This is a genomic window from Ensifer sp. 22521 (assembly GCF_052044795.1).
In the GTDB taxonomy this organism is placed as follows: Bacteria; Pseudomonadota; Alphaproteobacteria; order Rhizobiales; family Rhizobiaceae; genus Ensifer.
In genome coordinates, this window is record NZ_JBQENM010000011.1 from 112,570 (window position 1) to 169,141 (window position 56,572).

The 56,572-nt window shown below is 62.4% G+C and carries 50 protein-coding genes and 1 pseudogene (2 of these 51 running past the window's edge); 24 read left to right on the plus strand and 27 right to left on the minus strand.

The window, feature by feature from the left end:
* Window positions 1-314 carry the final stretch of a GGDEF domain-containing protein gene (locus tag ACTJKE_RS18670; protein ID WP_440692070.1) on the plus strand. Its footprint begins 871 nt before the window's first position, so 314 of the gene's 1,185 nt are visible here — the last part of the coding sequence; its start codon lies beyond the left edge, outside the window; the stop codon is at window positions 312-314.
* Window positions 315-331: 17 nt separating this feature from the next.
* Here ACTJKE_RS18670 and ACTJKE_RS18675 read toward each other — a convergent pair whose 3' ends face one another.
* Window positions 332-1,747 (minus strand): aldehyde dehydrogenase family protein, encoded by a 1,416-nt coding sequence (locus tag ACTJKE_RS18675; protein WP_113512114.1) that lies wholly within the window; start codon window positions 1,745-1,747, stop codon window positions 332-334.
* Between the two features lie 96 nt (window positions 1,748-1,843).
* Here ACTJKE_RS18675 and ACTJKE_RS18680 point away from each other — a divergent pair, with 96 nt between their 5' ends.
* From ACTJKE_RS18680 to ACTJKE_RS18725, 10 genes are all read left to right on the plus strand, one after another.
* Window positions 1,844-2,761 carry a LysR family transcriptional regulator gene (locus tag ACTJKE_RS18680; RefSeq protein WP_058330041.1) on the plus strand — a complete coding sequence of 306 codons (918 nt, stop codon included), beginning with the start codon at window positions 1,844-1,846 and terminating at the stop codon, window positions 2,759-2,761.
* 398 nt (window positions 2,762-3,159) lie between these two features.
* Complete coding sequence (locus ACTJKE_RS18685; RefSeq protein ID WP_058330143.1) at window positions 3,160-3,663, plus strand: RNA polymerase sigma factor; 504 nt, start codon at window positions 3,160-3,162, stop codon at window positions 3,661-3,663.
* A gap of 206 nt (window positions 3,664-3,869) precedes the next feature.
* On the plus strand, window positions 3,870-4,871 hold the full coding sequence (locus tag ACTJKE_RS18690; RefSeq protein ID WP_440692072.1) for a FecR family protein: 1,002 nt from the start codon (window positions 3,870-3,872) through the stop codon (window positions 4,869-4,871).
* A 119-nt stretch (window positions 4,872-4,990) separates the two neighbouring features.
* Complete coding sequence (locus ACTJKE_RS18695) at window positions 4,991-7,300, plus strand: TonB-dependent receptor domain-containing protein (RefSeq protein WP_440692074.1); 2,310 nt, start codon at window positions 4,991-4,993, stop codon at window positions 7,298-7,300.
* Window positions 7,301-7,414: 114 nt separating this feature from the next.
* On the plus strand, window positions 7,415-7,705 hold the full coding sequence (locus ACTJKE_RS18700; RefSeq protein WP_058330038.1) for a DUF2218 domain-containing protein: 291 nt from the start codon (window positions 7,415-7,417) through the stop codon (window positions 7,703-7,705).
* Window positions 7,706-7,808: 103 nt separating this feature from the next.
* Entirely contained in the window at window positions 7,809-9,593 is a 1,785-nt protein-coding gene (locus tag ACTJKE_RS18705; RefSeq protein ID WP_058330142.1) for an IucA/IucC family protein, read from the plus strand.
* The gene (locus tag ACTJKE_RS18710; protein WP_440692077.1) at window positions 9,577-11,313 is read left to right on the plus strand and encodes an IucA/IucC family protein; all 1,737 of its coding nucleotides are present in this window, start codon (window positions 9,577-9,579) and stop codon (window positions 11,311-11,313) included. The genes ACTJKE_RS18705 and ACTJKE_RS18710 overlap by 17 nt, the downstream gene beginning before the upstream one ends.
* Entirely contained in the window at window positions 11,310-12,590 is a 1,281-nt protein-coding gene (locus ACTJKE_RS18715; protein ID WP_058330036.1) for an AMP-binding protein, read from the plus strand. Before ACTJKE_RS18710 ends, ACTJKE_RS18715 begins: the two co-directional genes overlap by 4 nt.
* Window positions 12,587-13,897, plus strand: coding sequence for a DUF6005 family protein (locus tag ACTJKE_RS18720; protein ID WP_058330035.1), 1,311 nt, complete (start codon window positions 12,587-12,589; stop codon window positions 13,895-13,897). Before ACTJKE_RS18715 ends, ACTJKE_RS18720 begins: the two co-directional genes overlap by 4 nt.
* Window positions 13,894-14,739, plus strand: a complete 846-nt coding sequence (locus ACTJKE_RS18725; protein ID WP_058330034.1) for a sugar phosphate isomerase/epimerase family protein — start codon at window positions 13,894-13,896, stop codon at window positions 14,737-14,739. The genes ACTJKE_RS18720 and ACTJKE_RS18725 overlap by 4 nt, the downstream gene beginning before the upstream one ends.
* 18 nt (window positions 14,740-14,757) lie before the next feature.
* On the opposite strand, the gene ACTJKE_RS18730 is transcribed toward ACTJKE_RS18725, so the two are convergent.
* From ACTJKE_RS18730 to ACTJKE_RS18740, 3 genes are all read right to left on the minus strand, one after another.
* Window positions 14,758-15,474 carry an alpha/beta fold hydrolase gene (locus ACTJKE_RS18730; RefSeq protein ID WP_245296314.1) on the minus strand — a complete coding sequence of 239 codons (717 nt, stop codon included), beginning with the start codon at window positions 15,472-15,474 and terminating at the stop codon, window positions 14,758-14,760.
* A gap of 197 nt (window positions 15,475-15,671) precedes the next feature.
* Complete coding sequence (locus ACTJKE_RS18735; RefSeq protein ID WP_058330032.1) at window positions 15,672-18,059, minus strand: 1-deoxy-D-xylulose-5-phosphate synthase N-terminal domain-containing protein; 2,388 nt, start codon at window positions 18,057-18,059, stop codon at window positions 15,672-15,674.
* Between the two features lie 52 nt (window positions 18,060-18,111).
* On the minus strand, window positions 18,112-19,131 hold the full coding sequence (locus ACTJKE_RS18740; RefSeq protein ID WP_058330031.1) for a 1-aminocyclopropane-1-carboxylate deaminase: 1,020 nt from the start codon (window positions 19,129-19,131) through the stop codon (window positions 18,112-18,114).
* A 143-nt stretch (window positions 19,132-19,274) separates the two neighbouring features.
* Here ACTJKE_RS18740 and ACTJKE_RS18745 point away from each other — a divergent pair, with 143 nt between their 5' ends.
* On the plus strand, window positions 19,275-19,751 hold the full coding sequence (locus ACTJKE_RS18745) for an Lrp/AsnC family transcriptional regulator (protein WP_058330030.1): 477 nt from the start codon (window positions 19,275-19,277) through the stop codon (window positions 19,749-19,751).
* Between the two features lie 92 nt (window positions 19,752-19,843).
* Here the strand turns inward: ACTJKE_RS18745 and ACTJKE_RS18750 are convergent, their stop codons facing one another.
* Window positions 19,844-21,679 carry an ABC transporter ATP-binding protein gene (locus tag ACTJKE_RS18750; protein ID WP_058330029.1) on the minus strand — a complete coding sequence of 612 codons (1,836 nt, stop codon included), beginning with the start codon at window positions 21,677-21,679 and terminating at the stop codon, window positions 19,844-19,846.
* Window positions 21,680-21,728: 49 nt separating this feature from the next.
* The gene (locus ACTJKE_RS18755) at window positions 21,729-22,928 is read right to left on the minus strand and encodes an aminotransferase class V-fold PLP-dependent enzyme (RefSeq protein WP_058330028.1); all 1,200 of its coding nucleotides are present in this window, start codon (window positions 22,926-22,928) and stop codon (window positions 21,729-21,731) included.
* Window positions 22,929-23,145: 217 nt separating this feature from the next.
* Between ACTJKE_RS18755 and ACTJKE_RS18760 the strand changes: the two genes are divergently transcribed.
* Window positions 23,146-23,952, plus strand: coding sequence for an IclR family transcriptional regulator (locus ACTJKE_RS18760; RefSeq protein ID WP_058322161.1), 807 nt, complete (start codon window positions 23,146-23,148; stop codon window positions 23,950-23,952).
* 15 nt (window positions 23,953-23,967) lie between these two features.
* Here the strand turns inward: ACTJKE_RS18760 and ACTJKE_RS18765 are convergent, their stop codons facing one another.
* From ACTJKE_RS18765 to ACTJKE_RS18785, 5 genes are all read right to left on the minus strand, one after another.
* Window positions 23,968-24,483 (minus strand): RidA family protein, encoded by a 516-nt coding sequence (locus ACTJKE_RS18765; protein WP_058322108.1) that lies wholly within the window; start codon window positions 24,481-24,483, stop codon window positions 23,968-23,970.
* Window positions 24,484-24,505: 22 nt separating this feature from the next.
* Window positions 24,506-25,717 (minus strand): amidohydrolase/deacetylase family metallohydrolase, encoded by a 1,212-nt coding sequence (locus tag ACTJKE_RS18770; RefSeq protein WP_113512105.1) that lies wholly within the window; start codon window positions 25,715-25,717, stop codon window positions 24,506-24,508.
* Window positions 25,718-25,720: 3 nt separating this feature from the next.
* The gene (locus tag ACTJKE_RS18775; RefSeq protein ID WP_058330026.1) at window positions 25,721-26,590 is read right to left on the minus strand and encodes an ABC transporter permease; all 870 of its coding nucleotides are present in this window, start codon (window positions 26,588-26,590) and stop codon (window positions 25,721-25,723) included.
* Window positions 26,590-27,531 (minus strand): ABC transporter permease, encoded by a 942-nt coding sequence (locus ACTJKE_RS18780; RefSeq protein ID WP_058322111.1) that lies wholly within the window; start codon window positions 27,529-27,531, stop codon window positions 26,590-26,592. Before ACTJKE_RS18780 ends, ACTJKE_RS18775 begins: the two co-directional genes overlap by 1 nt.
* 121 nt (window positions 27,532-27,652) lie before the next feature.
* Complete coding sequence (locus tag ACTJKE_RS18785; protein WP_113512103.1) at window positions 27,653-29,182, minus strand: ABC transporter substrate-binding protein; 1,530 nt, start codon at window positions 29,180-29,182, stop codon at window positions 27,653-27,655.
* Window positions 29,183-29,454: 272 nt separating this feature from the next.
* Here ACTJKE_RS18785 and ACTJKE_RS18790 point away from each other — a divergent pair, with 272 nt between their 5' ends.
* Window positions 29,455-30,153 (plus strand): aspartate/glutamate racemase family protein, encoded by a 699-nt coding sequence (locus tag ACTJKE_RS18790; RefSeq protein WP_058322113.1) that lies wholly within the window; start codon window positions 29,455-29,457, stop codon window positions 30,151-30,153.
* 107 nt (window positions 30,154-30,260) lie between these two features.
* Here ACTJKE_RS18790 and ACTJKE_RS18795 read toward each other — a convergent pair whose 3' ends face one another.
* The gene (locus ACTJKE_RS18795; protein ID WP_057255307.1) at window positions 30,261-30,554 is read right to left on the minus strand and encodes a hypothetical protein; all 294 of its coding nucleotides are present in this window, start codon (window positions 30,552-30,554) and stop codon (window positions 30,261-30,263) included.
* A gap of 244 nt (window positions 30,555-30,798) precedes the next feature.
* A complete protein-coding gene (locus ACTJKE_RS18800) occupies window positions 30,799-31,716 on the minus strand; it encodes a LysR substrate-binding domain-containing protein (protein ID WP_058322114.1) in 918 nt (305 codons plus the stop codon).
* Window positions 31,717-31,861: 145 nt separating this feature from the next.
* On the opposite strand from ACTJKE_RS18800, the gene ycaC reads away from it, so the two are divergent.
* The gene (ycaC, locus tag ACTJKE_RS18805; RefSeq protein WP_058322115.1) at window positions 31,862-32,488 is read left to right on the plus strand and encodes an isochorismate family cysteine hydrolase YcaC; all 627 of its coding nucleotides are present in this window, start codon (window positions 31,862-31,864) and stop codon (window positions 32,486-32,488) included.
* An 84-nt stretch (window positions 32,489-32,572) separates the two neighbouring features.
* On the opposite strand, the gene ACTJKE_RS18810 is transcribed toward ycaC, so the two are convergent.
* Window positions 32,573-33,751, minus strand: a complete 1,179-nt coding sequence (locus ACTJKE_RS18810; RefSeq protein ID WP_113512207.1) for an MFS transporter — start codon at window positions 33,749-33,751, stop codon at window positions 32,573-32,575.
* Between the two features lie 300 nt (window positions 33,752-34,051).
* Window positions 34,052-34,468, minus strand: a complete 417-nt coding sequence (locus tag ACTJKE_RS18815; RefSeq protein ID WP_110881012.1) for a DUF2000 domain-containing protein — start codon at window positions 34,466-34,468, stop codon at window positions 34,052-34,054.
* Window positions 34,469-34,598: 130 nt separating this feature from the next.
* Here ACTJKE_RS18815 and ACTJKE_RS18820 point away from each other — a divergent pair, with 130 nt between their 5' ends.
* Complete coding sequence (locus ACTJKE_RS18820) at window positions 34,599-35,084, plus strand: Lrp/AsnC family transcriptional regulator (RefSeq protein WP_058322118.1); 486 nt, start codon at window positions 34,599-34,601, stop codon at window positions 35,082-35,084.
* Between the two features lie 14 nt (window positions 35,085-35,098).
* Here ACTJKE_RS18820 and ACTJKE_RS18825 read toward each other — a convergent pair whose 3' ends face one another.
* On the minus strand, window positions 35,099-36,007 hold the full coding sequence (locus ACTJKE_RS18825) for a LysR family transcriptional regulator (RefSeq protein ID WP_113398756.1): 909 nt from the start codon (window positions 36,005-36,007) through the stop codon (window positions 35,099-35,101).
* Between the two features lie 129 nt (window positions 36,008-36,136).
* Between ACTJKE_RS18825 and ACTJKE_RS18830 the strand changes: the two genes are divergently transcribed.
* From ACTJKE_RS18830 to ACTJKE_RS18845, 4 genes are all read left to right on the plus strand, one after another.
* Window positions 36,137-36,616 (plus strand): carboxymuconolactone decarboxylase family protein, encoded by a 480-nt coding sequence (locus tag ACTJKE_RS18830; protein WP_057255312.1) that lies wholly within the window; start codon window positions 36,137-36,139, stop codon window positions 36,614-36,616.
* A 58-nt stretch (window positions 36,617-36,674) separates the two neighbouring features.
* Window positions 36,675-37,427 (plus strand): SDR family oxidoreductase, encoded by a 753-nt coding sequence (locus ACTJKE_RS18835; protein ID WP_057255313.1) that lies wholly within the window; start codon window positions 36,675-36,677, stop codon window positions 37,425-37,427.
* A gap of 54 nt (window positions 37,428-37,481) precedes the next feature.
* On the plus strand, window positions 37,482-37,886 hold the full coding sequence (locus ACTJKE_RS18840) for a cupin domain-containing protein (protein WP_058322120.1): 405 nt from the start codon (window positions 37,482-37,484) through the stop codon (window positions 37,884-37,886).
* Window positions 37,887-37,950: 64 nt separating this feature from the next.
* A complete protein-coding gene (locus tag ACTJKE_RS18845; RefSeq protein ID WP_058322121.1) occupies window positions 37,951-38,961 on the plus strand; it encodes a mechanosensitive ion channel family protein in 1,011 nt (336 codons plus the stop codon).
* Here ACTJKE_RS18845 and ACTJKE_RS18850 read toward each other — a convergent pair.
* Both ACTJKE_RS18850 and ACTJKE_RS18855 read right to left on the minus strand, forming a co-directional pair.
* Entirely contained in the window at window positions 38,944-39,432 is a 489-nt protein-coding gene (locus ACTJKE_RS18850) for an RrF2 family transcriptional regulator (protein WP_440692081.1), read from the minus strand. The two genes, ACTJKE_RS18845 and ACTJKE_RS18850, sit on opposite strands and share 18 nt — an antisense overlap.
* Before the next feature lie 102 nt (window positions 39,433-39,534).
* Complete coding sequence (locus ACTJKE_RS18855) at window positions 39,535-40,824, minus strand: GGDEF domain-containing protein (protein ID WP_440692083.1); 1,290 nt, start codon at window positions 40,822-40,824, stop codon at window positions 39,535-39,537.
* A gap of 185 nt (window positions 40,825-41,009) precedes the next feature.
* On the opposite strand from ACTJKE_RS18855, the gene ACTJKE_RS18860 reads away from it, so the two are divergent.
* Window positions 41,010-41,576, plus strand: coding sequence for a methylated-DNA--[protein]-cysteine S-methyltransferase (locus ACTJKE_RS18860; protein ID WP_440692085.1), 567 nt, complete (start codon window positions 41,010-41,012; stop codon window positions 41,574-41,576).
* 312 nt (window positions 41,577-41,888) lie between these two features.
* Window positions 41,889-42,662, plus strand: a complete 774-nt coding sequence (locus tag ACTJKE_RS18865) for a response regulator transcription factor (RefSeq protein ID WP_063893442.1) — start codon at window positions 41,889-41,891, stop codon at window positions 42,660-42,662.
* Here ACTJKE_RS18865 and ACTJKE_RS18870 read toward each other — a convergent pair.
* The 6 genes from ACTJKE_RS18870 to ACTJKE_RS18895 form a co-directional block, all read right to left on the minus strand.
* Window positions 42,631-42,900, minus strand: coding sequence for a transposase (locus tag ACTJKE_RS18870; protein ID WP_058322126.1), 270 nt, complete (start codon window positions 42,898-42,900; stop codon window positions 42,631-42,633). The genes ACTJKE_RS18865 and ACTJKE_RS18870 overlap by 32 nt on opposite strands.
* A gap of 96 nt (window positions 42,901-42,996) precedes the next feature.
* Window positions 42,997-44,424 (minus strand): HlyD family type I secretion periplasmic adaptor subunit, encoded by a 1,428-nt coding sequence (locus ACTJKE_RS18875; RefSeq protein WP_082663779.1) that lies wholly within the window; start codon window positions 44,422-44,424, stop codon window positions 42,997-42,999.
* 19 nt (window positions 44,425-44,443) lie between these two features.
* Complete coding sequence (locus ACTJKE_RS18880; protein WP_058322128.1) at window positions 44,444-46,159, minus strand: type I secretion system permease/ATPase; 1,716 nt, start codon at window positions 46,157-46,159, stop codon at window positions 44,444-44,446.
* Window positions 46,160-46,342: 183 nt separating this feature from the next.
* Window positions 46,343-46,939, minus strand: coding sequence for a hypothetical protein (locus ACTJKE_RS18885; RefSeq protein WP_058330014.1), 597 nt, complete (start codon window positions 46,937-46,939; stop codon window positions 46,343-46,345).
* 291 nt (window positions 46,940-47,230) lie between these two features.
* The gene (locus ACTJKE_RS18890) at window positions 47,231-48,295 is read right to left on the minus strand and encodes a hypothetical protein (protein WP_058322162.1); all 1,065 of its coding nucleotides are present in this window, start codon (window positions 48,293-48,295) and stop codon (window positions 47,231-47,233) included.
* Window positions 48,296-48,479: 184 nt separating this feature from the next.
* A complete protein-coding gene (locus ACTJKE_RS18895; RefSeq protein WP_058330141.1) occupies window positions 48,480-49,469 on the minus strand; it encodes a GlxA family transcriptional regulator in 990 nt (329 codons plus the stop codon).
* A gap of 315 nt (window positions 49,470-49,784) precedes the next feature.
* On the opposite strand from ACTJKE_RS18895, the pseudogene ACTJKE_RS18900 reads away from it, so the two are divergent.
* A pseudogene (locus ACTJKE_RS18900) lies at window positions 49,785-50,223 on the plus strand (dihydrodipicolinate synthase family protein); the annotation flags it as partial.
* A gap of 63 nt (window positions 50,224-50,286) precedes the next feature.
* Here ACTJKE_RS18900 and ACTJKE_RS18905 read toward each other — a convergent pair.
* The 3 genes from ACTJKE_RS18905 to ACTJKE_RS18915 all read right to left on the minus strand — a co-directional run bounded on the left by ACTJKE_RS18905 (window position 50,287) and on the right by ACTJKE_RS18915 (window position 54,986).
* Window positions 50,287-53,325 (minus strand): AsmA family protein, encoded by a 3,039-nt coding sequence (locus tag ACTJKE_RS18905; protein ID WP_440692087.1) that lies wholly within the window; start codon window positions 53,323-53,325, stop codon window positions 50,287-50,289.
* A gap of 76 nt (window positions 53,326-53,401) precedes the next feature.
* Entirely contained in the window at window positions 53,402-54,349 is a 948-nt protein-coding gene (locus ACTJKE_RS18910; protein ID WP_440692128.1) for a DUF817 domain-containing protein, read from the minus strand.
* 154 nt (window positions 54,350-54,503) lie between these two features.
* Window positions 54,504-54,986, minus strand: coding sequence for a hypothetical protein (locus ACTJKE_RS18915; protein WP_440635894.1), 483 nt, complete (start codon window positions 54,984-54,986; stop codon window positions 54,504-54,506).
* Between the two features lie 530 nt (window positions 54,987-55,516).
* On the opposite strand from ACTJKE_RS18915, the gene ACTJKE_RS18920 reads away from it, so the two are divergent.
* Window positions 55,517-56,572 carry the 5' portion of a hypothetical protein gene (locus tag ACTJKE_RS18920; RefSeq protein WP_058330012.1) on the plus strand. Its footprint extends 705 nt past the window's final position, so only the first 1,056 of its 1,761 coding nucleotides appear in the window; the start codon lies at window positions 55,517-55,519; its stop codon lies beyond the right edge, outside the window.

The window sequence follows — 56,572 nt, forward strand, 5'->3', positions numbered from 1 at the left end:
TGGATGAGGCCTCCTTCGTCTTCCGCTTCGGCGGTGAGGAGATGCTGGTGCTCGTGGCGGATCGGGAGCCGCTGCAGGCGTTGGCGATGGCCGAGCGTATCCGCACGGCGATCGAACGGCTCGGCATTGCACATCGCGGACTTGGCAATGGGTGCGTGACGGCAAGCCTGGGCGTCGCTTCGGCGCTTGCGACTGAGACGACGCTTGAAAAGCTGCTGCAAAACGCAGACGCGGCTCTCTACGAGGCGAAGCACATGGGCCGCAATACCGTCGCGTTGGCTAGCGCGCCCAAGGTCGGCGCGCAGGTCGCCTGAAACACGGGGATTATCGCTCAGCCAATGATCGCCTTCGGCTCGAGAAAGGCTTCGAGGCCGAAGGGCCCGAATTCACGACCGATGCCGGAATGCTTGAAGCCGCCGAAGGGAGCCTGTGCATCTGCCGGCGCCTCGTTGAGGACCACGCGTCCGGCCTCGAGTTGGCCGGCCACGCGGCGCATGCGTTCCACATCGGTGCCGAGAACGTACGATTGCAGGCCATAGTCCGTGTCGTTGGCGATGGCGACAGCCTCGTCTTCGTTGCGATAGGAAAGAACGCTGAGGACGGGGCCGAAGATTTCTTCCCGCGCGATCCGCATGTCGTTGGTGACATCGGTGAAAACGGTGGGGCGGACGAACCAGCCACGATCGAGCCCATCCGGGCGACCTTCGCCGCCTGCCAGCAGTTTTGCTCCTTCCTCCTGACCGAGACGAATATAGGACTGGACGCGCTGCCATTGTCTGGCGCTGACCATCGGGCCGATATCCGAGGTCGGATCGCTCGAAGGGCCGATCTTCAATGCTGAGACGGCGGTGGCCAGACGCGAGGTCACTTCCGCTAGCCTCCGCTCCGACACCAGAAGCCGGGTGCCGGCAATGCAGGCCTGGCCGCTGTTGCGGAAGGCGGAAGCAAGCACGTGCGGAATGGCGTGATCGAGATCGGCATCGTCGAGCAGGATCTGCGGCCCCTTGCCGCCGAGCTCCAAGGTCACGCGCTTGAAGCTTTCCGCAGCGGTTCGAAGGATCGTCTTTCCGGTGGTGGTCGAGCCGGTAAAAGTGATCTTGGCGATACCAGGGTTCTGGCTGAGCTCCGCGCCGACGACATGACCATAGCCGTTGACGAGGTTGAGCACGCCACGGGGCAGACCGGCGTCGTGCAGCGCTTCCAGCAGAGTCTGGGTCTGGATGGCGCTCATTTCCGACGGCTTGATCACGATCGTCGTGCCGGCCGCGATTGCGGTGGCGAGCTTGGTGCAGATGAAGCCGATGTTGCTGTTCCAGGGGGTGATGGCGGCGGCAACCCCAACCGGTTCCATGACGACCGCGGCGTTGCCGATCTGCCGGGTAAAGGTATAGCCAGCCACGGTCTTCGCGGCGACCTCGAAAACGTGCGAAGCATGCGGCACCGAGAAAGCGAGGAAGGACTGCGGTGCGCCGTACTCGGTCGCCATGGCCTCATGCAAGGCATCGGCGTGCGCTGCGACCGCGTCGCGCAGCGCTTGCAGCATGGCGATGCGCTCGGCCGGTGTCGTGCGCCGCATGGCCGGGAAGGCGCGCTTGGCGGCTGCAATCGCCGCGCGGGCGTCTTCCGCATCACCGAGGCGGACCTCGCCGATCTTCTCTTCGGTGGCGGGATTGAAAAGCTCGAAGCGCTCGCTGCCCTCAGGGGTCACGAAAGCGCCGTCGACATAGATCTGCTCGATCATCTTCATCGTTCGGTTTCCTGTTGTGATGAAGGGGATATGCGCCGGAAGGGTCGCCAGGATAAGATCATCAATCATAGACAGGTTGATGAGGAAAATAGCGCAATGAGACCCAGTCTGTCCGAACTCGAGGCGGTGACGACGATCGCGCGGCTCGGCGGTTTCCGCGCCGCTGCCCGCGAACTCGGCGTTTCGTCCTCCGCGCTCAGCCATGCCGTGTCGGCGCTGGAGGAGCGGCTGGATGTCCGCCTGTTCAACCGGACGACCCGGTCGGTGGCGCTCACCGCGGCGGGCGAGGCCTTCGTGGCCGAGGTTCTGCCGGCTCTCGCCGCGATCGATGGTGCCGTCGAAAGGGTGACGGAATCCCGGGCGCGGCCGACCGGGACGCTTCGGCTGAACACCTCGCCCGGGGCGGCACGCATGGTGCTGCAGCCGCTGCTGATGGAATATCTCCGGCGCTTTCCGGACATGGCGGTGGAGGTCGCGACCGACAACGCGCTGGTGGACATCGTCGCCCTCGGCTTCGATGCCGGCTTCCGGCTGACAGACGCAGTGCCGCCGGACATGATCGCAGTGCCAGTCACGCGCCAGTCGCGCATGATCGTCGTCGGATCGCCGGATTATTTCCGGGAGAGAGCGGCGCCGCAGCGACCGGCTGATCTCATGAATCACACTTGCATTCGGGCGCGCATGGCGAGCGGCCGGATTTATCACTGGGAGTTCTCGCGTCATGGCGAGAGCGTGGAGATCGATGTGCCCGGACGGCTCATTCTGGACGAGAGCGGGCTGATGCTCGAGGCGGTACTGTGTGGCGCAGGGCTGGCCTATCTCTCCGACTATGCCGTCCAGGAGCATGTCGCTGCCGGACGGCTGGTGCGGGTTCTCGATGAGTGGACGCCACCCTATGACGGCCTGTGCCTCTATTTCTCCGGCCGGCGACACGTGCCGGCAAAACTCCGGGCGTTGATCGAGCTCGTCAGAGAGTTGCGTGTCGAGGGCGGGGGCGCGGGCGTTGCGCCTTGAATCTCGATGAGAAAGTGAGACGAACCGGACAGGTTGGGCGCTCGACTGCCGTTTCGTTGGCCATGGCGAGAAACCGGAAAAACCGCCATGTTCGCCATCCCTGCCGCGTCCGGTTGACACGGTTCGCGCTCAGATGGGTAATCGTCCTCGGAGCGAAAAGTTCCGCTTCTGCAACGGGATACGGTCTCCGGCCAAGGACGCTCAGGCTCGGCGGCCAGGCGTCGAGGCAATTGGCTGGAAAAATAACATGACTATTACAGACAAGTTTATTTACGCGTGCTAAGAGACGTCGCGTTCGTTTGGCCACCCGGTCCACCGATCGCGTCGCGGCAGGCAGTGCGAACGACGCTGGACGCCACATCAAAGTTGTTTTGATCGGATCAGACGCCTTGGTCGACATGGAAACGCGCCATCAGGTCTATTTCGCCAAGCGTACCGCTTTGGTCGCCTATGCCACGCGCATCGTCGGGTCGCGTGAGACTGCCGAAGACATCGTGCAGGAGGCGTTCATCCGCTTCGCGCCGACCAATACCGACAATGGTTCCCAGGGCCTCTCGCCTGCCTATCTCTACAGGATCGTCCGCAATCTGTGCCTCGATCTTCTCAAGCGCCGGAAGATAGAGGCGCGGGAGGAACAGGACGAGCCGCCGTTCTGGTCGATGCCGATCGAGATGCCGACGCCCGAAGACATCGCCGTGGTGACCGACGAGATCCGGCGCATTTCCGGCGTCCTCGACGATCTTCCCACGGACGTTCGTGTTGCCCTTGAGATGCACCGCTTCGGTGGATACACCTTGGAAGAAATCGCCGCCCACCTGAACATCTCGGTCGCAACCGTACATCGCCATGTTCGCACCGCCATGATGCGGGTGGCGACAATTCTGGCGGGCGATGCCTCCTAGAATTTTGAGCCGGCGTGAAAAAAAATCCGCAGTAATTCGTCTTTGTGACAGACCGAATGATTCCGCTTGTGCATGTTTCCTTGAATCGTACCCGATTAAAGGATGAAAACATGCAGCAATTCAAAGTGCTACAGCGACCTTTGCGCGTCTGATAAGACGCGCGGCGCTGTAGTGTCTCGTCGAACACGTAACCAGCAGGCAGAGCTTTGACCAAGGACAACCACATACCGGAGGTGTTGCTCGAAGAGGCCATGGACTGGTTCCTCGAACTGAAGGCGCGTCCGAACTGTCGGGAGACGGAAGCCGCGTTCCGCACTTGGTTGGGCAGGTCGGAACTGCATGTCCGATCCTGGGAGACGGCATTGAAGACCTGGCAATTGCTGGGAGAAGTGCCGCCGGTTCATGAGCAGCTTTGGCGCGGGGCGACGCCGTTAGTCTCATCGGCGGCAACCACCCGCCAGCCGAAGCGTTGGGCGGCCAGAACCTTAGTTGCCGGCACCGCAGTGATGGCGCTTGCCGCCTGCCTGGTGCTGTTCGTCGCGCTCCCGTCGCTGCTTGTGTGGTGGCAGGCCGATCATGCGACCGAGACCGCTGAGAGCAGGACGATCACGCTGGAGGACGGCACGACCATCCAGATGGGTGGCGGCAGTGCCATCGCCACCGAGATCAACACCGCGGCCCGGCACGTCCGGCTTCTAAAGGGCGAAGCCTATTTCGATGTCGCGCGCGACCCGTCGCGTCCGTTCGTCGTCGATGCCGGCGGCGTGGAGGTTTCGGTTCTCGGCACCTCTTTTGACGTGCAGCTTGCGAGTACGGAGACAACGGTCGAGCTCGCCCACGGCACGGTGGCCGTTTCGTATAGCGGCGAAAACCATAAGCAGAATTTCGAACTCGCGCCGGGAGAAATGGCGACGGTGGCGCATGCGACGGGTGCTGTCACCCGAAGCGCGATCGCGACCGAAGAGATCGGCGCCTGGCGCAGTGGCAAGATGTTCGTCAACAACGTCACCGTTGCGGCTGCCGCCGAGCGGCTGCAACGTTACCATTCCGCCTGGATCTCCATCCCGCAATCCGAACTCGCGGCGCGACGGGTGACGGGCGTCTATGATCTCACGGATCCCGATCACGCTCTTCAGGCATTGGTTCAGCCGTTTGGTGGCAAGGTGCGCGAGGTGACATCCTATGGCCGCGTTCTGACGCAATTTTAATTTGGACTCAAAAATTCAAGAAAAAATCGCGGACCGGTGAAAAAAAATCCGGAGCCCGTCGTCTTTGGTCCGAAGCGCCTGCCGAGAGGCAGCGCGCGGATCATCGAGACGGGGGTAAAATGAGTTCGCCGAAATGCCGCAAGGGACATCTTTCTTTCAACGCAGGATATAGCCATGCAGGACTGCGCCTGCTGACAACGACGGCGATCGTCGGGCTTTCCTCCCTTGCCTTCATGCCCCTTTCCGTCGCCTCCGCCCAAGAGGCGACATCGCGTGTAGGCACGGCCCGCACGTTCAACATTCCGTCGCAACCGCTTGCAAGTGCCCTGAATGCCTTTGGGCGGCAATCCGGCCTGCAGGTGACTCTGGCTGCAGCGACGTCCGAGGGCATTCGTTCGACCGCTGTCAGCGGCACGCTGGAGCCGCAGCAGGCCCTGGCACAGCTGCTCTCAGGCACCGGCATCTCCTATAGGGTATCGGGCGGAACGGCGCTGATCGGTTCGGCCACGGCGGCCGGCAGCGGTGACGGCGTGGATGCTTCCGGCGCCACCGTCCTTGATCCGATTTCCGCCTTTGGCAGTGGACCGCTCGGCGCCGGCGAGATCGTCATCTCGTCGGAGGAACTGAAGCAGAAGAACCCCGCCAACATTGCCGACGTCTTTTCAGGGGAGCCGGGCATCGCCGTCGGCAGCTCCTTGCCGATGTCGCAGAAGGTCTACGTTCATGGTATCGAGGAAACGAGCCTTGCCGTGACCATGGACGGCGGCCGGCAGAACAACAAGGTCTTCCACCACAATGGCACGAACCTCATCGATCCGGGCCTCCTGAAGGCCGTCAACGTCGATGCCGGCGTTGCCCCGGCCGATGCCGGCCCAGGGGCGCTCGCCGGTGCGATCGCCTATGAAACGATTGATCCGCGCGATCTGTTGGATGCCGACGGTTTCGGTGGCTTCGTTACATCCAGCTATAATTTCAACAGCGACACGGTGACCACGGGGCTCTCCGCCTATGGCATGCATGAAGGGCTTGAGTTCCTCGGCTACTTCAACTTCGGCAATGGCAACGATTTCACCGCGGGTAACGGTAAGGAGGTTGAAGGCACCAGCACCAATCTGCTGAGCGGCCTTGGCAAGCTCGCCTACGAGTTCGAGAGTGGCGACCGTTTCGAGATCAGCCACGACCGTATCAACGACGATGCGCCACGGCCGTTCCGCGCCAATGTGGGTTCGATTTCGAACCCCAAGCCGTGGGAGCCGCGCATCCGCGACTATACGCTCGACCGGCAGAACACCGTCTTTACCTATACCGACAGCACGCCGGAGGGGTGGTGGGACCCGAAGCTCCTGCTTGCCTACAGCAAGACAGAGGTCGATCTGCCGATCTTCCCGAAGCCAGGACCGGGCGTTCCCACGACCTATGACGCGATCGGTACGTCGGATAGTTTCAATGGCAAGTTCGAGAACAAGTTCTCTTTCGATATCGGCAATGTGATTGCTGGCATCGACTTCTACAGCGACAAGGCGGAGCTTGAGGATCTCTACGATCCCGGCACCGAGAAGGCGCGCAATGTCGGCATTTACGCGCAGGCGAGGCTTGAGCCTTGGGAGAGGACGCGCCTTTCCTTTGGCGCAAGAGGGGACAACCAGCACTTTACCGGAACAACGGGCGAGAAATGGACCAACTCGGGCTTCAGCGGCAACGTCTCGGGCGAATATGATCTCATCGAGGATCTTCTGACGGCCAAGGCCGGGTATTCGCATGTCTGGGCGGGCATTCCGCTTGCCGAGAACTTCATCATCAATCCCAAATGGGACTATGGCAACGGTCCGAAGCCGGTAACGGCAGACAATTACGTCTTGGGATTGGAGGCCAACTACAACGGCTTCATAGTCGAGGGCAGTGTCTTCCAGACCGATCTCGATGATGCGCGCGCACCGCGCTTCCGGGCAGACCTCGGCATCGCCGCCCATGGTGTTCGCTCGCGCGGCTTCGAGATCGGTGGCGGCTACAATTGGGGCGATGGCTATTTCAAGGTGAAATACGCCAATATCGACGTCGAAATCGACGGTAAGCCCGCCGATTCCGACCTCGGCACCTATCTCGCAGCACCCGCCGGCCAGATCATCACGCTGCAGGCGGTCCACGCGCTGGCCGACTGGGGCGTCACCTTCGGTGCCGACGCCGAGATTGCGCTCGACTACGACGACGTCGCCGCCGGCAGCAAGCCTTTCGAGGGCTACGAGGTCTTCAACGCCTTTGTCGAATATGTACCGCCGCAACGGCCGAACCTGACGCTGCGCGCCGAACTCAAGAACATCTTCGACGAAACCTATTCGGACCGGGCGACCTACGGCCAGGAGTTCGGGAACGTGACGCCGCTCTACGAGCCCGGCCGTTCCTTCATTCTGACCGCACGAGCGACTTTCTAGGCCGACGGTCCGCGATCGCGGCTGCCGTGTCCTCCCCACGGCGGTCGCCCAAGACGCTCAGGCGGCCATCCCGGGCCGACTGGGCAACAAAAAGCCTGATGACAGGAGTTCCAGATGCAAGAAGCGACCACCCACTTTGCAACGGACGACGGCCAGAAATACCTGACGCAGCTCTGCAAGCACTTCGCCCACAAGATCGACGTCGAGCAGACGGGCGATCGCGCCGAACTCCGGTTTTCCTGCGGGACCGGCTATCTCCAGGCCACACCGGATGGCCTGAGCATCCGCGCCCGCTCGCCTGGCGAGGCCGATCTCGACGATACGAAATCGGTCATCGAAAGCCATCTTCTGCGCTTCGCGTTCCGCGAGCAGCCGGGATCGCTCCACTGGCAGGCCGCCGGCTGAGCACCACTGGCTGACAACGCTCTCAATAAGAAAATTCAATGTGTTGGTCGAAAACGTCCAACGCCATTGCGCGGCTATGCGTCGCGTGCCGAGGATCGACAGGATGCAATCGTCTAGGCAAATCGCAGAAATCGCCACCTTTCAAAGCTTCGCCAACTGCTATCTGCGCGAAGTGAACCCGGGTATCCGGGTCATGCATCGAACCGCCGGCGGCACTTTCGACTGCGTGGAATGGTCCCTTCCGAGGCAACACATGATCCTGCGCGTCGAGGTGACGTCGCCGTCCCTCTGCGGCCCGCATCACTTCGGCCGGGTCTGGGGCAGGGGCGTTTCCGACGGGACATGGCGCCAGATCGAACTGATATCGGCGCTGCATATCCTCATCCACGAGTGCTACCGCCAGGGCGATGAAAACCAGGCGGATGCCTTGCGCGGCTTTGAGCTCGAACTGCTGATGCGGGTGCTCGAAAGCTATCAGCAGACCGCACTCTATATCGACAAGGCGGAGCCCGAGCCGGCGAGCGGCGGCCATTTCATCGAGGCGGAACAGTCACTCGCCTTTGGTCATTGGCAGCATCCGACGCCGAAGAGCCGGCAGGGCATGACCTACTGGCAGCAGGAATCTTACGCGCCGGAACTGCGCGGTACGTTCAAGTTGCACTATTTTGCCGCCAAGGCGGAGTGTGTGCGGCACGCGTCCGCCCGTTCGACGGCGGCCCATGAGATTGTCCGTTCGCTGTTGGGACCGAATGCGGATGGCGTCACGCTCGGCAGCGATGAATGCCTGCTGCCGATGCATCCGCTCCAGGCGGAAGCGCTGCTGCTTGATCTCGACATTCGGTCAATGCTCGAGAAGGGGCAGTTGCGCCACTTGGGGCCTGCCGGCCGTGTCTTTACGGCGACCTCATCAGTGCGCACGGTCTATGACGCCGATGCCGACTGGATGCTCAAGTTCTCCCTGCCCGTCCGCATCACCAATTCCGTGCGTCTGAACCGACGTCAGGAGCTCGAGGCGGGCGTCGCCATGGCGAAGCTGATCGATCGCATCGGCTTTGCTGCGCGGTCCCGAAATTTCCGGATCATCCAGGACCCCGCCTATATCACGCTCGACCTGCCTGGCCGGAGCGAAAGCGGCTTCGAAGTGATCCTGCGGGAGAACCCGTTTTCGGGCGCGAAGGGCAGGGGCGTTGTGACGGTTGCCGCCCTGACGGCCGATCCACTTCCGGGCCAGGGTTCCCGCCTGGAGCGCCTCGTCCGAGCCCTCGCCGCGCGCACGGGTGAAAGCCTGCCGGGCGCGGCCCTGCTGTGGTTCCGACGTTATCTCGATTGCGCCGTCGAGCCTTTGATCCGCCTCTATGACGATTATGGCATCGCCCTTGAGGCGCACCAGCAGAACAGTCTGCTGGACATCGCTAGCGGCTATCCATCCGTCAGCTACTACCGGGACAACCAGGGCTTCTACCTCTCCGAACGTTATCGCGGCCTGATCGTCAGCCATGTTCCCGAGACGCAAACGATCCCCTCACTCTATTTTGCCGACAGCGAAATCCGCGACCGCTTCGCCTACTACCTGATCGTCAATCAGGTCTTCTCAGTCGTCAGTCGCATGGGCCATGACGGCGTCTGTGACGAGAGCCTGCTCTTGCGCGAACTGCGCCTGCATCTCGAAGGTTATGCCGCCCGCATGACCGGAGCCGGACGCGAATTCGCGCGTCATGTCCTCGACCTGCCGACGATCGCCTCCAAGGCCAATCTGACGACGCGCCTCTATGACGTGGACGAGCTGCAATCCAATCATGCGCCGACGCTGTACCGCCCCGTGTCAAACCCGTTGCGGGCGCCGGCCGTCCTGACAGCGCCGAGGACCGATCATGCCATTGCCTCTTGATCTCAAGGGACGGCCGGAGGAGCGGGTGCTTCGCCAGCTCGCCGCCGCCCTCCTATACGAAGACATCGTCGATGCCAGTGAGCACGCCCACGGGGATGCGGTCGATTTTTCTTGGTCGCTCGGCGGCCGGGATTTCCGGTGCCGCGGCGCCATTGGCCCCTTTGGACGGCTTCGCTTGATGCCGGGTTCGGTGGAGATGCGCGAGGACACGGACAGCTGGGTCGCGCCGCCGCTGGCGCAACTGGTTGCCGCCTTGCCGGGCAGCGGCCCGACGCGCGGAAAGCTGCTCGACGAGCTCACCCAGACGATCGCCTTCTGCCAGTGGAACGAACGGCACCTCCCTGCGCGGTTGCGGCGCACGATGTCCTTCGCCGAACTGGAAGGCGCACTTGATGAAGGGCATCCGTACCATCCCTGCTACAAGGCGCGCACCGGCTTTTCCTTCGCCGACCATGCGGCCTACGGACCGGAAACGGGCCGGGCATTCCAGCTCGTCTGGCTGCTGGTGGCGCGCAAACATCTTCACCAGGCAATGCCCGGCGACGAGGATGCATTCTGGCGCGCGGAACTCGGACATGAGGTGTGGGTCGAGCTGCTCGCGAAGCAGCAGCAACGCGGCGTCTCGCCGGAAGATTTCGGGCTTGTCCCGCTGCACCCCTGGCAGTGGCGCGAACTGCGCGAAACTGAGCTTGCCGGTTGGATCGCATCGGGGGACGTTCATTGCCTGGGGCCGGCAGGCGACCGCTACACGGCAACGCAGTCGGTGCGCTCGCTGCTGAACCAGGACAGGCCTCTTGCGGCGAGCGTCAAGCTGCCGCTCAACATCGTCAACACCTCGTCGCGGCGGACGCTTGAGCCGCATTCGGTCTGCACGGCGCCGGTGATCTCGCGCTGGATTGCCGGGATCGTCGGGAACGATCCGGCCTTCGGCGAACGCTATCCGCTCACGATCCTGCAGGAATATGCCGGGATTATCACCGATCGCGACGGACCTTTGGCGGGCCAAGTGGCGGCGATCTGGCGCGAGAGCGCTGAAGCCACCCTTGCAACGGGCGAGGCTGCCATTCCCTTCAATGCCCTGATGATGATCGAGGCGGACGGACGCCCGTTCGCCGACGACTGGATCCGCCGCTTCGGCCTCATGCCGTGGATCAACCGGTTGATCGAGATCGCCGTCCTCCCGGTCTGGCATCTGCTCGTCCACCATGGCCTGGCGGTCGAGGCGCACGGGCAGAATATGCTGCTCGTTGATCGCGACGGCTGGCCGGTCAGGCTCATCCTGCGCGATTTCCACGAGAGCATCGAGTTCTCGCCGGGCTTTTTGCGCGAGCCGGAAAAGGCGCCGGACTTCCTGGCACTGAACCCAGTCTACCGTGATGCCGAGCCGGACCAGTTCTACTGGACGGACAATCTGGATTCGCTCCGCGAATTGGTGATGGACACGCTGTTCGTCTACAATCTCAGCGAGATCTCCCATCTTCTCGACCACTGCTACGATCTGCCGGAAACGCTTTTCTGGCAGCGGGTCCAAACCGTGCTTGCGTCCTATGAGAGCGAGCAAGGGGCGACCGAGCGGCTGAGCCAGCTCGGCTGTGGCCAATCCCGCATTCTCACCGAATCCCTGATGACGAGGAAGCTCCTCGCGCTCAAGCCGGAATACCACCACACGGTGCCGAACAGCTTGGCCGCGAAAGCGCTTCAACGAAGGAGAAAGTCATGATCCGCATCGATGACAGGCTCTACGACGAGTCCTATTTCAGCGAAACATCGGCACGATTGGCCGCCGAGATCGGCCTTTCTGACCGTGACAACGGCCGCTACGCCGTCTGCTTTCCGGAAACTGTCGACTGGCTGGCGCTGTTTTTCGCCATCCGCAAGGCGGGTGCGAGCGTGCTGCCGATCCATCCCGGTACGCCCTATGCGGCCGCACGCAAGCTCGCAATCGGCGCCGGTTGCGACCGGCTGTTCTATAACAGCCTGACGGCCGAAGTTCTCCAGAAGCCCGAGCTGGGGTCGCCACAGGGCACGCTGTTGCAGATGAGTTCCGGGACGACAGGCGCGCCGAAATGCGTGGCGCGAAGCTGGGCGGAAATCGACGCCGAAATCGAAAGCTATGTTCGCACGTTCGGCGAGCCGGAGGATATGACGCCGGTCATCGCCTGCCCGACCACCCATTCCTACGGGCTGATCTGCGGCATTCTGGTGGCACTGAAGCGCGGCCAGACGCCCGTGATCGTCAACACCGGGAACCCGAAATATCTGCTGAAGGTGCTGCGCGAAACGGAGCGGCCGTTGCTCTATTCGTCGCCGGCGATCCTGCACACGCTTGCGCGGCTTCTGCCCCAGGGCGAACAGATCCACGCGACGATGACGTCCGGCACCCTGCTCCCCGATCCATGGTTTGCCGATATTCGCGCCAAGAGCCGGTTCATGTTCCAGCAATATGGCTGCTCCGAATCCGGTTGCATCGCCATCAATCCGGATGTCGCTGCCGCTGGCGACATGGGCTTCGTGCTACCGCATCTTTTCGCGGAAACGGGCAGAAGTGTCGAAGACTCCGGAGAGATTGTCGTCAGGAATGGCGATGGCGCGCCAATCCACACGCGCGATCTCGGCTATCGCCGCGCCGACGGCATGTTGGTCTTCGTCTCGCGTTTGGACGACATGATCAATGTCTCCGGCCTCAACGTCTACCCGAAGGACGTGGAGGATGCCGTCATGGCCATGCCCGCGATCACCGATGCGGTCGCCTTCCGCAAGAGCGACCGTTTTGCCGGGGAGCGCGTCGCGCTGCTCTTCAGCGCCGAGGTGCCGGTAGCGCCGCAGGCGGTACGCGAATGGTGCAGCCGCCATCTCGCCGGGCATCAGTTGCCGATGGAGATCCTGCAGGTCGATGCGGTTCCGCGTCAGGCGAACGGCAAGATCAGCCGTCGCGATGTCGCGGCGCGCCATCTGGCAGGGGAGTTCAACAGGCCAATGGCGGGAGCTGCATCATGAGCGAGAACGAAATCCTGGCGGCGATCGAGACTGTCCTCACCGAAAAGATGGCACATGGGCATATGGAGGGGTTCGGCCCGGATGCCCGCCTCAACGAAGACCTCTATCTCGACTCCGTGCTGATCCTCGAAATTTTCCTCAATCTCGAACTTGAATACGGGCTATCGGTGCCAGAGGAGGCGATCGCGAAACAGGAGATCGAGACGGTCGCCGATTTCGTCGCTCTCTATTTGCCGAAGACAACGGGTACCGTCGTTCCGGCCTTTCCGCTCACGGGCGGGACGACCGACGAGGGTGTTCATGGCGAGGCCTACTACGACATCAAGGTCCATTGCTTCGTCAGCTGCGTTTCCGATGGATTGAAGCGAAACGGGCTGGACCAGCGGCCGTTCTATTTCGGCGTCTGGGACGCGAAGTTCGCGGTCAGTGACAGTTTCGCGCTTCTCTACCATGCACCCGATATCACCCAGGAATTCTTCCGCGGCTGGTTCGAACGGCTCTACGGCGTCTCCGTCGTCGAATGGTACGATCCGGAGCGCACCAAGCTCGACAACCTCGCAGTCCTGCTCGGTCTTCTCAAGCAGCGTAGCGAAACCGGCTCGGTCATGGTCATGCTCGACATGTTCCACCTGCCGGAGCGCGAGAACAAGTTCAATCAGAACCCCTTCCCGCACTACCTCATGCTGCAGGAAACCGCCGATCCCGAGACTTGGTTCGTGCACGACCCCGACTATCGTTGGGAAGGCGAGATCGCCAAGGAAAAGGTCATTCACGCCATCATGCAGCCGACAGTCGGCGGCGGCTATGTCTTCGATAACGCCGAAGCGCGCGCGCCGTACGCGGAAGACCTGAAAGCCTATTTCGAAGCGTGCTTCGTTCGTGACCGGAACCCGATTGTCGATGCCGTCCGCGAAATCGTCACCGCGCACCTCGACGAACGAGACGGGCTCACGCTCTCGAATCTTGGCGCCGCGGTGCGCGAGCTGCCCGTCATCACCATCCGCAAATATGCCTATGAGCATGGCTTTGCCTTCTACTGGCGGGCACTGAAGCTACCGGCGGCGGAATTCGAGAAATGGTGCGAGGAAATCGAGGCGCTGGTTCAGGCGCTGAAGACCCTGCACTACGCCTGCATGAAGCTGGCCCAGGCGGGGGATCGCTCCCTGGCCGGAGCAGTCTTCGAGCGCCTCGACGAAGCCGACCGGTTGGAGACGAAGCTTAAGGCAAAGCTCGCCGAGGTCTTCGATCTCTGGTCCGACCTCGTCCTTCCCGCAGAAGTTCCCCCATTGAAGAGGGTCGCACGATGAGAGTTTCGCTCTGCACCATCACCTTCCGGCATCATCTCATCTCGCTCGACGAGATCGCCACCTGGGCCGGGGCCAACGATTTCCAGGGCATCGAACTCTGGGGCGCGCATGCGCGCAACCTGGCGCCGCGCTCGGACCGCAACGCCGAATGGCTCGACGGCTACGGCCTGTCCGTGCCGATGATCAGCGACTACTTGCCGCTTGATGGCGATACCGAAGCGTTGCGGCACAAGACGGTGGAGCTTTGCAGGCTTGCCCGCCGTTGGCGCACCCGCAAGATCCGCACCTTCGCCGGAAGCCGCGGCAGTCTGGCCGTCGGGGCGGAAGAGCGGCGGCAGACCATCGCTCGCCTGAAGGAGATCTGCGAGATTACCGCCAGCTACGGCATTCACCTGCTTGCCGAGACGCACCCGAAGACACTGGCCGACACGGCGGCCTCGACCATGCAATTGATCGAAGAGGTCGACCATTCCCATTTCGCTGTTAATTTCGACACGCTGCATGTTTGGGAGGGTGGTGACGATCCGGTCACGGTTCACCGGGCCATGAAGCCGCATATCCGCCACTACCACCTGAAGAACATTGTCGATCGGGTCGACCTGTCCGTCTTCGAACCGGCCAATGTCTATGCCGCCGCCGGTAGCAGGCGCGGCATGACACCGTTGTTCGAGGGCACCGTCGACTACGATCGATTCCTCCGGGAGATTTCAGGCGATCCCCTGGCCGATGCATCGCTGGAGTGGTTCGGCAATGATTGCCTGGACACCCTAAGGCGCGACCGCAGGCAGCTGCGCCAGGCGATCGAAGGCGGCGAGCGCCCGCTGCGAACGGCAAACGTCTAACGACACCAAGGTAATGCGTCAGTCGGAAAGCGTGACCGCGGCCTTCTCAATCAGCGCGGCGACAGCCGCCGGCTGGGACATGAAGACTGCGTGGCTGGCTTTGACTTCGACCGGTTCGCTCCCGGCGCGCTTCGCCATCTCCCACATCAGATCGGGATGAATGGCCCGATCGTCGGTGGCGATCAGCGCCCAGCTCTTCTTGCTTTTCCACGCCGGTGCCGTGATCTTAGTCTCGAAGGCGGCCTTCGCGGGGAAGACCTGGGATTGCGCCATGAAGCGAGCCTCGTCCGCGGGGATATCGGCGGCAAAATCCTGAGCGAAAGCCCTCGGGTCGAGGTAGAGATAACCGTCCTTCGTCGCCGCGATGCTCTTGGTTGCCGCGGGTGTCCGGGCGGCGAGGTCGAGCAGGGTCTCGCCTGCATCCGGCTGGAACGCCGCCACATAGACGAGGCCCGCGACGTTGTCGGCGCTTCCCGCTTCGGTCACCACCATGCCGCCATAGCTGTGGCCGACAAGAATGGACGGACCGGCCTGCAGGTCGAGGATGCGCTTGGTTGCAGTGACATCGTCGCCAAGCGAGGTCATCGGCGGCTGGACGACGGAGACGTTGAAACCCTTGGCACTCAAGAGGTCGAAGACCTTGCGCCAGCCAGAGCCATCGGCAAGTGCTCCGTGCACGATGACGACGTTCCTTATGGGATCGGCAAAAGCCTGCCCGAAGGGGGCAACCACCATTGCCAAGAGAGTGGCTGCCAGAATTCTTATTGTTCGCATTTCGAAAATCCTTTCCTGTTGGGTGCGGTTTCCCCTGGTACGGCGTCTTTTCCGGGACGGTGACGCTTCTCGGTTTTTGGAAGACGCAGGCGACCGCTCGCTGCCGGACAGGCAACGCGAGGCCATTCGTCTTCAAAGGTGTTAGTGTTCAGCCGGCGCTACGGAAAGAGGAGTGCCTCTTGCCCGGCGGCGGTCCGCCGCCCCGCGGTCAGCGCCATGACCGATGCGGCGATGGCGCTGCGGTCGAGACGGAAATGCCGGTAGAGATCGCCGATCGTCCCGGTCTGGCCGAAATGTTCGACGCCATGCGGGATCGTCCGGTGGCCGCCGACGGCACCGAGCCAGGAAAGCGTCGCCGGATGGCCGTCGATGACGGTGACGATGGCGCAATGGCCCGGCAGGGGATCGAGCAGTCGTTCGATATGGCTTCGCGCCTGCGGATTGCCGCGGGCACGTTCGCGCTGCGCCGCCGTCCAGCCGGCATTGAGCCGGTCGGCGGAAGTGACGGCGAGCACGCCGATGTCGCGGCGGACCTCTCCGATCATGCCGGCCGCCGCAATCGCCTCGTCGGCGACCGCCCCCTGATAGGCGATGACGACAGCACAGTTGGGCCCGGGTTTCCTCAGCCAATAGGCGCCGTCGATCGCTCCCTGGCGGAAATCGTCGTCGACCCGCTTCAGCGGCTGTTCGAGCGGCTTGGTGGTGAGCCTCAGATAGACCGAGCCGCCAGTCTCGTCGCGCAGCCACGTGCGTTCGTCCGGGTCGTTGTCGCCGTCGCGCTGCATGTAGTTAAAGGCCCATTCCATGATGACCGCGAGCTCGTCGGCAAAGGCGGGCTCAAAGGCCGCCAGACCATCCTGGCTGATCCCGATCAGCGGCGTGCCGATCGACTGATGCGCGCCACCTTCCGGAGCCAGCGTCACGCCGGAGGGCGTGCCGACGATCATGAAGCGGGCATCCTGGTAGCAGGCGTAGTTCAGCGCATCGAGGCCGCGGCAGACGAACGGGTCATAGACCGTGCCGATCGGGATCAGCCGTTTGCCGAACAGCGAGTGGCTGAGGCCGGCGGCACCGAGCAGCAGGAAGAGGTTCATCTCGGCAATGCCGAGCTCGACATGCTGCCCTTCCGGTGTGAACTCCCATTTTGCCGTCGAGGCGATGCGGTGTTCGATGAAGGCATCGGCCAGCGGCTGGCGCGCGAAGAGCTTGCGTCGGTTCACCCAGGCGCCGAGGCTCGTGGTGCCGGTCACATCCGGCGATGTCGTCAAAATGCGCTCGGCGAGGTCTGATTTGCCTTTGGCAAGATCGTCGAGGATCTTGCCGAAGGCCATCTGCGTCGAGATCTCGCGCTGCGTCTCGAAGGCGATATGCGGCACCTCCAGCCGGTGATCGGCATGGCGACGCGTCTCTGAAGCGAAGAAGGGCACCGAGGCGAGGAACGTTTCGAGCGCTTTGCGATCCGGCACCCCGGCAAAGGGTTCCCACTCCTCGCCGGGCGCCACGCCCATATGTGCCTGCCACTCGGCGAACTGGGCCGTTGTCATCAGGCCGCCGTGGTTGTCCTTGTGGCCGGCGATCGGCGTGTTCCAGCCCTTGATCGTATAGGCGAGGAAGCAGGTCGGCCGGTCGTGGTCGATGGCGGCGAAGGTCTCCGCCATCGTCTCGACGCAGTTGCCGCCGAGGTTTTCCATCAGCGCTGAAAGCTCGGCATCGCTGCGCCGGTCGATCAGCGCGGAGACGTCGCCCTGGTCGCCGAGATCGTCGGCGAGGCGCTTGCGCCAGACGGCACCGCCCATGAAGGTAAGCGCCGCATATTCCTGGTTGGAGCAGCGGTCGATCCAGTCGCGCAGCTTCTCGCCGCCGGGCTCGGCAAAGGCCGCGCGTTGCAGCACGCCATACTTGACCCGCACCACGTCCCAGCCGAAAGCGCTGAAGATCTTTTCCACCCGCTCGAACAGGCCCTCGCGCACGATGCCGTCAAGGGACTGCCTGTTGTAGTCGATGATCCACCAGCAATTGCGCAGGTCGTTCTTCCAGCCCTCCTGCAGCGTTTCGTAAACATTGCCCTCGTCAAGCTCGGCGTCGCCGACGAGCGCCACCATGCGGCCGAGCTTGCCCTCTCCCCATTCCTTGGCGCGGACGAAATCCTGGACGATCGAGGCGAGCGCGGTGATGCCGACGCCGAGCCCGACGGAGCCGGTGGAGAAGTCGACGTCGTCGACATCCTTCGTCCGGCTCGGATAGCTCTGCGCCCCGCCATAGCCGCGGAAGTTCACGAGTTTCTCGCGCATTTGCCTGCCCATCAGATACTGCATCGCATGGAACACCGGGGCCGCATGCGGCTTGACGGCGACGCGATCTTCCGGCCGGAGCGCCGAGAAATAGAGCGCGGTCATGATCGAGACGACCGACGCGGAGCTTGCCTGGTGTCCTCCGGTCTTGATGCCGTCGACCTTCGGACGGATATGGTTAGCGTGATGGATCATCCAGTGGGAGAGCCAGAGCAGGCGCTTTTCGATCGTCTTGAGATGGCTGGTGTCGGTCATCGCCGTGTTCCGATGGAGAGAGACGAAAAGGTGACGGAGTGCAAGCGGCGCGTCAGCCGTCCTTATAGTAGTAGCTGTAGCCGTTGAGAGCCGGCGCGCCGCCGAGATGAGCGTAGAGCACGCGCGAACCCTCGGGGAAGAAGCCCTTGCGGGTGAGATCAATCATGCCCTGCATGGATTTGCCCTCATACACCGGATCGGTGATCATCGCTTCGGTTCGCGCCGCAAGCCGGATCGCCGCGTTCGTTTCCTGAGATGGTACGCCATAGGCGGGGTAGGCGTAATCGGGATTGATGACGATCTCGTCGTCGCGGATCGGCCTCTCGAGGCGAACCAGTTCGGCGGTAGCATCGACGATGTTGCGCACCTGCGTGCGGGTCTGTTCAAGCGTACCCGACGCATCGATGCCGATCACCCGCTCGGCGCGGTTCTGCGCGGCGAAACCGACGATCATGCCCCCTTGAGTCGAGCCGGTAACGACGCAGACGACGATGTAGTCGAAGGTGAAGCCGAGCGCCTTCTCCTGTTCAGCCACCTCTTCGGCAAAGCCGACGTAACCGAGCGCGCCGTATTTGTGCACCGAAGCGCCGGCCGGGATCGGATAGGGCTTGCCGCCGGCATCCTTCACTGACTGGATCGCATCTTCCCAGCTCTTGCGGATGCCGATATCGAAGCCGTCATCGACCAGCCGGCTGTCCGCCCCCATCAGCCGCGTCATCAGGATGTTGCCGACGCGGTCATAAACCGCATCATAGTGCGGCACCCATTTTTCCTGGATGACGACGCATTTCATGCCGATCTTGGCGGCGGTCGCAGCGACCATCCGCGTATGGTTCGACTGCACGCCGCCGATCGAAACCAGGGTGTCAGCGCCGGAGGCGATCGCATCCGGAACGATGTATTCGAGTTTCCGGAGTTTGTTGCCGCCCATGGCGAGACCGGAATTGCAGTCTTCGCGCTTGGCATAGATCTCGACTTTTCCGCCAAGTGCTGCCGTCAGCCGCGGCAGATGCTCGATCGGCGTCGGGCCGAAGGTGAGCGGGTAGCGTTCGAACTTTTCGAGCAGTGACATTGATCCAGGCCTCCGTGTGAAAATTGTGAGCGAAGGATAGGTGAAGTCGCGTGAAAGGTGCTCTCTAATTTCCTGTTCTGATTTTTGCAGATGAGATAGAGTTCTCAAACGATTTCGTGGTTCTTCAAGATTTTGGCTCAGAAATGAAAGATTCTTCCAGCGAAGATTTCGACAGGATCGACATCAAGATCCTGCGCGCCCTGCAATCAGAGGGCCGGCTGACAAATGCTGACCTGGCCGAGCGGGCGAATGTCAGTCCGGCCACCTGCCACCGGCGGACGCAAAGGCTGTTCGACGAGGGTTACATTACCGGCGTTCGGGCGGAAATCGCACCCGCTGCCGTCGGTCTCGGCGCTTTGGTGATGGTCGGCGTGGTGCTCGACCGTTCGACGCCCGAAAGTTTTGCGGCCTTCGAAGGCGCGGTGATGGAGATGAAGGAAGTGCTCGACTGCAACCTGGTCGCCGGCGATTTCGACTATCTCCTGAAGATCCGCGTCCGCGACATGGCCGATTTCAACAAACTGCACGGCCTGAAGCTGATCGCCTTGCCCGGAGTGCGCCAGACGCGGACGTTCTTCGTGATGAAGGAAGTCAAGGAGAACGCGCGGCTGCCGTTCTGACGGCCGTCATACGGTTGGCCGCCCGCGCAGGAAGGTGCGCGCGGCTCACCTGTCTCGATCGAGAAGGATGCGACCGGCTTGACGCAGTCCGCCTAGACCTGGACGAAATGGTCCTCGGCGACCTGTTGATAGCGCCGCTCGACCGGAACGTAGTCGGGCGCGCGCAAGGGGCTTTTGAGCTCGTCGCTCGCAACGCCACGGCGCGTGTGGCGGCGGGTCGGGTCGGCGATCGGGACGGCGGCGATCAGCTTCCTGGTATAGGGGTGCTGCGGGTTTTCGAACACCTGTGCGCGTGAACCGATCTCGACGATTTCGCCGAGATGCATGACCGCCACACGATGGCTGACGCGCTCGACGACCGCCATGTCGTGCGAGATGAACAGGTAGGTGAGGCCGAGGCTCGCCTGCAGGTCGAGCAGCAGGTTGATGACCTGCGCCTTGATCGAGACGTCGAGTGCGGAAACGGATTCGTCGGCGACGATCACCTTCGGGTCGAGCGCCAAGGCGCGCGCGATGCAGACGCGCTGGCGCTGGCCGCCGGAGAATTCATGCGGGTAGCGCGCCGCCATGTCGGGTTGCAGGCCGACGCGTTCGAGCAGGTCGGCAACTCTTTCGCGGGCTTGGCGCGCGGTACCGAGCTTGTGTTCGAGATAGGGTTCGGCAATGGCGGCCCCCACGGTCATGCGCGGGTTGAGGCTTGCGAAGGGATCCTGGAAGATCATCTGCATGGTGCGGCGCATTTCGCGCAAGCCCTTGCGGTCCATCGCCAGCACGTCCTTTCCGTCAAGCATCACCGAGCCGCTTTCCGGTTCGATCAGCCGCATGATCGCGCGGCCGGTCGTCGACTTGCCGCAGCCGGATTCGCCGACGAGCGACAGCGTCTCGCCCGGCTGCAGGCTGAAGGAGACGTCTTCGATCGCGTGCACGCGGCCCTTGAGCTTGCCCAGCAGTCCGGCGTGAATGTCGAAGCGCTTGACGAGGTTCTTCACCTCAAGGATCGGCTTGCGGTCGGATTGAACCGTGTCGGTCGCTTCAGCCACGGCACCCGGAAGACCGGTTGCCACATCGATGACCGGAAAGCGCATCGGCTGGGGCTCGCCTTTCATCGCCCCGAGCATTGGCACGGCCGAAAGCAGCGCGCGGGTATAGGGATGTTTCGCCCTGAGGAAGATGTCTTGCGTCTTGCCGGTCTCGACTGCGTCGCCGCGGAACATCACCACGGTGCGATCGGCGATCTCGGCGACGACGCCCATGTCGTGGGTGATGAACAGCACCGAGGTGCCTTCCTCCTCCTGCAGCACTTTGATCAGGTCGAGAATCTGGCCCTGGATGGTGACGTCGAGCGCCGTCGTCGGCTCGTCGGCGATCAGCAACTTCGGACGGCTTGCAAGCGCCATGGCGATCATCACGCGCTGGCGCATGCCGCCGGAGAACCGATGCGGATACTCGTCGAAGCGCGAGGCGGCCGAAGGGATACGGACCTTTTCCAGCAGCCGAATGGTCTCTGCCCGAGCGTCGGCCTTCGACATGGGCTTGTGGCAAAGCAGTGCCTCGGAGATCTGGTCGCCGATGGTGAACAGCGGATTGAGGCTGGTCATCGGCTCCTGGAAGATCATCGCGACGTCGTTGCCGCGCACATGGCGCATCTCGGATTCGGGCAGGTCGAGGATGTTGCGACCGCCCATCATCACCCGGCCCTCGACGCGGCTCGTTTCCTTCTGCAAGAGCCGCATGATCGAGAGCGAGGTGACGCTCTTGCCCGAACCGGATTCGCCGACAATCGCGACGGTCTCTCCTGGCGCCACCTGGAAGGAGATGTCGCGCACGACGGGCTTCCATGCGCCATCGACCAGGAACGAAGTCGTCAGGTTCTCGACGGAAAGAACAGGCGTCGTCGAGCGGGCCTCTGCGATTGCGGTGTCGGTCATGTCGGCTCCTCCGCCTGTTGCTATGCGTCTTGTCGTTTTCGGTGTCCGGTCAGTCAGGCCAGCGCAGCAGGCCGGCGAAGCGCCGGGCGTTGCGCTCGCTGAGCGAGGTCGAGATGATCTCGTTCGAGGCGCGCGCCTTGTCGAGTTCCTCGGCGAGACGGCTTGCGACTACCTTCTCCTGGCCCGGATGCAGGTTGCACGGGTCGAGGTAGAAGTAATTGTGCTCGGCTTCGTGGTCGCGTACGATGATCGGCGGTGTGCCGCGGGCGAGCGCGTCGGCGAGGTCCCAGGCGGTGATGTGGGCTTCCTGCGGGTCGATGTTGACGCGCAGGCGGTCGAGCGGGTTGTTGGTCGGATCGGCTTCGATCACCGGCCTGATGCCGGGGCGGCCGCTCAGCGTCTCGTGCCAGAGGTTCAAGTAACCGGTTTCGCGTTCGCGGATGCCGGCGTGGTCGCGCGTCTCCCAGGCTTCGAGTGCCGCCATCGCGCCGAGCATGCTTTCCTTGCCAACCTTCATGCCGCGGCCGATGCCGAGGTTCTGCAGGAAGGTGTTGCGCACCATCTCCTTCTTGCCGGCGACGATGCCCGATGTCGGGCCACCGAGGAACTTGTGGCCGGAATAGAGCACGATGTCGGCGCCCTCATCGAGGAAGATGCGCAGATCATATTCCGAGGCCGCATCGACGATGACCGGCACCCCCTTCGAATGGCAGACCTCGGCAAATTCCTTGAGGCCAATGAGCCCATACTGCACCACGTGATGCGAGACGACGTAGACAGCGCAGGCCGTGCGCTCGTTGATAGCGCCTTCCAGATGGTAGCGGTAAGCCGAGGTCGCCTGGCCGACCAGCACCGGCTTTGCGCCGGCGATGCGGATCGCCTGATCGACGGGCGCGCCGTAGCTCACCACATGGCCCATCTGGATGAGGACCTCGTTCTTGAGGCCGTTCGTATCGGGCAGGCGCTCGATCGCGGCAAGATCGCTGCCGGTCATGGTTCCCGCGACGGCAAGGCTGATGCCGGCGGAGCAGGACGCCGTGACGAAGCCGGCTTCCGCACCGGTCAGCCGCGCGATCACGGGGCTCACCTTGCGCTGCAGGTCGTTGATCTCGACGAACTGCGGCAGTATGCCAGTCATTGCGGCGATCGCTTCCGGGACCACGATCGATGCGCCGAGCCCGGTCATCGTGCCGGAGACGTTGATAACGGGACGAAGTCCGAGAGCTTCGCGAATGTCACGGTCAGGCATAGTGGTCTCCATGTAATTTTCTGGCAGGCGATTTTCTGGCAGTCGAAACGGATAGACTATTCCGTTTTCGCGGAATATCTACCATAGTAATGAAGTATGCGTGAGGCCTTCCGCCATCTGTCACAGCCGCCATCGAGGGCGCGGCAGCAGCGGGACCAGACACTTTCCCGGCAGTGCGCAATTCGAGCCGCGCAGGAGTTGAGCAGTGGACAAGACGATGACCGGCGTCGAGCCGAACGATGACATTGAAACGACCGGCAAGCCGCGCCGTTCGCGCGTGAGCGGTATGGACCGCGCCTTGCAGGTGCTCGATTTCCTTTACGAGACGGGTTCCCCGAGCGGCGTCTACGCGATTGCCAAGGCGGTCGGCGCGCCGCTGTCCACGGCCTATGTCATCGTTGACGACATGGTCGAGAAGAACTTGCTCAGCCGCGATGCCGATGGCCTCGTCTGGCTTGGCGACCGGCTCTACCACTATGGTCTCGCCTATGCCCGGTCCCTCGATTTCCTCGGTGTTGCCACCCGCGAGATGCATGACCTTGGTCGGGAAGTGTCCGAAACGATCCAGCTGTGCGGTCGCGACGGCGACTACATGCAGGTGCTCGCCATGGCCGACGGTCCCGGCCATTTCCAGGTGACCTCGCGCGTCGGCACCCGTGTGCCGCTCAACTGGACGGCATCCGGTCGCCTGCTCGTTGGCCATCTGCCGGCCGAGGAAAGGCTCGAGCTTTTCCGCCGCTGCGCCCGCACTTCGCCCACCGGCCGCGCCGACATCGATCCGGCGGCACTTTCCGACCAGGCCGGCAGCGCGCTTCAAGCAAGGCTGTCGATCCAGGCCGGCGAATCCGATTATGCGGTCGCTTGCGTTGCCGCTCCCATTCTCGACGACAAGGGCAATTGCGCCGCGACGATCTCGATCGTTCTGCCGGAGCAGAAGATCCTCGACGACCGGGCGTTCTACGCCGATCACGTCAGGGTATCCGCCGAGCGGATCGAGAAGATGATGGGCTGGCGCAGCCATTGATCCAACCTCCCGTCGTTAATCGTGCAGAGCGACGATCGCTTCGATCTCGACGGTGATGTTGCCGGGTAGCGACCCGAAACCCACCGCCGAGCGCGCATGGCTGCCGGCCTCGCCGAAGACATCCATCATCAGGTCCGAGCAGCCGTTGATGACGCGCGGGTGCTCGGCGAAATCCGGAACGGCATTGACCATGCCGAGGATCTTGACGATGCGCTTGACCCGCCCGAGGTCGCCCAGTGCATCGTGCATGACGGCAAGCAGGTTGATGCCGGTCAGCCGGGCGTGATCATAGGCGCTGTCGATATCGACATCGGCGCCCACCTTGCCGGCATGCAGATGGCCATCGACTTCACGCGGGCCCTGGCCTGAGAGGTAGAGGATGTTGCCTTCGCGCACATGCGTCACGAAATTCGCGATCGGCGGCGGCGCCGGCGGCAGGTTGATGCCGAGGGCCTGAAGCCGTTGATAGGGCGAGGCGGCGGCAGGGCTGTCTTTATTCTGGTCCAGACTGTTCACGCGATGTCCTGTCATTGCTGTATTCTGTCGTGTCGAGTCAGCGATAGCCGTAACCATGGCTGTGATCGGGGCACTCGATATGCGGCGGCTGATAGCGGTTGGCCGCGACCACCTCGGTGCCCATCACCGCGTAGCGTGGCTCGAAGAGGCGGTTGAGATGCGCCTCAGCACCGAGTGAATCGAAGACCCTGAGTTCGCTATCGACGAGATCGAAGAGGGTGAACTCGGCGCGGGCGCCGACGCTCAAGAGATTGTCCATCGGCAGGCGGATCACCGAGGCTGGCGCCTGGGTCACGGCCTCGACCACCTTTTCAAAGGGCATGCCGACGCTGAGCAGCTTCGACATGGTGGTGCCGAGATCCCAGACGGACTGGTTCATGCTGCGCAGATGTACGTCGGTGGAGATCGAGAAGGGCAGCAGCCCGCGGGCGATCGCGACTTCGGCAACGCGGAAGGAGAAGGAGGCGCCGCCATGGCCGATGTCGAGGCGGATGCCTTCGCCGGCGCAACGTTCTGCAAGCTCGAACAGGTCCTCGTCCTCGATGATGCTGGAGCCGGCCTTGCCGTTGAAGCAGTGGGTGACGATGTCGCCGGGACCGAGGATTTCGAGCACCTCGTCGTAAAGCGCCGGCGGCTCGCCGACATGCACCATCATTGGGATCTTCAGGATCTTGGCAATCTTCTTGCCGAGCTTGACCGGCGTCACGCCCCAGGAGCCGGTGATCACATGGCTGGCGCGGACCTTCAGCCCGACGATGTGCTCGCGGTTTTCCTGGTAGCAGGCGATGATGCGGTCGATGTCGATCGAGCGGATGTCGCTGAGTTCACTGACGCGGTTGCAGGCGACGAGACCGATCGAACCGAGATTGAGGAATGCCTTGATGCGCTCGCGCGAGGGCTCGATGATGTACTCGCGAAAGCCGTGGAAATTGGCCTCGCCGGCCGATCCGGCGTCGACGATGGTGGTGACGCCGCGCTCCATGCCGCAAAGCTGCGGGCGCACGGAAATGTCGGTGCCACCATGCCAGACATGGGCATGCAGGTCGATCCAACCGGGCGAGATCCAGGCGCCATTGCCCTCGATGCGGCGCACTTTGCCTGATGCCTCCAGGTTAGGACCGAGGGCTGCGATGCGGCCTTCGCCATCGACGAGGATATCGATCGTTTCGGCCGCTGCGGCCATGCCGAAGGCGACGGGTTTCACCTGCCGGATCAGCACCGGACCTGCGCTGGTGGTTGCGTTCGTCATGACTTACAGGTCCTTTCTGAGGCGGGGATCGAGCATGTCGCGCAGGCCGTCTCCGACCATCTGCAGCGACAGGACCGAGAGCACGATGGCGATGCCGGGGAAGAGCGTCACCCAGTCGGCCTGGCCGATGTATTGGCGACCCGAGGCGATCATCGTGCCCCAGGTGGGAATTTCCGGGCTGACGCCGACGCCGAGGAAAGAGAGGCCGGCTTCGGCAAGCATCGCATGGGCAAAGAGGAAGGTGCCCTGGACCAGGACGGGCGAGAGCAGGTTGCGCAGCACGTGGCGCGTCATGATGTGCGGGGTCGAGATTCCAAGCGCGCGCGCCGCCTCGACATAGGGAAGCTCGCGGATCACCAGCGTCGAGGCGCGCACCACGCGGGCAAGCCTCGGTGCATAGACGATGCTGAGCGCGATGATGACGGTCGTCAGCGACGGTCCGAGGGCGGCGACGAGCGCGATCGCAAGCAGGATATCCGGGAAGGCCATCATCGCGTCGATGACGCGGGCGATCGGTGTGTCGAGCTTCGGGAAGAAGCCGGCGAGCAGGCCGAGCACGACGCCGATCACGGTTGCGAGCGTGACGACGGCCGCACCGACGAGGAGCGACAGCCGGCCGGCATAGATGGTGCGGGAAAAGACGTCACGGCCGAATTCGTCGGTGCCGAAGAACCATTGCAGGCTCGGCGGCGACAGACGGTTGACGATCGACAGCTTGCCGGGCGCATAGGGCGCGATCAGTGGCGCGAAGACGGCCAAGAGCACGAAGACGGTCAGCACGATGAGGCCGAAGGCAACGGTCTTGCGCTTGAGCAGCCGGCGGATGAACTTGCGGCCCTCGCTCTCGGAGGGGGCAGATACGGTGATAGCCATCAGTAACGTACCCTTGGATCAACGAGGAGATAGAGCATATCGATCGCGAAATTGATCAGCACATAGAGCGCGGCGATCACCAGCAGGGCACCCTGGATGACAGGATAGTCGCGGCGAAGCACGGCGGAGACGACGAGGTTGCCGACGCCCGGCAGGCCGAAGACGGTTTCGGTGACGACGGCGCCCGAGATCAGCACCGCGGCTGTCAGCCCAATGATCGTCAGGATCGGGATCAGCGCATTCTTCAGCGCGTGTTTCATCACCACCTTGCGCTCGCCGAGGCCCTTGGCGCGGGCTGTGCGGATGAAATCGTCGCCGAGCACATCGAGCATCGAAGCGCGAGTGAAGCGCAGGATCAGCGCGGAGGAAACGACGCCGAGCGCGATCGCCGGCAAGGTCAGGTGATACATGCGCTCGGTAAAGGAGGAGCCGGGCCCGCCATAGCCGGAAACCGGGAACCAGCCAAAGCGCACCGCAAACACCTGGATCAGGATCAGGCCGAGCCAGAAGCTCGGTATGCTCGCCGCCAGCATGGCGAGGGTCGTTGCCGCCTGGTCGACGAAGGAGCCGCGCCTATAGGCGGCGTAGATGCCGATCGGCAGCGCGATGGCGCAGGCGATCACGATCGAGAACAGCGTCAGGAAGAAGGTCGGCTCGGCGCGTTCCGCAAGCGCCGAGGTCACCGGCTGGTTGAGGAAGATCGACTGGCCGAGGTCACCCTGAAGCAACTGCCCGATATAGTAGACATATTGCAGGCCGAGCGACTGGTCGAGGCCGAGCCGGGTGCGCAGTTCAGCGATGTCCTCCTGGGTCGCCTCCGGGCCGAGCATGACGGCAGCGGGGTCGCCCGGTGTCACGCGGACGATGACGAAGACGATCGTGACGACGATCGCCATGACGACGATCATGCCCATCAGCCGCTGGAATATGTAGCGTAACATGGTGGCCTCGAACCTTTCCTGTGCACCTTGCCCACTGGTGTGAATGAACAACGGCGCGCCCTTCCGGCGGACGCCAGGCCAGTGGCTGGGCGTCCGCCGAAGTCCCTGGGAGGGTGGGAGCTTACTTCTTGATCGAAGCGTTCCAGAAATACGGCCATGGCGCCGGTGACACGCCTTCAAGCGTCTTCGACTTTGCCGAGAGCGCGTTGAAGTCGCCGATCTTGATGAAAGGCACTTCTTCGAAGATCACCTTCTGCACATCGGCCCAGAGAGCCACGCGCTTGGCCGGATCGGATTCGGCGTTGAAGGCATCGACCGCCTTGGCACGCGCCGGGGTATCCCAGTTGCCGGGGGCCTTGGTCGACATCATGCCGATGAGCGCCGGTTCCGGCAGGAAGGGGCTGTGGGTGATGTAGATGTCCCAAAGCGTCGGGTCGGCGCGGCGCTGGGTGAGCGTCGCCCAGTCGACCACCTGCAGATCGACGGTGAAGCCGGCGAGCTTCAGATATTCGGCCGCGACCTGCGCCATCTTGTAGTGGAACTCGTACTGGCGGCTGGTGAGGATGCGCAGCGGCTCTCCCTTGTAGCCGGCGGCTTTCAAGAGTTCGCCAGCCTTTTCCGGGTCGGCGATGTTGTAGGCGCCTTCGGTGCCGGCATCGGTGCGCCAGGTGAATTGCGACGGATAAAGTGCGGCATCGAGCGCATAGAAGTCGGTGGTGCCGAAGGCGGCCGCCATCATGTCTTCCATGCTGAGCGAGGCGCGGATCGCCTTGCGCAGATCGACATTCTTGGTCATGCCGTTGCCGGAGTTCAGCACGAATACCGGCCAGCCGAAGGGCTGCAGCATGACAGGATCGGAGGCGCTGGACCCCTTCACGCGGTCGAAGGATTCGACCGGCAGCGAATCGACATAGTCATACTGGCCGGAGACGGCGGCCTCGACGCGGGTGTTCGGGTCCGGCACCGGCACGAAGCGGATTTCGTCGGCATACTGGTGGCGGGCGCCGCCGTAGCCGTTGGCGTCGCCTTCCGGCGACGTGTAGGCGTCGTAGCGGGTCAGCTGGATATACTGGTCCGCCTTGCGCTCCTTCAGCTGGTAGGGGCCGGTGCCGACGAAATCGGTCATCGGTTCAGCCTGCTTTTCCGACGGAAGCACGATCGCCGCGGAATTGTTGAAGGCGAGCAGCGAGACGAGCGGCGCGTAAGGGGTGTTGAGCGAGATCTTGACCGTCAGCGGGTCGACCGCCTCGATGCCCGAGATCGTCGTTGCGGTCTGCTTGCCGCGCGAGGCGACCTTCGTCCAGCGCTCGAGCGAGGCGACCACGTCCTTGGCATCGAGGTCGGTGCCATCATGGAACCTGACGCCGGAGCGCAGCTTGATCGTGTAGGTCTTGCCGTCAGCGCTGATCTCCGGAAGGGCGCTCGCCAGAAGCGGCGTCGGCTTCCAGTCCTTGTCGAAGGTGTAGAGCGTTTCGAAGATGTGCTGCGAGACGATGCCGACGAGGTCGGCGGTCGACGCCATCGGGTCGAGCGTCGGCGGTTCGCCGACCGTCGCGACATTGATGACGCCACCCTGTTCCTGGGCAAAGGCAAGGGTTGCCGATGCCACGAGCGCGGTTCCGATAAGCAATGCAAGTTTGGTCGATTTCATATTTGCTCCTCCTCTTATTCCATAGTTGTGATATATCGTTCTTTATTTTGGAATATAAAAGTCCACGAAACCGGAAATGTCAATCGGTTGTCGTCGTCACGTCACGCAGCTTTGCGGAAAAGTCCTTTGATGGGGGCGGGAAAGGGGCTCGTCGGAGACCGGCGTTGAGCCCCGCAATGGCCTTCTGCGCCGGGCGCTTGCGGTCGCTGGAGCTATCGCGATGGCTCGCGATTTGTTAGCTCAGAGTCCGGTTCGAAAATGGAGCGCGCAAAGTGAAGGTCATCGGCCTGATTGGCGGCATGAGCTGGGAGAGCTCGGCCGAGTACTACCGCATCATCAACGAGACGGTTCGCGGCCGCCTGGGCGGCGTGCATTCGGCAAAGTCGCTGATGTGGTCGATGGATTTCGGCGAAATCGAACGGCTTCAGCATCATGGCGACTGGCCGGCTCTGACAGAGGAAATGATTGCGGCGGCGCGTCGCCTGGAGGCCGGCGGCGCCGATTTCCTGATGATCTGCACCAACACGATGCACAAGATGGCAGCCGACGTTTCGGCAGCCGTTTCCATTCCGCTGCTTCACATCGCCGACCCGACGGCGGAGAAGATCAAGGCCGCAGGCCTGAGCAAGGTCGGTCTGCTTGGAACCGCCTTCACCATGGAGCAGGATTTCTACAAGGGCCGTTTGAAGGACACGTTTGGTCTCGAGGTGCTGGTGCCGGAGGCGGACGACCGCGCCAAGGTACACGAGATCATCTATCGAGAACTCGTCGCCGGCATCGTCAAGGACAGCTCGCGCGACGCCTATCGCGGCGTCATCGCGCGGCTGGTCGATGCGGGCGCGGAAGCGATCATCATGGGCTGCACCGAGATCATGCTGTTGATTTCGCAGGCCGACAGCCCGGTTCCGGTGTTCGATACCACTGAGATTCATGCGCTGGCCGCGGTCGACCTCGCGCTCGAAGGCGCGTGAGACGCCTAATGGCCCGCTGAGCAGCCGCCGCGGCCGGTCGAGGATAATCATCATCGACCGGTGCAAAGTGGCAACGGCCGGCTGGTCGCCGGCCGTGGTCGTAAGCTTTAGTGCAAGGTGAACTCTCGGGGCTCGCCCTGAAACAGGCTGATCAACGCGATACCCTGCTGCAACAGAAGTTCGGCCGCCGGCAGATCGCCAACGACCAGGTCGTCAGCACAGCTGATGATGATGTTGGCGAGGCTGATCGAATTCTCTGCAAACCGGTCATCGCCGATCTCGTAGGCCTTCTCGGCCGTTGCTTCGAGTGCGTCTGCGACGAGCGCCATCATGTCCGAGCGCTCGTGGAGCGTCATCTTGTCCAGTGTCTTGGCGTCAAGCGTCTTGGCAGAAGTCTGCATGATTACCTTCCCTATTGTTCAAGCCGGAATTGGCCGCGCCGGCCAGTGGCCGGGGGAAAAGTCTACGACTGGGATGGAGTGCTGAAGGGAGCCGGCGTCGAACGCGGCTTCATCATTAAGATCGTGAAAAGCGGCGCGGGATGCAAGGAATGGCTACTATGCGCCCTGCGCATGGGTCTGCGGATCGAAGGCGAAGAGGTGCCTTCGAGACGCACTAAACGCTCATATGGGTGGTGTTCGTCGGTTATGCCAGACTCTCGTTCACCGTCAGGCGATCGGCAGCGCATTCCTGGGCGAGAAAGTCGATGAAGGTGCGAACCGACGGCAGAAGCCCGCGCCTTGAGGGAAAGACGGCGTGCACGATGCCGGATGCAGGCCGCCATTGCGGCAGCACCGGCACCAGGGTTCCGGCCGCCAGGTCCTTCCAGATCATCATCGTCGGCAATTGCACGATTCCGGCTCCGTCGAGCACCGCTTCGCGCAGCGCTGCCATATCGTCCGTCAGGAAGCGTGGCTCGTGCCGGACGACCGCCTGCTCTCCCGTGGCACTTTCCAACCGCCATTCGTAAGCGTGTGTGGCCGAAGTCCAGGCAAGGCTTGCGAGCCCCGTCAGTTGCTCGGGCGTCTGGACCGGTTCCTTCAGGAACCCCGGCTTGGCAACGAGATATTGCGAGCTGTCGTCGAGCTTGCGCATGACCAGCTCGCTTCTTTCCAGCGGCGGAAACCGGACTCGGATCGAGACGTCGAAACCCTCGGCGATCACGTCCACGCGGCGGTTGGTGCTTTCGAGCTGCAGGCTGATTTTCGGATGCGCGGTCATGAACCGGGCGAAAAGCCTGCCGAATTGGAAGGAGATCAGCGCCGTCGGGCAGCTCACCCGGATAGTCCCCTGAGGTTCTCCCTGCTGCTGTGCGATAAAGGCATCTGCCGCTTCGGCTTCGATTAACACGGCGACGCACCGCTGGTAATATTCGCGGCCGACATCGGTGACAAAGAACCGGCGCGGCGAGCGTTGGATCAGCCGGACGCCGATCCGGTCCTCCAGCATCGCGATGCGCCGGCTCAGTCGGGATTTTTGCGTTCCCGTCGCCCGTGCCGCTGCCGCAAAACCGCCATGCTCGACGACTTGCACGAAATAATAGAGGTCGTTCAGGTCTTGCATCGTTCTATTGATAGGACACTGCGTCGGATTCCACAATCTTTTTGCATGCGTGGTCCTGAAGTAGCCTACGTTCAATCACAGCGGATCAGACAGCAACAAGGACGCTGCCGGCCGTGATGGAACTAAACGAAAGAAAGGACTTCCGATGACCAAGCCCTACGTACGTCTCAACAAGGATGATGTTGCCGTCCTGTTCGTCGACCATCAGACCGGCCTCCTGTCGCTGGTGCGCGATTTCGATCCGGACAAGTTCAAGAACAATGTCCTGGCGCTCGGCGACCTCGCCAAATACTTCAAGCTGCCGACGGTCCTGACGACCAGCTTTGAAGATGGTCCGAATGGCCCGCTGGTGCCTGAACTGAAGAAACTGTTTCCCGATGCGCCCTTCATTCCCCGTCCGGGCCAGATCAACGCCTGGGACAATGAGGATTTCGTCAGGGCGGTGAAGGCGACCGGCAAGAAGCAGCTCTTGATTGCCGGCGTGGTGACCGAGGTCTGCGTGGCGTTTCCGGCGCTTTCGGCGATCGAGGAAGGCTTCGAGGTTTTCGTGGTCGCCGACGCTTCCGGCACGTTCAATGAGGTGACCAGGGATTCCGCCTTGTCGCGCATGACCGCCGCCGGCGTTCAGCTAATGACCTGGTTCGGCGTTGCCTGCGAATTGCACCGCGATTGGCGCAACGATATCGAGGGGCTTGGCACGCTGTTCTCGAACCACATTCCCGACTACCGCAACCTCATCACCAGCTACAACACGATGGCGGCGCGCAAGTAAGCCACGTCTGCCGATAAACGACGAAAACCCCGGCCGAAAATCGGCCGGGGTTTTCACGGTTCCATGGATCTATCGCCTTGGCTGTTACGCGCGGCTCGCGGCTTGCTGGGCGTCCTGCGCGCTCGCGCGGTTGGCCGGCTTCAAACGGCCGGTCAAAAGCAGGCTGACGGCGAGGAAGGGCACGAGCACGCCGAGGCCGAAGCGCATGTCGCTGTGCTCGGCGATCAGGCCGATCAGTGGTGGTCCGAGCAGGAAGCCGAGCAGAGCGATGAAGGACAGGATGGCGACGCTGGCTGCGGCCGGTCGGTCCTTCTGGTCGGCGGCCGCCGTGACGGCGAGCGGGAAGCCGACAGACACCCCGAAGCCCATGGCGGCAAAGCCGAGCAGCGCTGCCCAGGCGGCGGGGCTTGCAACGACCAGAAGCAGCCCGGCAATGCTGGCGATGCCACAGGCGCGCGCAACCGCCACCGGACCATAACTCGCCTTCAGCCGGTCACCGGCAAAACGGCCGGCTGCCACCATGAAGGCGAAGATCGAATAGCCGAAGCCGGCGCTGGCGCTGGAGAGCCCGAAGACATCGCGCAGGAAAACGGCCGACCAGTCTGCCACAGCGCCTTCGGTCATGGTGATGCCGAAGACGAAGAAGCAGACGCAGAGAAGCGCAAAGCTCGGCAGCCGTCGCCTGGACGGCGCCGCCTCCGCAGCCGCGGCCTCGCCGGTTTGGAGGAGCGGCAGCATTCTGGCGAAAAAGACGCTGATCGGCAACATGACCGCGGCCGCCAGCGGCACTGCCCATTCCGGCGCAACATGGACCGCGGCGAAACCGACGCCGATCAGGCTGCCGGTCATGATGCCGAGGCTCCAGAAGCCGTGACAGGTGCTCATGATCAACTGTCCGGAGTGCTTCTCGATCGCATCCGCCTCGATGTTGAGGCCGAGCTCGAGCGTCGTCAGGGCCGCACCGACGATGGCGAGCGTCACGAAGAGGATCTCGATATTCGAGGCCCGTGTCGGCAGCCAGACGAGCGCCAGAAACACAATGAAGCCGTAGAGGATGGTGGCGCGACCGCCGACCCGGGCGACCAGGCGTCCGGCAAACGGCAGCGTCAAGAGAATGCCGACGGGCATTCCGAGCAATGCGATTGCCAGTTCCGCCGGTCCGAGGCCAAGCCTTTGCTGCACATCGGGGATGCGCGGCAGCCAAGCGCCGAAGGCGATCGGCTGAAGGAAGAAGATCAGCATGATGAGACGTTGATTGGTCATGCGCATTGGTCCCCAACAGGTATCGCATCGCGCGATCAACCACGGCAGCGGCGGCCGGGGTGGTGTGGTCTATGATGATATTCTGAAAATCGTTTTCAGAGCTTGTCGCGCACGACAGGAGTCGTCAAGGTTAGAAAAAGTCGCCAAGCCGGAAAGCTATGTCCTTTCGGTCGAATGGGCGGAAGTGTTGCGGATGTGTCGCCACCAATTCCGCCATTGGTCTGGTCGCGACGAAAAAAATGTACATGCTGGACAAGGAGGTGAGGTTAGTGCCTTCCGCGCCGTTGCGGGACTTTCGCTTCATCGCAGCAATTTCAGGGATCCCGTCAGCGATTTGACCCACTTGGAGGCACCGGCCAGGCCAATGCCGTCGATCGTTTCCTCCGAGAGATCACGCACGGGGAATTGCGTTTCGTAGTCCGCATAGCTGTGCAGAGAGCGCGCAAAAGCCGGAAACGGCACGATGATGCGGTCTTCCTCTTTCGGCAGCGCCTTCAGGAGCAACGCGCCGATCGTCCTATTGTCGGCCTGCAGGATCGGGATGGGTCGGTTGGAGCTGATGTCGATCGTATTTTGATTGCTGTCGGTAAGGTGCTGATTGCCAAGAACGGGCATGGCCGCGCCGATGCCGATGGAAATCGCCGCGATGGTGTTGGCGAGATGACCCGGCGGCAGCTCCGGATTGACGATAATGGCGAGGCGGATGTCCTGAAGCACGGTGGTCTATTCCTCTCTGTTTGTCGACGGGGAGAATAGAGCAGGCCTTGAGGTAAGTTCTTTCGGATGTTGCGGAGATTTACGAATATGCGGTAGGTTCTACCTGCATTGACAAAGAATGAGGTAGGACATGCCTGCGATCTTGACGCCCGCCGATGTGAAGATTTTGACCGCGCTGCAGAATGACGGGCGCCTGAGCAACCAGGCGCTTTCGGAGGAGGTGGGCATGTCGACCTCGCCCTGCTGGCGGCGCGTGCGCCAGCTTGAGGATGATGGCGTCATTCAGGGCTATATGGCTGTCCTGAACCGGAAGGAAATCGACTTGGGAGTGCTCGCCTTCATCCGGGTGAAGATCGACAGCCATACGGAGGCGGAAGCCGATGCTTTCGCCGATGAAGTGATGAAGCTCGACAGCGTTGTCGCCTGCTACAGCATAGCCGGCGACGCGGACTTCCTTCTGCAGGTCGTTTCATCCGACCTCGATTCCTATTCCGATTTTGCCATGAAAGTGGTGCGGCGGCTGCCGTGCATCAAGGAAATGCAGACGACCTTCGTGCTGAAGGAGATCAAGGCCTTCAACGGACTCCCGTTGCGCGCAACGACCGGACAACGCTGAGCGGCGTTCCGCTGTTAGGAGGAGGCGGACGCCATCAACGGATCTTCCTTCACTGCCTCGACAAGAAAATCGAGAACGGTTCGCACACGCAGCGGCATGTTCCGGCGCGACGGATAGACGACGCTGATCGGCAGCCGCGCTGGCGGAAAGTCCGGCATCAGGTTCACCAGCCTGCCAGCTTCGATGTCGGGGCAGGCGAGGATGTGCGACAGGATCGCCAGGCCGCTTCCCGCAAGCACAGCACGGTGCACGGCCACCGCATTGTTGGCGACGAGACGCGGGGCGATGCGCACGAAGATGTCGTCGGATCCATCGGAAAAGGACCAGGAGCGTCCGTCACCGGCGCGACTGTAGCAGATACATTCGTGGCCGCTGATATCATCGGGCGTCCTGAGCGCACCCCGCTGTTCAAGGTAGCTCGGTGCGGCAACGAGGAAGGCGGTCGTCCAGCCGATGCGCCGGCACATCAGGCTGCTGTCCGACACCGGACCGAGGCGCACTTCGAGATCAATGCCTTCGCCGACCAGATCCGACGGCTCTTCCCGGAAGATCAACTCGACCGACAGGCTGGGATGCCGCTCGAGAAAGGCGGCGAGCCGATCGCTGACATAAAGGCCGAGGGGTGCGGGCAGGGTGAGCCGGACACGACCGGAGACCAAGGCAGTCTCGGCAGACGAGGCTTCGTTCAGGGCGTCGACCGCTTCCACTACCCGGAGCGCCATCGGGATCATGTGCTCGCCCTCGGCGGTAAGCGCCAATGCGCTCGTCGTCCGGTGAAGAAGGCGCGTGTTCAGGTGCTCCTCGAGAGCCGATACCTGCCGCGAGACCGCCGGCTGCGTCAGGTTGAGATCGAGTGCTGCGGCGGAAAACGAGCCCGTCTCCGCCACGCGCAGGAAGGCTCTCAGCGCTGAGACAATATCCATCCGGTCCCTCAAACGTTTCGGCATAAGCCTTATGCGCCGAGTGTATGACCGTTGCGCTTTACTGTCCAGTAATTACGGATATCTTGTATCCATAAGGATAACAAATGTCCTTAATTGTGGAGCGAACCCATGACACAGCGCCTGAACTACGCACAGCATTCCCCCGAGTTCTTCAAGAAAATCTCCGACCTCAGCCTCAGCCTGAGGGACAGCGTCATCGAACAGAAGATCCGCGACCTCGTGAACATAAGGGCCTCGCAGATCAATGGCTGCGCCTTCTGCGTTGACATGCATGTGAAGGAGGCAAAGATTCACGGCGAGAGCGAACTGCGTCTCTACCACGTCGCGATCTGGCGTGAATCGAACCTCTTCATCCCGCGCGAACGCGCAGCGCTTGCCTGGGCCGAGGCGGTTACGAAACTGCCCGAAGGCGGCATTCCGGACGAACTTTACGAGCGTGTACGCGGCCAGCTTTCGGAGAAGGAGATCTCCGATCTCACCTTCTCCATCATGGTCATCAATGCCTGGAACCGCGTCAGTGTCGCCTTCAAGGCCGTGCCGGGCTCGGCCGACAAGCTCTATGGCCTCGACAAGGCAGGACTGAACTAAACCCTGTTCCTGAGTGATCGAACAACGCGGCCAGTCGCCGCAACGATTGGAGGATCTCATGAAAATCGTCATTATCGGCGGAACGGGCCTGATCGGCTCCAAGACGGTCGAACGCCTGCGCAAGCAAGGCCATGAGGTGGTTGCCGCCTCTCCGAATACGGGCGTCAACACCATCACCGGCGAAGGTCTCGCCGAGGCGCTTTCCGGTTGCGAGGTGGTCATCGACCTCGCCAACTCGCCCTCCTTCGAGGACAAGGCGGTGCTCGAGTTCTTCGAGACCTCCGGCCGCAACCTGCTTGCGGCGGAAAAGGCTGCCGGCGTCAAACACCATATCGCGCTTTCGGTCGTCGGGACCGAGCGTCTGCAGGAAAGCGGCTATTTCCGCGGCAAGCTCGCCCAGGAGAAACTGATCAAGGCCGGCGGTATCCCCTATACGATCGTGCATTCGACCCAATTCATGGAGTTTTTGGGCGGCATCGCCCAATCCGGGACTGTCGGCGACACCGTGCACCTCTCGCCGGCCTATGTGCAGCCGATCGCGTCCGATGACGTCGCCGATGCCATGGCCGCGGTCGCGCTTGCCGCCCCGGTCAACGGCACGATCGAGATTGCCGGACCGGAGCGCTCACGCCTCAGCGATCTCGTCGCCCGCTACCTCAAGGCAAGCGGCGACAACCGCAAGGTCGAGGCCGATCGGGAGGCTCGCTACTTCGGCGCGCTGCTGCAAGACGGCTCGCTGGTCTCCGACAACAATCCCCGCCTCGGCCGGATCACCTTCGAAGAATGGTTCGCCACGGCTCCCCGTAAGTGAGCACATACGGCTGCGCCGGCGGCGCACCCCCAGCCCCCTGAAAGGACTTCCGACATGATCAAGTCTCTCATCACCGCCACTGCGGTCACCGCCGCATTGTTCGGCACGGCCGCTGCCGGCGACGCTGCCAAGGTCACCCTGGTCTATGAGCACGAGTTGCCGAACGTGCCGGGCAAGAGCATCAAGGGCGTTCTTGTGGAATATGGGCCCGGCGGCTCTTCGGAGGCGCATACCCATCCAAGCACCGCTTTCATCTATGCGACGGTGCTGGAAGGCTCGATCCGAAGCCAGGTCAATGATGGACCGGTCAAGGTCTACAAGGCCGGCGAGAACTTTTCGGAAATGCCCGGCGACCGTCACGGCGTCAGCGCCAACGGCAGCGAGACAGAGCCCGCCAAGCTGCTCGCGGTCTTCGTCGTCGATACCGCCGAAAAGGAACTGACCTATCCGATGAAATGATCCTGCAGGACCGGCTGCACAAGCGCCCGGTCCTGCAATTTGCCTGCAATCGTTGGAGCCTGCCATGTTCGCCGACCAATTGCCGTTGCCGCTCGTGCTGATCAATCTTCTCGGCATCACCGGCATTGTTGTCTGGCATGTGCAGGGGCGCCGTCGCCCGCTCGCCAGGCTGATTGTCCAGATCCTCTTCTTCTGCATGATGACGACGGTTCTCCTCCTTTCCGGGATCATGCCGCATCGGAGCGACGATCAGCATCTTCAGGGAGCGCTCGCCTTCCTGGCGACGTCGGCGCGGGTGCTGTGGTGGACGCACCTCGCCTGGTCGCTTATCGGCTTCGTGCGTCTCTACATCGTCCTTGAAAGGCGGCCGCAGGAGGCCCGCCTGTTGCAGGACCTCATCGTCGCCATTGTCTATCTCGGCGTCGCACTGTCGATACTGGGCTTTGTCTTCCGGGCGCCGATCGGCACGCTGGTTGCGACCTCCGGGGTGGTTGCCATCATCTTCGGTCTCGCGCTTCAAAATACGCTCGGCGACGTGTTCTCGGGTATCGCGCTGATACTGGGGCGGCCCTTTGCCATCGGCGACTGGATCGTGCTTGGCGACGGCACCGAAGGCCGTGTCATCGAGAACAACTGGCGCTCCACCTTTCTGCTCACCGGAGCGCACAATGTCGTCGTGCTGCCCAACAGCGCGCTCGCCAAGGTCGGGCTCACCAATCTCAGCCGTCCGGACGAGACGCACCAGATCGCTTTGTCGATCCGTCTTGCCGCGGATCATCCGCCACGCCGGATCGAAGAAACGATGCAGAGAGCTCTGCAAGGGTGCGGCCTGATCGTGCGCGAGCCGCCGCCGGTCGTCTCCCTCAAGGCGATCGACGCCGTGGCCGTCGAGGTCGAGCTGCAGTTCCGCGTCAAGAACCCGGCTGAGCGGACGCCGGCACGCAACGAGGTGATCGACCGCGTTCATGAGCAATGCCGTCTCGAGGGTCTCTCGCTTGCGCCGCCGGCTCAGGCCTATTTCTACGTGCCGCCTTCAGGCACAGACGCCGGGTTTCGCTCAACCGGCGCGCTCTAGAACCCACGCGAAACTCCGTTTCCAGAGATCCGAGGGAATTTCCTGCGAGAGGATCTCGATCAGGTCGGATAGGAGCACGCTGCGCAGCTTGTCGCGCCAGGCTTCGTCGGCCTCCCACATAATGCGCGCCACCGCGCACGGCGTCTCTTCGCAGTAGCCGGGTGCGCGACAGGGATTGTTGGCCCTGATATTGGTGCAGACGAAGGTTCTCGATCTGCCTTCGACCGCCTCGACGATTTCGAGAAAGGTCAGCTCGGCCGGCGCTTTTGCCAGCCGGTATCCGCCCGATGGACCGAGGGTCGTGTGGACGAGACCGGCCTGCGAAAGGCTCTGCAGCGCCTTCGACAGATACTCCTTGGGCAGCCCGTGGAACTCTGCCAGCGCCTTGGTTGAGAGATAGCGGCCTTCAGGCAGGCCGGCGAGAATGGCACAACAATGCAACGCCCATTCGACTTGGCTTTTGAGGATCATGTCTTCGTCCGGCGGATGCCAATGCGCATCTATTAAGGATAAAAAATATCCCTATTTTTCTGCTGTGTAAACAGTATCAAACCGATGCGGCCGGTCCCGTCGTCATGGTGCAGTACCCACGACGGGGAAAATCATGAGAGGTTCGGCGATCTCGGCGCTGAGCCGCCCCTTGAGGATTTCAGCGAAAACAGCGCCGCCGCCGGTGGCAGGCCCGGCGGAGAACCGAGGCACACCGGTTATATCCATCGACCACACGGCGTTTCGGCCGGTTGTCTTCGCCGCATAGAGCGCCGCATCGGCGGCCGAAATGAGCGCATGCGAATCCTCATGGCCATCGGCGAAGGCGACGCCGATGCTGACGGTCGCAGACAGGACGCCCTTGGCCGTGCCAAGCCGGCGCGCTTCGAGCGAGGCGCGGATACGCTCGGCAATGGCGACCGCGCCCGGACGGTCCGCGTGGGGCAGGCAGGCGGAGAATTCCTCTCCGCCGATCCGTGCGATGAAAGCGTCATCGGGCACAGCCTTGGAGATGATATCGGCAAATTCGATCAGCACCTGGTCGCCGGCCGCATGCCCAAAACGATCGTTGATGGCCTTGAAGTGGTCGATGTCGAGATAGAGTAGCGCCCCTTTCACCGAGCCTGCGGTGAGATGGGCGTCAAGCCGCGCGAGGAAAGCGCGACGGTTCGGCACGCCCGTTAATGCGTCGGTTTCGGAGGCGAGTTTGTAGCGTTGCTGCGTTCGTTCCTTCACCAGGGCGAAGAAGGCGAAGCCGCCGGCGAGGCTGTGAAGAAACAGCTCGAAGGTCAGAAGTTGATACCAGAGCGGCTGTGCCGTTCCCGCCGCCGTGTTGCCGGCGAGCGGCCACAACACGATCAGTGGAATGCGCGCGAGATAAAGCACGCCGTGCGTGGCGAAGACGAAGGCGACGATGTAGGAACTCGGAAGCCTGCGGAAGTTGTCGGACCGGAAGATCTCAAGCGCGATCAAGGCCGAATAGGCGAAGATCAGGACCGAGTAGAGAACGATCCTGCTCGTGACGCTTTCACGGAAGAAATCGGAGAAGTAAGTCACAGCGATCCAGAGGATCGGTCCGAAAAGCGCAGAGGCGATCTTCAGCGGCTGATTGTCGAAAGCGCGCAGGCCAAGCCAGATCATCGCGAGCGCCAGCACCGCAAGCGCATTGCCGAGCGAGATGGTAACAAAGTTGTAGCCATCACCGCGCAGCGTCAGCAGGACGAAGCCGACCGCGCCGATGGAGAAGGCCGAGGACCACAGAAGCAGTTCGAGGCTCTTGCGTTCCTGCCGCCAGGCAAGGCCGAAAAAAACGGCGAAGACCACCAGCGTCGCGAACGAACTGAGCATGATCGTCGGGGTATGCAGGATGTCCACCGTCGTCTCCTGATGTTGGTGCGGAACCTTGCCCGACAACCGTAAAGCTTTCGCAAATGGCTGCGCTCTCGACCTGCGCTTGATATTAAGCAGCCAGTAAGCGGCGGCCACCGAGGCAGGAAACGGGTTGAATTCGCAGCTCTCCGGCACGATTTTGATAGTAGAGACACAGGGAGGCTATACGGATGGGCCAGGCAGGACATCGCTATTTCATCTTCGAGACTGCGGCCGGCTTCTGCGGCATCGCCTGGAACGATGTGGGTATCACGCGATTCCAACTGCCGACCCGAGCGGCACAGGCAACCGAGCGGCTGCTGTTGCGGCGTCTGTCGGCCGCCGAGGCTTCCCAGCCGACACCCGAAATCCGGGAGGCAGTGGAGGCCGTCCAACGCTACTTCGATGGCAAGGAGGTCGACTTCACCGGCTTTGCGGTCGATCTCGATGGGCAGGATGAGCTTTTCCGGCGCATCTATGCTGCGACCCGCGAGCTGCGCTGGGGGCAGACGACCACCTATGGCGCGCTGGCAAAGGAACTGGGCGCAGGCCCGGAAGCCGCGCGCGACGTCGGCCAGGCGATGGCCAAGAACCCGGTGTCCCTGATCATCCCCTGTCACCGGGTGCTTGCCGCCGGCGGCAAGATCGGCGGGTTCTCGGCGCCTGGCGGTTCCACCACCAAGACCCGCATGCTGGAGCTGGAAGGCGTACATCTGGGGCAGCCGCCCGAACCGACGCAACAGTGCTTCGGTTTTTAAAGACATCGACAACCGCCAGGCCGACGGGACGCTCAACGCGCTTTTGCTCAAGCGATGGTACGCGGCTCGCGTGCGAAAGAGTGCGTGCGCTGACTGGTGGTTGCGCTTTGCCGCCCTCTTTCCGAGAGCGTCTCAGGCTTGCTGCTCAATATATGTTACAACCGACCTCGGCGCTTCGAGAAATATATAGTATTTTCAATCTGTTGCTGATGCAGCCCGATCGGATTAATTCTGATTTTCTCATGACAGACTATTAGAACGGAAATATTTTAGGCACCGCAACTTGTCGCGAACGAATCCTGGGGGTGACGCATGTCCATCAGTTCAGGAACGCCGTGCCGCAAGGACCGTACGCCGACCGGGATTGTGATAGAACACCAGACGCTGGTGCGCAGCGTCATCGTTGCCGTTCTCGAATACGAACTCTCCGGTTGGAATTTTATCGATATGGTCTCGACCGACAGCCTGGACCAGGCGCTCGGGTACGACGTGCGTTTAATCGTGCTGGACCTGAGCGCTCGAAACGACGGCGGGTGCAACTTGCATGCTGAGCTTGCGGAAATCCGCAAGCGCTTTCCGGATGTGCCGGTTGCGGTGCTCTCGGACACGGACGACAGGACGACCGCTGCCGATGTCCTCAAGCTTGGCGTTCGCGGCTTCTTCACGACGTCCTTGCGGATCGAGCTTGCGCTTGCCGGCTTGCGGCTGGTCCTTGCCGGCGGCGTCTTCTGTCCAGACCCACTTGCCGCGCTCACCGATTGTACGGCTGCCGCTCGTCATAGCGAAAGGGTGCCGATCAGCGCTTATCGAAGCGAGTTTTCGCTCGCCGACTTCACGCCGCGCGAGGCGGATGTGCTCGCGGAGTTGCGACGCGGCTCTTCGAACAAAGTGATCGCTGGAAAGCTCAATCTTTCCGACCATACGGTGAAAATGCATCTGCAGCACATCATGCGCAAATTGCAGGTGCAGAACCGCACCGAGGTCGTCGCCTTGCTTGCAGACCGGGGAACCGCCGGCAACAGTCATGGCGTCGCCACCAACGGCAGCAGCGTCGTCAACGTGATGTCTTTTCGAGCATCTCGCTGAGCGTTGCGGCCGTCAGCATGGCTTCGGCCAGTAGCTTCTTGAGCTTCTGATTTTCCAGTTCGAGCGCCTTTACGCGCTCCGCATCGAAGTTGGGGCCCCTACTTTGCAGCGATTGCCAGCGATAGAAAGTCGGCTGGCTGATGCCATGCCGGTGGCAGACATCGGCGACGGTCGCACCGTACTGATGCTCCTTGAGGATCTCCAGGACTTCGTCGTCATTGAACTTGCGTTTGCCCATTGCGGCTGTCCTTCCGGGAACCGACTGGCACATGTGATTGCGGGGCCGGATAACAGAGCCCATTTGGTACGCCCACGGCGTTCCGCGCGCCACGCCTCAGTTCTCGCGAAATGCGGTGTTGAAACTGTCAAGCAACGGACGCAGCGCGTAAAGCGCGACGCTGCTCGTACCGGTCTCTATCATGGCCCGAACCGGCATGCCCGGTACCATCTCCACGCCGGGCATTTGGCCTAACCGCTCATCGGTAACGCGGATCGTTGCCGCGTAGTAGGTGTGGCCGGTTTGCCGGTCGACCAGATGATCGGCGGACACATAGGCGACCGTGCCCTTCAACAGCGGAACCCGCCGCTGGTTGTAAGGAATGAGATGAACCTGTGCCTCGAGCCCGGCATGGACCTGGGCGATATCCTCCGGCTTCACCCGCGCCGCGACGACCAGTGCGCCGGCGTCCGGCACGAGGTCGGCCAGCGGCTCTCCGGCGCCGATGACGCCGCCTGTCGTATGAACACGCAGATCCATGATCACTCCGTCGTCGGGCGCCCTGATCTCGGTTCTCGCCAATTGATCATCGATGGCGTTCAAACGCTCACGCAACTGCGCCAGCTGGTTTTCCGTATCGCGCAGCGTGAGCGCGACTTCATTCAGCCGGTCGCTGCGCAGCTTGACGATATAGGACTGTGACTCGCTGATGACCTGGTGGGCGCGGGATATGCGCGCGGAGACTTCGCCGATCTGACCGCCGATGTCGGCCCTTTCCCGCGCCAGGATGAGAACCCGGCTCTTGCGTTCGAGACCCTTCGCGGTGAGCGCCGAAACCGTCTCAAGCTCCTGGCGTGAAATGGCACTCCTCTCCATCAGGGACGCCTTCTGGGCGCTCAGTCCGGCGACTTCCTCCAGCACTTCCTTGATCTTCTGCTGCGTGATCACGATGTCGGACTGCATCACCTGGCGACGGGCATCGAATATATTCTGCTGACCGTCGAGAATGTCGTGGATCACCCGGTAGTTGCCGGCTTGCTCCACGAGATCGGGGGGGAAGGCGACGTGATCCCAACCGTTCTGCTCGGCGGTGAGCCGCGCCTGTCGCGCCTCGGCATCCCAAAGTTGGCCGCGAAGGCTGTCCCGTTCCGAACGCGGCTTCGTATCGTCGAGCTTGATCAGCACCTGGCCGGCGGACACGGCATCGCCGTTGCGAACAAGGATCCGCCTGACGATCCCGCCTTCGAGATGCTGGATGGTCTTGCGGTTCGCCTCGGTCTCGACGACGCCGGACGCGATCGCGGCGCTGCTGAGCGGGGCGAGAACCGACCAGATCCCCAGACCAAAGACGAAGACGCCGATAAGCAGGTTTCCCGTCCATGCCACATGGCGCAGCCGCGACATCGGCGAGGCTTCGGCAAGCGTCACCGGAAGGCGTGTGGAGACCGCTGTGGAGGGCTGGGGCCCGGCTATCCCTTTGGCGTCGCAGGCGTAGCCAACGATTTCCGGTCCGCGTCGGGTCAGGTCGGATTTGATGAGCTCCATCGTTTTCTCGCCTCCCTCCTCAGGTGCCCGCTCGGGCCGGTGGCTGCAGATAGGTATCGAAGACCCAGTCGCTGTCGCCGAAGGCTTCGATCGTGCCATTGCGCATGATCGCGATCTTGTTGGTCACCGGGAGAATGCCCATGCGGTGCGTGATGATGATGATCATCATCCCCATGGCGCGCATGCGGGCGATTGCTGCAAACAATCGGCGTTCGCCGTCATAGTCCAGACTGGAATTGGGATCGTCGAGGACGACGAGGGCGGGATTGCCGTAAACCGCGCGCGCCAGTCCAAGCTGCTGGCGTTGGGCCCGAAGCAGGGTCGCGCCGCCATCGCCGACATCCGTCTCGTAGCCCTGAGGCAGTTGCATGATCGCATCGTGCAGCCCGACAAGCTTTGCCGCTTCGATGACCTTGCCGACGTCGGTTCCGTCGAGCCGGCCGACGACGTCCTTCACCGCGCCGCCGAAGAGTTCGATGTCCTGCGGCAGGTAGCCGACATGACGCATGCCGCCGCCGAGCCGGAGGGTGGCAATATCGACGCCGCCGAGCAGGGCGCTGCCGCAGGTCGTCGGCTGAACGCCCGCAATGATGCGGCCAAGCGTCGACTTTCCGGAACCGGATGGACCGATCAGCGCAAGACAATCGCCCGGCGCCAGCCGCAAAGTAACGGCATTCAGTATCTGACGGTTGCCCGAAGGAAGCATGTAACCGACGCGGTCGAGCACGAGCCCGCCCGCTTCGGGCATCGGTATCGTGCGTGCGCTCTCCTGCGACGCGATCGAAATCAGCATCGCGTTGATGCGATTGAATGCGGCATAGGCGAAGGCCACGGCGCGCCACCCGCCGATCGCGCCCTCGATCGGGGCAAGCCCGCGACCGAGAAGCAGGCTGGAGACGAAGATGATGCCGGGGTTTCCGCTTTCCTCCAGGACGAGCCAGGCTGCGGACCCCATCATCAGGATCTGCGCCAGCATGCGCACCGATTTCGAGAGCCCGAGAATGGTTTCGGTGCGCTTCATCGCTTCGTCTTGCGCTTGTCGTGCGGTCTCTGCGTCGCGATAGACGAGTTGGGCGGCGCCGTTTTGCATATTCATCGCGCGGATGACTTGGATATATCGCAATGCAGTTGCGAAACGCATGTGGCTGCGGGAGAGCGCCAGGTTGGCTTTCATCAATGGCTGCCGGGTCGAGAATTCCGTCGCGATGGCGAGCAGCAGCAAGGTGAGCGCGGTGAATAGCCCGATGGTTCCGAGCAACGGATGGACCAGGAACAGAAGCAGCAGAAAGATTGGCGCCCAGGGAACGTCGAAAAGCAGCGAGCTGGCCGGTGCGTCGAGGAACTGGCGCAGGATCGATAGGTCCCGGTAGCAGTCGTTGGCGAGGCCCGCTTCGGTATGGGCTCCATATTCGAAGCAGGCCGTCAGCACGACGGGCCGCAAGCGGTGATCGAGCCAGCTGCCGATCCGCGACAGTGCGGCGCGCCGCACGATATCCAGAATCGAGCCGACCAACACCGCTGCCGCGATGATGAGCGTCAGCATGAGCAGCGTGTCGGCGCTGCGGCTCGACAGGACGCGATCGTAAATCTGCAACAGGTAAATGGAGGGAGCCAGCAGGAACAGGTTGTAGGCGCAGCTATAGAGAAAGACCAGCAGGAAGGCTCCCGTGCAGGCCTTGAGAGCCAGGACCAGATGGGTTGGAGGATGCTGCGCCCCTGTCGGATTCGTCGTCATTATCGGATCTCGATCGGATCGGCATGATCGATGCTGATGCGGTCGGCTTGGCTGCTTCAGGCTTCTTTTGCTCGGGCTCGATCCGTGGCCAAATGCAACTCAAAGGTCCCGTGGCGTTCTTGACGCCGCGACACAGGTGAAAGGAGGATCGCCGGCCATGGCCGGCGATCCTTGTCGAGCGACTCAGATACCGATGTCGCTGATGTTGCCTAAGGTGTTGTCGAAATTGTCGAGAACATTCGAGACCGCCGTGGTGGTGGTCGTCGTGGTGGTTTCCGAGATCGGGTTCGAATGAACCAGAGCGGCGGAAATATCGCCACCGAGGGCCGCATTGCCGCTGCCGCCGGCACCGCCCATGCCCGAGATGATCGTCGCACCTTGGTCGGCGAGCAACGTCGTCGTCTGCGTGGCAGTGGTGCTCGCGTCTACGCTTGCGGTGTTACCGCCGCTCGTGCTGCTCTGATCGCCACTCGAGGTCGGATTGCCGCCGGCGCCGCCAGCACCGCTGTTGGTAAGCGAGGCGAGGACAGCGATCGGCACCTGGACAAGGCCGCCGCCGTCAGCGCTGCCGGTTCCCCAGGCCGCACCCTGACCGACGTCATCGCCGTTGTCGACAGTGGGGATTGACCCGATGACGGTCTGCGTCGGCGCTACGGTGACAGTGGGATTGAAGTTGATATCGCCGGAGTTGGTGCCGTCGCCACCGTTACCTGCATTCGCGTCGCCCGCAATGGGATTGGTCAGGTTAATCGTGTCTGATGTCGCGAAGGTAATAGGCATAGCGTCGCTCCTCTACTTGTTGCCCCGTAGTCTTGGACGGTTCGATGCCACAGCACACCGCCGCAGCGGGGGGTCAGCGCAAAGCTATGGTGCGCGTGATCACCGGGGCGAACCAGCCGGACATTCGGAGACGTTCCTTTGGGTAGGGTCTGCCCGCGTTTCAGCTTGGCCGGCGTCAGGCGGACCCGGAGGCGCTCGATTCAGGGAGTAGATTGTGAGGGATGGCAGCGGAACGCCATGAATCCGCGGCGCCAGGGCGCGCTTGCTGCGCTTGAGCGGGAATGCGGGGGGTCAGCCGTGCAGGACGTCGTCGATTAGCGCGGCATTGGCCTCGGCGATGTTGCCTTCGCCGCCAGCTCCCCCGATGCCGCCGATCTGCAGCGTATGCTGGTCGACGAGCAGGTGGTTGAGCTGGTCCGCCTCGGCGGTGCCGCCTGCGGGCACGGCGATGTTGATCGGGTGGAAGTAGCCGATGTTGACGTCGACGGCGCTGCCGTTCGAATAGCCGTCACCGCCGCCGCCAGCGACCCCGCTTCCGGTGAAGATTGTGTCCGAGGAGAGGTTGAAGCCGCCACCCTTGCCGCCGACGCCGGCGATCTGCACGCCGCCCTGGTCGAAGATCACGTTGTTCGTCTGCGTGGCGTGGGCGTCGCCGCCGGCGGCGCCGACAGCAATGTTGATGGGCGAGAACACCGCGACGTTGACGTCAACCATGCTGCCAATGAAAGTGCCATCGCCGCCATGGCCCGCATAGGCGTCGCCATTGAAAATGAACGTCGCGCCCTGCGGCTGTGCCGGCGCGGTATTGCCGGCAACGTTATGATCCCCGCCGGAGCCGCCAACACCGCCGATCTGGGTGGCGCCCTGAAGGAAGGCGGCATTGTTTGTTTGTCCGGCCGTGGAGGTCGAACCCGGACCTGCCGCGACAGCCAGGTTCAAAGGCGCAAACACCGCGGTGTCGGTGCTGACGAGGCCGCCGAAAAAGGTGCCATCGCCGCCACCGCCGGCCACGCTGCCGCCGCCATGGCCGCCGGCAACATTACCATTCCCGCCTTCACCGCCGATGCCCGCCATCTCGGTGACGTGCTGATTCATCAGTGCGGTATTGCCTTGGTGCGCATCGGCGTCCGTGTGCGAGCCGGCGATTGCCGCGTTCGACGGTGTGAACATTGCCAGCGTGTTGCTGCCGATCGTACCCAGGCTTGTGCCGTCGCCGCCGCTTCCGGCGGAGTTCTGCGCCGGCGCTATGTCGAGTGGAAGCCACGTCGGGACCAGCGCGAGATGTCCGCCGGCAACCGTGCTCTGATTGGAGTTCGCGTTCGGTGCCTCTTCCGACAAAAGGCGAGTTTCCGCCATCGCCATCACTCCCATAGACTCGATCCCTCGCAGCACGATCGTGCGACGTGTACGAGCGCGCATCGCGAGCTATTTTGAAGGCGGTTGCGGCAAAAGGTGAGCCTGCAATTCGGCTACGCCCGTTCGGGGAGGTCATTAGCCGATCGGCTATCGTGGCCAGGCACCCCGAGTGGCAATGCAAGGCTCACTTCGGCAGTGTCGCGCGCATTTGGCGCGGTGACTGGCCGAAGGTCTTGGCAAATGTCCTGGAGAAATGCCCCGCGCTTTCGAAGCCGACTTCGAGGGCGATCTCGATAAGCGAGGCATCGGTCTGGGTAAGAAGGTGCTTCGCGCGATCCAGCCGGAATTTCCTGTAGACGTGCGCGGGCGACATCTTCGCTTTTTCCATGAACAGGCGTTCGAGCTGCCTGCGCGACAGACCGACGGAGGCCGCCAGTTCAGGGATCGAGATCGTGTTCTCGGTATTCTGCTCCATGATGATAAGCGCGGCGTTCAAGCGAGGGTCGTTGCTCTCGATCGCGAGCGGCTTTCTCGGCTGCACATGAAGATGGGAGCGGGCCTTGTCGATTTGCAGAACTTCCAGTGCATTGCGCTCCGCCTCCCTGCTGATGTGGAGGCGCACGATGTGGGCGGCCATGTCGGCCGCACTGCTGCCGCCGGCGCAAGAGCCGCGGGTGCGGTCCAGATTGAAGAGGCGGTCCGAGCGAACCTTCAGATCCGGGAAGCGCTCGCGGAACGCCTGATAGTGGAGCCAGCTGACGCAAACGACGTGCCCCGCCATGAGCCCGGCTTCCGCCAGGATGAAGGTGCCGGTGCACAGGCCGATCAACGGCACTTTCTTCGCGGCTGCCTTCTTCAGGAAAGCGATCGTCTCGTTGTCGATCGGGTGCTCGTTTTTGAGCAGGCCGCCGACCATCACGATGTAGTCGAACTGGCCGGGATCGACGAGGTCCGACGTGGGCGCCACCTGTACCCCGCAACTGGATGCGATCAGATGGCGGGTGTTGCCAAGCACCTGCCAATCGGCCCGCACGCGGCCCGATTTATCGAGCTCGTCGCTTGCCAGCCGAAGCGTATCGATGAAGAGAGCGAAGGCCGAGAGTGTGAACGACCGGGCGAGCACGAAACCGATCTTGAGGCGATTGGCTGCAGCATCGTTGGATTTCGTGTTCATCGTCATTGCGAACCCACTTTAAACTCGTCATGCCCTTTGGTTGGCGCGCAGTCACTTGTCGCGGCCAAGACGCGTCCCGACGGTCGTCGCGCGACTTTGCAAGCGCCGATAACAGGAACCGCAAGCCTCCGGTTCCGCCGACCCGGGTCCCGATCCGTTATCCTATCTGAAATCTGCGTGCCAGGGGATCACAATCATCCACGAAGATCAGCCGGCGCCCTATGCGCTCTGTTTTTTCGGTCCCCTGCTGGCCGTTGCTCATCGTGGGATGAAGCAGACCTGCAACGGGCACCATGTCGCTGACGACGGCGCACGCTCGCCGGCCACGGCAACATTGCCGGCATCAGGGATTCCGGCGGTGCAAAGGAGAGGCTGGAGGCCTATCTGCAGGTTGCCAAGGGGGGCGACGGTTTTCAGGTCTATTCCGGCCCAGACCACCTCGTGCTCTGGGCGCTGCAGAACGGCGCGGCCGGCTGCATTTCGGGCCTCGGCAACGCCATGCCGCATGTACTTGCAGGCATCCTGAAGGCGTTCAATGCGGGGGAGATCGGCGAAGCCGAAAAAGCAGCAGGCGATCTTTATCGCTTTTCGCACCGACCTCTACGCGCTGGGCTTCGCCCCGGCCATGCTCAAGCGCGCGCTCTTCCTGCAGGACGCCTCCATCGGCGCCAGCCGTCAGCCGGCCCTGCTCCCGAACGCCGAGCAGGACGACCAGATCGCGGCAATCCTCCGCAGATACGAACTTCTGGGGTGATGCCACCAAAGCCGGCGACCGCACGACCGCCGGATCGGCGATGGAAGGCTATTCACGCGCCGGCTACTGCAGAAGCTGGTTGAACAGTTTTCCCAAGGTGCCGCTTTCCTCGGCAGGCTGCTCCGTGCCAGCGGCTGGTTGCTGGTCGGGCTGCTGCCCCTCCGGCGCCGGTTGCTCGGCGGCAACGTCGGGCGTCACGGCTTGTTCTTCAGCCGGTGGAGCGGGTGGCGTCTCGCCGCCCTCGGTCGCCTTGCCACCGATGATCTCTTCGATGGAGAGTTGATCGCCCCCGTCTTTCGCTGGCTTGCCGATGGCGCCACCTATGATGTCGCGGATTGATCCGGCCTTTCCTTCGCCGGAGAGAAGCTCATCGAGCTTCAGCTTCCCGGTCGGCAATCCCAGCTTCTTCAGCGCCGAAAGTGCGGCGTCAGGGTTCTTCAGCAGGCCTGAGAGATCGGGATAGATGCGCGGGGCAGCAAAGGAACCCTCGATCATCACAGGCACGCCGATGCCTTCGGTCGCGATATCGGCGCCCTGACCTTCGAGCGAGGCGACGACGCGCGGATCCAGGCGGAAGTTCAGCTGGTCGTTCGGAAGGTTTGCCTCACCGCTGCCGCTCATACGCACCAGCGGGCCGACGAGCTTGATATCTTCGGTGCGGGCGACACCGTTCTCGATGGCAAAGGATGCCCCAAGCTCGGTGAAGCCGGTCGCATTGTTTTCGTTCTGCTTGAAGCCCGACGACATCAGGCCGACGAGGTTGTTGTAGACATCGGCGACGTCGATGCCGCGGATGGCGCCGTCGGAAAAGCGGACGTTCGCCGACCCCTGAAGCGCGCGCTTGAGCGCTCCGGCCGTAGCGCCTGCGCCGGTGATGTCGAACTGGGCTTGCAATGCGCCTTCGAGATGCTTGAAATTTGCAAGGTCGATCAGCAGCGGGGCGGCCGAAGCGCCCGCGATCGAGGCCTTCAAGGCGATCGAGGCCTCTTCTCCCGTGCCGTCAGCTCTAAGGTTCGCGGCCATCCGCCCGCCATAGAACGGGCTTTCGGGAAGGTCGAGACTGGCCACACCCTCGGAGACCACCAGGGTGGTTGCTACCGGTCCGGCAAAGACGCGGCCATAGCCGAGCTTCTCCGCATCGACCTTGATGGATGCATCGATCGTTCGAAGCGACGACAGGTCCAGCGGCGCGTCGGGAGTGGGGCTGCCTGCTTTGCCCTTCGCTTGCGGCGATGCGGGGCGTGCACCGGCAAGCCGCGCGAGGTCCAGTTCGGCGAAATGGAGCGCACTGGATATCTTGAGGGGCGTGCCCAGCTCTACGGAACCGTTGCCGGTTCCTTCGACCCCGTTGACGGACAAGGTGGCTTTTTGAAACGCAATGCCGGTGGGGCTTGCGTTGACATCGCCCTTGAAGGCGAATTGCTCGATGCTGTCGCCGCCGCCCTGGCCGATCCAGGCAAGAAGCGCGCGCAGATCCGTGGCCGCGAACTTCACCTTGCCGGCATAGCTGCCCGCGAGCGCCGCCTTGCCGTCAAGGGAGAGTGTCGCTTCTGGCATGCGCAGATCGAGCTTCAGGGGCAGCTCACTCGGGACCGAGCCCGAGAGCAGTTCGCGGACCGGCAGTCGCAAATCGACATCGGCTGCTTTCCCGCGCCAGGCCAGGTTGCCGGATAGGAGCACGGGCTTGGTAAGATCTTCGATCTTGACCGCCAGCTTCTTGATCGTCACTTCGCCCATCGATGGGTCGGTGACACCGGGTGCTACGAAGGTGGCGTCGCGCAGGCCCGCAGTGCCACTTAGGTTGACGGTCTTTCGGAACGCATCTCCGCCGAGCCCGCGGAACGCAAACCCGGTATCCATCGCAAGCGTTCCCGACAGTGAAACCGATTGGCCGGCGAGGCTCGCGAGCTTGGAGATGTCGAGCCCTTTGCTTGCGACGCGTCCCTTGAACGTCGGCTCGCTCTTGCGGACGTCGGCGGTGATTTCGGCCGAAATGCCGCCGGCGTCTATGCCGAGATGTTCAAGCCGGGTCGTCAGCAGCCCATCCTTCAGCGTTGCCGTCAGTGCCGCATCGGAGGCGGAAATATCGTTGACGGTAATAGCACCCACAGTGACGCTGACATCGGCATCGAAGCCGGCGAGTGCCTGCAAGCCGGTCGAGGCCGACTGCTTTTCCGATTGCCCTGCCGGTTGTGACGACCCCGAGGCGCTGGTTCCGACAAACGCGCTGAAATCCAGCTGATCGGCACTGAGGTCGGCCAGGAACCGCGGCCTGTCACCGGGAATGAACAGCGCGTCGAGGTTGAGCTCTTCGTCCCCCACGAGCAGCTTGCCGCCGCGGATCTGGTAGCTGCCGTTGCTGTTGAGCGCTACCTGCCCGCTGGCCTTGAGCTCGGTCAGGCCCGGCGCAAGCAGCGGGTCGGCTTCCACCGAGAGGCTGAGGTCGGCGGGCTTGCGCTCGAGGAGAGGGCGAAGCGGGGAGACGGAGAGAGCGATCTGGTAGCGCCGGTCTTCAAGCCGGGCACCGGCCGAAAGCGAAAGCTCGCCGTCGATATCAGGGGCTTGGAGTGTAAGGTCGAGATCGCTGACAACGTCAGCCGCCCCGGCTGCATTCTCTTGCCTCAGCGTGCCCTCGGTGATCGAAATCGTATCGATGGCGCTTCGTTCGAGGAAGGCGACCAGGGCCGCAAGTGGGTCGTTCTGCTTGGCCTCGCCATTGCCGCCGTCGCCGTCTTCCGCCGTCGATGCGTTCTCCGGTTTCTGCCGTATCACCACGACCGGCCGCGTGAGCCTGACCTCTTTGACGTGCAGGCGGTTCGACCACAGCGAGGAGAGCGTCACGGAGCCCGCAACCTCGCCAATCTCCGCCGTCACGCCATCGCTTTGCGCGTCGAGCGAAACATCCTCGGCCACAACAGCCAGATGGGGGATGACGGAGAGCCGGACGGGACCCTTCAGTGCGATTGAACTGCCCGTCGCGCTCGAGAGCTGACGGCTGAGCTCGGCGCGCATCCAGTCGCTGGAAACAAAGCTCGGCAGGACAATGAGAGAGACGACTGCGAGAACCCCGAGCGCCAGCAGGCCGAGAAAGAAACGCCGCATGTGTCTCTCCGTTGCGATAGCAATTGATTCGGTATCGTTTTCCACGGAGGCGTGTTTTGCAACTCTTGCGGCGTGATCACTTGGATGCCACGGCACTTCCCGCACCTAAGGTGAGGTCCGTCGTCGTCTGTGCATCGATATTCGTTGTCGATAGGTTTCCAGCCGCTGCCACGTAGTTTCGCGGGCGGTGGACGAGCGTGACCAGCACGAAGGACAGGATCATCAGCAGGTACCAGGCGCCGAGCTTCTGGAGAGAGACCGGGGTCCAGCCATTGTGCTGCGAGGGATAGATCCAGGCGCGCGACCAGGTGCCGATGTTTTCGGCAAACCAGATGAACAGGGCGACGAGTAGAAAGCCGAGAAGCAACGGCATGCGGTGCCGAAACCGGAAGACGCGATAGTGCACTGTCGTGCGCAGAAACAGGACCGCCGTGATCGCAAACAGCGCGTAGCGCAGGTCGATGACGAAGTGGTGCGTAAAGAAATTGGCATAGATCGCCAAGGCGAGCAGCATCGTCGCCCAAAGCGGCGGATAGTTGCTGTAGCGCATGTCGAGGATACGGGTCACGCGGGCGAGATAGGAGCCGATGGCCGCATACATGAAGCCCGAGAACAGCGGAACGCCGCCGATGCGGAAGATGCTTGGCTCCGGGTAGATCCAGGACCCGACCGACGTCTTGAAGATCTCCATCACCGTGCCGACGATGTGGAAGATCAGAATGACCTTGGCTTCGGCGATGGTCTCAAGCTTGAAGACGAGCAACGAAATCTGGATGACAAGCGCCGCGACGAAAAGGAAATCATAGCGGGCAAAGCCCATGTCCTCTGGCCAGAACAATTTTGTCGCGAGCATCAGGGTAAGCATGGCGCCGCCGAAAAGGCAGGCGAAGGCCTGCTTGATGCCGAACACCAGGAACTCCGTCAGGCCGCCAAGGAGGCCGGCCGCCGGCAGCCGATCAAGCAGGCGGTGCGCCGCAGCGTCGATGCGCGCTTCCCGGCTCGTGAAACGCCTATCGTCCGACATTCGAGCCATCAGTACCGCCTCCGCTTCGCCGTTGGGGACGCGATGCCGGGACAATGCGGTTGAATTAAGGATGGACGACAACTGCCGGGTGGCCGCCCCGTTTTGCGGCATGGGCGCGTTCTATTGTTTTCAGTAGCCCTTGAATTTAGCCGCCTCAACGGGGGAAGGAATAGCGCTCGACGATCGACCAGATTTTCCTGTTGACCTCCTGCAGCTGCTCGATGACTTCGTTGATCCGCGAGATCTCCGCATCGTTGATCTGCTCGATCTTGCCGTATTTGATCGTGTCCTTGCTGTCGAAGATCGCCATCAACTGGGTGCTTGCCTGGTCTCCGGTCTCGTCGAAAGAATAGATGCAGTGACTGTATTTGTTGCGAAGCTTCGCTTGCCGGCCCAGCTGCTGGGTCAGCGCGAGGATTTCCTGCCGTTGGTTCAGAGGTGTCTTGTTTGTTTTGGCCAATCGCTCGACCAGTTCGATCCGAGCCCGCGTCGTATTCAGCGTCAGGAAGATGATGATCGCGGTTTCCTTGTCCACGCGCGCAAGACCGGCGATCAGATAGATGAGCAGGCTTTCCGTGTTGGTCCAGGTGTAGTTTAGCTGTCCGATCAGGAGAAGGATGTCGTGAAATCTCGCCATGGGCACCTGCCGAGCTTCTGTTCAAGAACAATAGTGTTTCAGAATAACGCATTCCCGTCGTCAGTACATTCTCCCAATACGGCTATGCGGCGCACGCATTCGGTGCCGGTTGATCTGTGTGCAAGGAATCCGTTTAAAAGCAATTTCTAATAGGTACTACATTGGGCGGACCGGCGGCGAAGTCAATGCTACCCCGGCAAGGCTAGCCCGAAGTGGCAGCTTACAACGCATGTCTGTTTGCGACAGACTTGCCTCCGTAATCGGCGAGCAGGACGTGTTCAGGCCTTTGAGGGCTAGTACTGCAGCGAACGGGAGAATGCCCTTTTCAGAACCTGAAACCGCTGCTCTCCACCAAGTGAAGGGAGAGGCAGCCCAATATTAAATTGATTGCATATTAGAGCATATAGGCGCGCAAGCGCCTCGGAGGATCCAAACTTTCATCAAATCCAACCGCAGCCCGCCAATGGCCCAAATCCGCGTAAGAGAAGAATGCGGTTCGGCTATGGCGGCCTCAACTTGAGGTGATCGTCATGAGCAAGGACAAGAATATTCTGTTCCCATGGGACCCGAGCCAGGATCAAAGCCAGGACCAGGACCAGGGTCAAGGCCAGGGTCAAGGGCAACTGCAAGCTGAGCTCCAGGCCCAGCTCCAAGGCCAGGGACAAGGTCAGGGCCAGGGACAAGGCCAGGATCAGGGTCAAGACCAGGGTCAAGGCCAGGGTCAGGATCAGTCGCAGTACAGCGAATCCTACAATGGCAACCTGAACGGTAACGGCAACCTGAACGGCAACGGCAACGGCAACCTGAACGGCAACGGCAACGCCAACCTGAACGGCAACGGCAACGCCAACCTGAACGGTAACGGCAACCTGAATGCCAACGGCAACCTGAATGCCAACTTCAACGAAAACAAGACCGACGTTGATGTCGACGTCGACAGCAAGACCAAAGTCGACGTGGATGTGGACATCGACCTCGACGGCTACAAGCCGTCGGACGACGACTTCAACGACATCGACCATTCCAAGATCGACGGCATGGCGAGCACGAGCTTCAAGGACATCTTGAACGACTCGCTCAACGGCAACAACAACATCGCCAATGTCTTCAGCCAGAACGCCATCATGTCGGACGACGACAAGGCTGAAAACATCCACAACAGCGGAACGCTGAACCAGAACGGCAGCGCCTGGGGTGGTATCGCCAAGTCGGGTGACGGCATCCAGTCCGGAGCAGACGGTGGCGAGGGCGGAAGCAAAGCTTATGCCGATGGTGGCGCCGGTGGTGACGGAGGTCACACGGTCGGCGGCTTTGCCGCTGGCGGTAAGGGTGAGGGCGGTGATTCCGACAACGACGGCGACGCAACTGGCGGGCACGGCCTTGGTGGTATTGCAGCCAGCGTTGGCGTCGGCGCCGATGGCACAAGCGGTGACGCGAACGGTGGTGCCGCCACAGGTGGTGCCGGTGGTCAGGGTGCTGCTGGTCTCGGCGTAGGTCTTGGCCTCGGTCTTGGCCTCGGTGTCGGCGCAGCAGGCGGCGGTGATGGTGGCGACAGCACAGCCGGCGCCGGCGGTCAGTCTGGCAAC

Bases quoted from the DNA above. Each gene is read 5' to 3' on its own strand.
- ACTJKE_RS18725 (WP_058330034.1), top strand. From the start codon at position 13,894: ATGAGAGTTTCGCTCTGCACCATCACCTTCCGGCATCATCTCATCTCG.
- ACTJKE_RS18715 (WP_058330036.1), top strand. From the start codon at position 11,310: ATGATCCGCATCGATGACAGGCTCTACGACGAGTCCTATTTCAGCGAA.
- ACTJKE_RS18700 (WP_058330038.1), top strand. From the start codon at position 7,415: ATGCAAGAAGCGACCACCCACTTTGCAACGGACGACGGCCAGAAATAC.
- ACTJKE_RS18825 (WP_113398756.1), bottom strand. From the start codon at position 36,007: ATGGATATTGTCTCAGCGCTGAGAGCCTTCCTGCGCGTGGCGGAGACG.
- ACTJKE_RS18735 (WP_058330032.1), bottom strand. From the start codon at position 18,059: ATGACCGACACCAGCCATCTCAAGACGATCGAAAAGCGCCTGCTCTGG.
- ACTJKE_RS18870 (WP_058322126.1), bottom strand. From the start codon at position 42,900: ATGGGCAAACGCAAGTTCAATGACGACGAAGTCCTGGAGATCCTCAAG.
- ACTJKE_RS18905 (WP_440692087.1), bottom strand. From the start codon at position 53,325: ATGCGGCGTTTCTTTCTCGGCCTGCTGGCGCTCGGGGTTCTCGCAGTC.
- ACTJKE_RS18840 (WP_058322120.1), top strand. From the start codon at position 37,482: ATGATCAAGTCTCTCATCACCGCCACTGCGGTCACCGCCGCATTGTTC.
- ACTJKE_RS18680 (WP_058330041.1), top strand. From the start codon at position 1,844: ATGAGACCCAGTCTGTCCGAACTCGAGGCGGTGACGACGATCGCGCGG.
- ACTJKE_RS18780 (WP_058322111.1), bottom strand. From the start codon at position 27,531: ATGTTACGCTACATATTCCAGCGGCTGATGGGCATGATCGTCGTCATG.
- ACTJKE_RS18755 (WP_058330028.1), bottom strand. From the start codon at position 22,928: ATGCCTGACCGTGACATTCGCGAAGCTCTCGGACTTCGTCCCGTTATC.
- ACTJKE_RS18785 (WP_113512103.1), bottom strand. From the start codon at position 29,182: ATGAAATCGACCAAACTTGCATTGCTTATCGGAACCGCGCTCGTGGCA.
- ACTJKE_RS18875 (WP_082663779.1), bottom strand. From the start codon at position 44,424: ATGGAGCTCATCAAATCCGACCTGACCCGACGCGGACCGGAAATCGTT.
- ACTJKE_RS18880 (WP_058322128.1), bottom strand. From the start codon at position 46,159: ATGACGACGAATCCGACAGGGGCGCAGCATCCTCCAACCCATCTGGTC.
- ACTJKE_RS18695 (WP_440692074.1), top strand. From the start codon at position 4,991: ATGAGTTCGCCGAAATGCCGCAAGGGACATCTTTCTTTCAACGCAGGA.
- ACTJKE_RS18910 (WP_440692128.1), bottom strand. From the start codon at position 54,349: ATGTCGGACGATAGGCGTTTCACGAGCCGGGAAGCGCGCATCGACGCT.
- ACTJKE_RS18845 (WP_058322121.1), top strand. From the start codon at position 37,951: ATGTTCGCCGACCAATTGCCGTTGCCGCTCGTGCTGATCAATCTTCTC.
- ACTJKE_RS18775 (WP_058330026.1), bottom strand. From the start codon at position 26,590: ATGGCTATCACCGTATCTGCCCCCTCCGAGAGCGAGGGCCGCAAGTTC.
- ACTJKE_RS18730 (WP_245296314.1), bottom strand. From the start codon at position 15,474: ATGGTGGTTGCCCCCTTCGGGCAGGCTTTTGCCGATCCCATAAGGAAC.
- ACTJKE_RS18820 (WP_058322118.1), top strand. From the start codon at position 34,599: ATGCCTGCGATCTTGACGCCCGCCGATGTGAAGATTTTGACCGCGCTG.
- ACTJKE_RS18770 (WP_113512105.1), bottom strand. From the start codon at position 25,717: ATGACGAACGCAACCACCAGCGCAGGTCCGGTGCTGATCCGGCAGGTG.
- ACTJKE_RS18710 (WP_440692077.1), top strand. From the start codon at position 9,577: ATGCCATTGCCTCTTGATCTCAAGGGACGGCCGGAGGAGCGGGTGCTT.
- ACTJKE_RS18860 (WP_440692085.1), top strand. From the start codon at position 41,010: ATGGGCCAGGCAGGACATCGCTATTTCATCTTCGAGACTGCGGCCGGC.
- ACTJKE_RS18885 (WP_058330014.1), bottom strand. From the start codon at position 46,939: ATGCCTATTACCTTCGCGACATCAGACACGATTAACCTGACCAATCCC.
- ACTJKE_RS18675 (WP_113512114.1), bottom strand. From the start codon at position 1,747: ATGAAGATGATCGAGCAGATCTATGTCGACGGCGCTTTCGTGACCCCT.
- ACTJKE_RS18740 (WP_058330031.1), bottom strand. From the start codon at position 19,131: ATGTCACTGCTCGAAAAGTTCGAACGCTACCCGCTCACCTTCGGCCCG.
- ACTJKE_RS18720 (WP_058330035.1), top strand. From the start codon at position 12,587: ATGAGCGAGAACGAAATCCTGGCGGCGATCGAGACTGTCCTCACCGAA.
- ACTJKE_RS18895 (WP_058330141.1), bottom strand. From the start codon at position 49,469: ATGAACACGAAATCCAACGATGCTGCAGCCAATCGCCTCAAGATCGGT.
- ACTJKE_RS18795 (WP_057255307.1), bottom strand. From the start codon at position 30,554: ATGCAGACTTCTGCCAAGACGCTTGACGCCAAGACACTGGACAAGATG.
- ACTJKE_RS18745 (WP_058330030.1), top strand. From the start codon at position 19,275: ATGAAAGATTCTTCCAGCGAAGATTTCGACAGGATCGACATCAAGATC.
- ACTJKE_RS18850 (WP_440692081.1), bottom strand. From the start codon at position 39,432: ATGATCCTCAAAAGCCAAGTCGAATGGGCGTTGCATTGTTGTGCCATT.
- ACTJKE_RS18765 (WP_058322108.1), bottom strand. From the start codon at position 24,483: ATGACAGGACATCGCGTGAACAGTCTGGACCAGAATAAAGACAGCCCT.
- ACTJKE_RS18685 (WP_058330143.1), top strand. From the start codon at position 3,160: ATGGAAACGCGCCATCAGGTCTATTTCGCCAAGCGTACCGCTTTGGTC.
- ACTJKE_RS18750 (WP_058330029.1), bottom strand. From the start codon at position 21,679: ATGACCGACACCGCAATCGCAGAGGCCCGCTCGACGACGCCTGTTCTT.
- ACTJKE_RS18705 (WP_058330142.1), top strand. From the start codon at position 7,809: ATGCAATCGTCTAGGCAAATCGCAGAAATCGCCACCTTTCAAAGCTTC.
- ACTJKE_RS18810 (WP_113512207.1), bottom strand. From the start codon at position 33,751: ATGACCAATCAACGTCTCATCATGCTGATCTTCTTCCTTCAGCCGATC.
- ACTJKE_RS18835 (WP_057255313.1), top strand. From the start codon at position 36,675: ATGAAAATCGTCATTATCGGCGGAACGGGCCTGATCGGCTCCAAGACG.
- ACTJKE_RS18760 (WP_058322161.1), top strand. From the start codon at position 23,146: ATGACCGGCGTCGAGCCGAACGATGACATTGAAACGACCGGCAAGCCG.
- ycaC (WP_058322115.1), top strand. From the start codon at position 31,862: ATGACCAAGCCCTACGTACGTCTCAACAAGGATGATGTTGCCGTCCTG.
- ACTJKE_RS18800 (WP_058322114.1), bottom strand. From the start codon at position 31,716: ATGCAAGACCTGAACGACCTCTATTATTTCGTGCAAGTCGTCGAGCAT.
- ACTJKE_RS18830 (WP_057255312.1), top strand. From the start codon at position 36,137: ATGACACAGCGCCTGAACTACGCACAGCATTCCCCCGAGTTCTTCAAG.
- ACTJKE_RS18865 (WP_063893442.1), top strand. From the start codon at position 41,889: ATGTCCATCAGTTCAGGAACGCCGTGCCGCAAGGACCGTACGCCGACC.
- ACTJKE_RS18890 (WP_058322162.1), bottom strand. From the start codon at position 48,295: ATGGCGGAAACTCGCCTTTTGTCGGAAGAGGCACCGAACGCGAACTCC.
- ACTJKE_RS18915 (WP_440635894.1), bottom strand. From the start codon at position 54,986: ATGGCGAGATTTCACGACATCCTTCTCCTGATCGGACAGCTAAACTAC.